The sequence below is a fragment of the Pseudidiomarina salinarum genome, assembly GCF_000753715.1.
Taxonomy (GTDB): Bacteria; Pseudomonadota; Gammaproteobacteria; order Enterobacterales; family Alteromonadaceae; genus Pseudidiomarina; species Pseudidiomarina salinarum.
The window spans coordinates 634,094-690,124 of record NZ_JPER01000001.1 but is presented as its reverse complement, the minus strand read 5'-3'; the positions used below and the strand labels follow the sequence as shown (position 1 = coordinate 690,124).

Here is a 56,031-nt window from a genome sequence, read left to right as displayed (position 1 = left end):
CTGGCAATGCTCTTATAGGTCTGCGGATGCAGGTAGCGGAAGGAGAGATCTTCAAGCTCCCATTTCATTTGTCCGATTCCCAGCCGGTTGGCCAGCGGCGCGTAAATTTCCTGGCATTCTTTGGCTGCCAGTACCCGCACTTCCTCGTCCAGATCTTTCACCTGACGTAAATAACAGATACGTTCAGCAAGTTTGATCAGTACCGCCCGCACATCAGCAACCATAGCCAGCAGCATGCGTCGGACATTGTCGATCTGCACCACATCAGGCTTACCATGCTGAAAATGCTGTAAATCGCTGATTGTTTGCATCTGTCGTACCGCCTGCAGCACTTTAAGCAGGTTGGTGCCGCTGGCGGCGATAATCTGGTCGTCGGAAATTAAGCCGGCTTCATAGGCGGGACTGTACAAGGCGGCCAGCAAGGATTCCTGATCCAGGTTCAGGCCGATCAGGATTTCGGCCATTTCCTGGCCTTTTACGTAGTGCTGGGCTTGTTTATGACAATAGCTTTGTAGTTTACTGGCATGCTGTTCAAGCTCCTGCCGACGTTCTTGCGGGTGCAACTGCGCCAGCCAGTCACCAGTATTCTGACCGGGCTTATCGACGTGGGTAGCGCGGACAAAGACCACTCCCAGTTACCTCCTCTCAAACCAGCTTAAGGTTTCAATGTGATGGGTCTGGGGAAACATGTCAACTATCTGCGCCTGCCTCAATTCATAACCTTTTGTTATAAGTAATGCCGCGTCACGCGCCAGGGTATCCGGCGCACAGGAAACATAAATAATTCGCTGCGGTGCCCGCGCCGTGATCTCGGCAATTGCATTCGCAGCGCCCTGTCGGGCCGGATCCAGCAAGACCTTATCGACGGTCTGACTGGCCAGCACCGGATGCTTCCACGGCTGCTCCAGATCAGCGCAGACCGCCTCCAGCTGCACCCCGGCACGGCTGGCATTCTCCGATAGCTGTGAAACCATCGAGGCGATACCTTCAACTGCCGTAACCTGTGCCCCTTTGCGGGCCAACGGAATGCTGAAATTGCCGCTCCCGGCAAAAAGGTCGAGCACCTGCTCACCCGGCTGCGGATCCAGCCACGCAATAGCCTGGGCCACCAGTTGCTGATTTAATTCAGCATGGGCCTGCAGGAAATTGCCGGGGGTAAAATTCAAACGGACACCTGAACTCATATATTGGGGTGCCGCTGGTTCACTGGCATCCTGGCGCGCCAGTCGTACCGCCGCATCAGCACCAACCTGCAGCCATACCTGCACCTGCTGTTGCTCAGCAAAGTTCTGCAGCAAGGCCTGATCCGCTGATTCCGGCGGTTGCTGCAAACGCAATAGCACCAGTCGTTCGCTGACCCCGGCAATAAGTTCGACATGCCCCAACTCACGCACTGATTTTAATCCTGGCAACAGCTGCTTTAACGGCGCTAATAGCGGGTTTAATTGATCGGACAGCACCAGACAATGGTCGATTTCAACAATGCTTTTACTGCCCCTGGCGCGAAAGCCCAGTCGCAGCGACTGGCGTTTCGGATCCCAGTGCACTGCCAGTCGTGTCCGCTGCCGGTAATTCCAGGCTGCTGCCTGCAGAGGCTCCAGCCAGTTCACTGCCGTGATGCCGGCAAATTTCTGCAGCAACTCGCTAACCACTTGTTGTTTATGGTCGCGTTGCGCTGCTAATTGCAGATGCTGCAAATCGCAGCCGCCGCATGAGGCGTAAAAGCGGCATGGCGGATTAACCCGCAGCGGACTGTGCTGGTGGATGGCTGTGAGCGTGCCTTCATATTTGCCGAGTGGCTGAAAACTGATTATCTCATCAGGTAAGGCGCCAGCGATAAAACGCGCGCCTTGGTCCGTACGCACAACGCCCCGGCCCTGATGATCAAGGCCGGTTACCGGCTGATTACGGCTGAGTGGCTGCGGCGCTTTAGTGCGTTGCGGAGGTCGGTAGATACGCGCCATAGGATGATTACAGCTGCGCTTGCACGCGCGCCTGAACCATCAGCTGCTTCATATCACGTACCGCCCGATCCAGGCCCACCAATACCGCACGGGAGATAATGGCATGGCCGATATTGAGTTCAGTAATCTGTGGTAACGCGGCAACCGCGGCCGTGTTGGTGTAATGTAACCCGTGCCCGGCGTTAACCTGCAACCCCTCGGCCTGAGCGTACTTCGCTGCATCGTGCAGCAGCATTAAAGAGTGTTTGGTGGTCGCCCGGGTTGGTTGCTGCGCATAGGCACCGGTATGCAGCTCAATAATAGGGGCGCCCACTTCAAAGGCCGCATCAATCTGCGCTTTATCGGGATCAATAAACAACGAGGGGATAATGCCGTCATCTCTGAGACGGGCTATCGCATCTTTGATTTTTTCTTTCTGACCAATAACGTCCAGCCCGCCTTCGGTGGTCAGCTCTTCACGCCGCTCAGGCACCAGGCAGCAGTAACTTGGCCGGATCCGGCTGGCGATCGTCAGCATTTCATCGGTCACCGCCATTTCCAGATTCATGCAGGTTTGCAGCGTTTTTGAAAGAATTTCTACATCGCGATCACTGATATGCCGGCGGTCTTCACGCAAATGAATGGTAATACTGTCGGCACCCGCCTGCTCTGCGATCGTAGCCGCGCTGACCGGATCAGGGTAAGTACCGCCACGTGCATTACGCAGGGTAGCAATATGGTCGATGTTCACGCCAAGCAGAATCGGCTCGCTGGAAGGTGCGTAATCCATATCAATAATCCTTAAACTGAGCGAATAACTGGCGACTGCGCAACGGCTTGTCGCCAAGAAAGGGATGCAACGCTTGTCGCATCAACCGCTTAAACGAGTTTAGCAGCTGTTGATCCTGTAACTCAAACGCCGCCATGCGGATAATATCCGCGCCACGGTAACTGGTCGTTGTCGGTGCCGGTAGCGGCATAAATCCGGCTTCGGGCAGAAACTGATAGCTGCCATCAGCGCGAATCGGGTCAGACTGGGTATCCTGATGCCAGTCAAAACCATGGCCCAGATGACAAAGTAACTGCCATTCGAAGCGTCGTAATAGCGGCTCGACCTGATCCGTCACCGCCAGCAGCGCCAGGCTTTGCTGGTAGTCATTAAACAACCCGTCTACCGACTGATAAGGCGATGTCAGCCGCTGGATGAGTTCATTCAGGTAAAAGCCCGAATACACCCGTTCGCCGGCTAAGGGAATATGGGAGCCAGCGAGTTCGGCCTGCGTTAAGGTTTGCAGTTCATGGCGGCCCCGGCTTTCAATCAGCAATGGGGTGAACGGCTGCAGAATGCTCCGCCAACGGCTTTTCGGTCGTCGCGCGCCTTTTGCTACAGCCCGGAATTTGCCTTGTTCTGCACTGTAAAACTCACACAAGAGTCCGGTATCCTGATAGGGCCAGCGATGCAGTACAAACGCCGGTTCCATCGCAGTTAGTCCTCCTGGTAGCCTAAACTGCGCAGGGCCCGCTCATCGTCTGCCCAGCCTGACTTCACTTTCACCCAAAGTTTCAGCAACACTTTACCGTCAATCAGGGCTTCAACATCACGCCGTGCTTCAGTGCCTATAGTCTTTAACTTCGCCCCACCAGCGCCGATAATCATGCGTTTTTGCCCTTCCCGCTCAACCAGAATAAGGGCATGAATATGGGTGGTACCGTTTGGTGCGGTTTTAAATTGCTCAATTTCAACTGTGGTGCTGTACGGCACTTCTTCGCCGGTAAAGCGCATCAGCTTCTCGCGAATAATCTCAGCGGTCATAAAGCGTACCGAACGATCGGTTACATAATCGTCCGGATAGTGATGCGCGCCAGGCTTAGCGTAATTGTGTACCAGCTTGCGCAAGGCCTCGACCTGATCGCCGGTTTCAGCTGACAAGGGCACAATTTCGACAAAGTCATGACGCTGGGCCAGTTGCTGTAACTGCGGCAGCAGGCTGGCTTTATCTTTCACCTGATCAATCTTATTCACGACCAGGATCACCGGGCGCTGAATCTTCTTCAGCTTATTGAGCACCATTTCATCATCGCTGCTCCAGCGATTGACCTCCACCACAAATAACACCACTTCGACGCCGCTCATTGAGCTGGCCGCGGTGCGATTCATTAAGCGGTTAATTGCCTTTTTCTCATCCTGGTGCAAGCCGGGGGTATCAACATAGACAATCTGCCGATCCCCTTCGGTTTCGATACCCAGGATTCGGTGGCGGGTGGTCTGCGGTTTGCTGGAAGTAATACTGATTTTCTGTCCGAGAATACGGTTAAGCAGCGTTGACTTACCCACGTTCGGGCGGCCCACGATGGCTACAAATGCAGATTCAGACTGAAATTCGGTTTCATTCATTGTTGGATATCCTGTTGCTGCAACTGGCTTAAGGCCTGTGTTGCTGCATGTTGTTCTGCTTTGCGGCGGCTGGTGCCGGTACCGGTAACGGGCTTCGGCAAGCCGGTCACTTTGCAGCTTACGGTGAATTGCTGGTTATGCGCTTGTCCCTGGGTGGCCACGACCTCGTAATCAGGTAATGGCTCCTGCCGGCCTTGCAGATACTCTTGTAACCGCGTTTTCGGGTCTTTATGTCCGGCTCCGGGCTTAATTGTCGCTAAATCCTTCTCGAACCACTGCAACACCACCTGCCGGCAGGTCGCCAGATCGCTTTCCAGGTACATAGCTCCAAGTATAGCCTCTACCCCGTCGGCCAGAATCGATTCGCGCCGGAAACCACCGCTTTTCAGTTCGCCCGGCCCAAGGACCAGGTGGGCCCCCAGCTTAAAGCGCTGCGCCAGTTTGGCCAGCGAGCGACCGCAGACTAAAGTAGCCCGCATCCGGCTGAGATCGCCTTCGTCAATGTTCGGAAAGCGCTCATACAGCGCTTCACTGATAATGATACCGAGTACGGAATCGCCCAGAAACTCCAGCCGCTCATTGTGCTGAGCGGCGGCACTACGATGGGTCAGCGCCTGCTGCAGCAGCGCTGGGTCAGAAAATTGGTAACCAATCGCCTGTTCTAATTCAGCGATTGGCGGTTTAGGTAAACTCACTTATTGTACCTGCCCCAAACGAGCCCAGCGAACCCCTGTCGGAATCCAGTCAGGCAGCAAGCTGTCGCGATCACGATCCATTTCAAAGCTCATCCAGATAAAGACAGCCCGGCCAACTAGGTTATCTTCCGGAACAAAGCCCCAATAGCGGCTGTCTTCTGAGTTATCACGATTGTCGCCCATGAAAAAGTACTCGCCTTGCGGCACAATCCATTCATCAATAGCGGTGCCATCCTGCTGGAAGTAAAACCGCGTACGCGGCGCAACACTCGGGTCAACCAGAATCTCATGATGAATATCGCCGATTTGCTCACGATACCGCTCTAGCGGCTGAGACCCGCTAAAGTATACGATGTCCTGTTCTTTGACGTTCTCCCGTATCACCCTGGCCTGCGGACAGGTTGTGCTCTCATTCACACAGGGCGGCTCCAGATAAAGCGTCTTGTTCCGATAAATAATCCGGTCGCCCGGCAGGCCGATAATTCGTTTAATATAGTCAACTTCAGGTGCCAGTGGGTATTTGAACACCGCAATATCACCACGTTCGGGTTTGTTCATCTCCAGCAACTCGGTACGCCATACCGGATCGCGCAAACTATAGCTAAATTTTTCAACCAGAATAAAATCACCGGCCAGCATGGTTGGCATCATCGAGGCTGAAGGAATTCTGAATGGCTCGTATAAAAAAGTACGCACCAACAGAATAATCAGCAGAATCGGAAATACCGACTGCGCAAACTCAGCAATTTTGCCCTGCGGGGCAATCCGCTCACGGGCCTGTGCGTCCAGCTCTTGCTGCAGCCGTTGCTCTTCATCAGCCACCCGTTGTTTACGGGCAGGCTTTTTATAGCGGGCGTCATACCACCAGATAATACCGGCCGCCAGTGTAATCACTGTCAGCAGAACTGAGTAAAAATTTGCCATTGGTTGTTCCTGTTATTATTTCCCAACTTTCAGTACGGCTAAGAAGGCTTCTTGCGGTACTTCTACGTTACCCAGCTGCTTCATCCGCTTCTTACCCTCTTTTTGCTTCTGCAGCAGTTTCTTCTTCCGGCTCACATCGCCACCGTAACACTTGGCAATGACGTTTTTACGAAGCTGTTTCACTGTCGCACGGGCAATAACGTGGTTACCGATAGTCGCCTGAATGGCGATATCGAACATTTGCCGGGGAATTAACTCCTGCATTTTTTCAACCAACTGACGACCCCGCCCCTGCGAGTGGTCACGGTGCGTGATCATCGCCAGAGCATCAACCCGTTCACCATTAATAAGTACGTCGACGCGCACCATGTCGGCTTCCTGGAAGCGTATAAACTGGTAATCCAGTGACGCGTAGCCTCGGCTGGTTGATTTCAGACGGTCGAAGAAGTCCATGACCACTTCAGCCATGGGCAACTCATAAGTCACCGCAACCTGTTTACCGTGATAGGTCATTTTCGTTTGCATACCGCGTTTATCCACGCACAGGGTAATAACGTTACCCAGGTACTCCTGCGGCACCAGAATGTTTGCTTCAACGACAGGCTCGTAAATGGTTTCAATGTCGTTAACCGGTGGCAGCTTCGTGGGGTTGTCCACTTTAACTTCCACACCGTCTTTACGCACGACCTTATAAACTACAGTCGGGGCGGTGGTGATAAGATCAATATCGTATTCACGCTCAAGCCGCTCCTGAATAATCTCCATGTGCAGCATACCAAGAAAGCCACAGCGGAAACCAAAGCCCAGCGCGCTGGAGTTTTCCGGCTCATAAAACAGTGAGGCGTCATTAAGTGACAGTTTACCCAGCGCATCCCGGAAGCTCTCATAGTCATCCGAGGATATAGGGAACATGCCGGCGTAGACCTGCGGTTTTACTTTCTTAAAACCCGGTAAGGGTGCGCTGGCAGGATTTTTTGCAAGCGTGAGGGTATCACCCACCGGCGCGCCAAGAATATCCTTGATACCGGCGATGATAAAGCCTACTTCGCCGCAGCGCAGGATGCCGGTTTCGGTTGGTTTCGGTGAGAAAAAACCAACTTTGTCGATCTGATGGGACTGTCCGGTCGACATGACTTTCATTTTATCGCCGGCGCGCAGTACACCGTTTTTCACCCGTACCAACGACACAACGCCCTGATAATTATCGAACCATGAATCGATAATCAGTGCCTGCAGCGGTTTTTCGGCATCGCCCTGAGGCGGCGGTATTTGCGTGACAATACGTTCCAGTACGTCATCAATACCTATGCCGGTTTTGGCCGAGCATTGCACTGCATCAATGGCTTCAATTCCTACGATATCTTCAATTTCTTCCGCTACCCGCATGGGATCAGCCTGGGGCAGATCGATCTTATTGAGAACGGGCACCACTTCCAGATCCATCTCTAACGCCGTGTAGCAGTTCGCCAGCGTCTGGGCTTCTACACCCTGAGCCGCATCGACTACCAGTAACGCCCCTTCACAACCGGCCAGGCTGCGCGACACTTCATAGGAAAAGTCGACATGGCCGGGGGTATCAATGAAGTTAAGCTGGTAGGTTTCGCCATTTTTAGCGGTGTAATGTAAGGTTACGCTCTGCGCCTTAATGGTAATGCCACGTTCCCGTTCAAGGTCCATGGAATCTAATACCTGTGCTGCCATTTCACGATCGGCCAAGCCACCACAATGCTGGATTAAACGATCGGACAAGGTAGATTTTCCATGATCAATATGCGCAATAATTGAGAAATTACGAATATTTGCTTGATTAAACGCCCGTTCTGGCATCAACGCCCCCGCAGAAAGCTATAAGAATACGACAATAACCGGAGATCATACTGATTATGCGGCACGGAACAAAGGAATTTCGGGGATTTCAGGTGATTTGCTGCACACTGAGTAACTGAGTGACCTGCACATCACGTAAATGCAGCCACCGACGCAGCAACCAGAAGCTTGCCGCAAAAGCCATCAGTGAGCCAATAATTGCTTGCCCTTCCGGCCAACCCAGCCCCTGCGTAAGCAGTATCGCACTAAGCAACAGGATCAGAATCGGCAGGATGTAAATAAGTAACGAAAATCGTGTCAATACCGCTTCTGGCAGCAGCAACTCGACCTGCTGCCCCACCGCAAAGGAACCGGCCGGACGTTGTACCAGAAACTCAGCGCGACGATCAGAAAAAGCTTTGGAGATAATACCCGCGCCACAGGTAGATTGCTGCTCGCAACCAGAGCAGCCTGTTTTCAACTGCGTACTCACCTGTAGCGAGTCAGGGTGAATTGCTGTGATCTCCGCAACTTCTCGAATCATAATTAATTTACCGGGGTGGTTCGGGTACTGATATTTTCGGCAATGCGCCGTAAGGTCTCGAGCGGTAACTTGCCAACTACAGTAACAGAATGGCCATTAACTACCGTATTAATAAAGGATTCAGGTCCTTCGAACGCCAGCGGCGGTAACCCTTGTTCACTCTGCTCTGATAAATACACGGATACATCCGTTAAACCGTCGCTATAAAGAAAGTAGTCGGCGGCAACCTGCGTCTCATACAGATACCTGTGGTTACTTCGCTGCAATTCAAATCCGTCTGGCATCCAGCCGGGAATTAACCCCATCTGCGCCGACGAAACCTGGCGACTATCATGCAAACGAGGCGGCCGCTGCACGCCCCGCAAGTCACTTAATGACACCGGCAAGTCGGCGCGCTGCTGGAAGGAGGTCAGCTGAATCTGTTCAAGGACATCGCCCTGCGGCGTCATCATCTGCATTTTCATCAGCATGCCACTCTCGCGGTCGACCCAGAGACTGTAATGGTAACGGCTGTTGTCACGGCTAACCAGGCGCAGGTATTGGGTGTCCCGGCCGGTAACGCGCATGCCACGACCGGCCAGCACCTGGTAATAAGGCTGCAACTGCTCGAATTTTTCGTAAAAGGCCACGGGCAACAGGCCATAAGTCACATCGCTTTGCAGTGAATAGGAGTTGTCGGTGGGCTGAAAATAGTAAGAAGTATGATCACCGAGCCGGAGAATACGTATATCCGCCCCGTTTAAATGAATCAAAAGTTCAACTTCCAGATCATCTGTATGGCGACCATGCATCCATAACATTGGCTGAATGCGGTCACCCTGAGTCTGGACTAAAGTGGCTTCAAAATTAAGGCTGCGAAGTGCTTCCGACATGCGGTCAAACCAAATCATGCCGGCGTTTTCCGCACGTTCTACACTGTCACTGGTTGCTTGCTCCGCCGGCTCTTGCGCAAGGACATTACTACCAGCGAACAACCATACCAAGGTAAGAATAAACCATTTAATTGTTGTCATTGCTGTCGGCTTGCTGTTCTACCGGCGCAGTCGGAGATGATTCCACCCGGGCCTCAGATTGACGTTCCTGTAGTGACAGTTGTAATTGTTGCTGGTGGTCACGCATATAGGCTTGCAACAGTTTACGTTGCTGCGCCAGCTCTGCCTGCGACGGATTGTTGTCTTCAATTACCGTATTGTAACTGACCGGATTACGGCCTCCGAAAGGTGTGGTTACCAGTGCCGGTTCAACAGCTTCATTACCCTGATCAACAAATGGTTGTTGCACTGACAGTACCGCCACCACCGCCACGCTTGCTGCAATGGCGATACTACCGGCTGGTTTCAGCCAGCGGCTGGCCGCGTTAACCAGCGTACCACCAGCATTTGCCGCCGGTCTGGCGCTGCGTTGGCCAAATTTGGGTTTAACGACATTACCGGTAGTCGCCGGCTCTGCGGCCAGACGATTGCGGATTTGGGCGCTGATATCCAACGGTTGATTCAGTTCCGCTTCACCGCGCATCACTTGTCCAATCAATGCATAGCGTTGCCAGCTCTGGCACGCCTCTTCATCAGCCAGCAATGCCTCCAGCTCACTGGCCAACTGCTGCTGATCAGCAATCTGGTTATCCAGCAAAGCGGAAGTCTTTTCTAAGCGGCGATCTGACATATCATTTCCTCGAATCAAGTTAGCGTTCCAATAACGGACGTAACTGTTGGTCTATTGCCTCACGAGCCCGAAATATACGGGAACGGACGGTGCCTATGGGGCAATCCATTTCTATTGCTATCTCTTCATAACCCAACCCTTCGATTTCCCGTAACGTGATAGCACGGCGCAAATCTTCGGGTAATTCATCGATGGTTCGCATAACGACATCACGAATTTCATCGGTTAATAATAAGTTTTCTGGCGTGGCGCTGTCTTTTAACGCGCCGGCACCTTCAAAATACTCAGCATCGCTGGCATCGACATCACTAGCCGGCGGTTTGCGCCCCTGCGATACCAGATAGTTCTTCGCCGTATTAACGGCAATCCGGTACAGCCAGGTATAAAAAGCACTGTCACCGCGAAAATTATCCAAAGCCCGGTACGCTTTTATAAAGGCTTCCTGCGCGACATCCGGAACGTCTGCCTGCTGCTTAACATAGCGGGCGATAAGGCTCATGACTTTGTGCTGATATTTTTTAACGAGCAAATCAAAGGCTCGTTGATCACCCTGCTGCACTCGCTGCACTAAGGCGTTATCAGTTTCTGGTTCACTCATTCGAGCCTGTACTCCTCAACTCAACTCATTTCCAGGTTCCAGGCCCGCTTTTACAATGAACTGCAATTGCAAATTCTGACCGGATTGTAAGTAAAAAGTTCGCAAAAATAATCAAAAAGAGTAAAATCGCGGCTATTCCACTGTCATCTAAACGATTTTTCGCTCTGTCGTTCGCTCCAAGGCACGTTCTTACTTTATGAAACAAACCAGTGATTATCAATGCGATGCACTTATTATCGGCAGCGGCGCGGCGGGTCTTACCCTGGCCCTGCAGCTGGCGGATCACACGCAGGTTATCGTATTGTCCAAGGGACCGCTGACTGAAGGCGCAACCTACTATGCTCAGGGCGGTATCGCAGCCGTATTCGATGAGAATGATAGCATTGAGAGTCATATTGAAGATACTTTAATTGCCGGCGCCGGGCTGTGCGACCCCAGGGCGGTTGAATTTACTACTCGTCAGGCAAAAGAGTGCCTGCAGTGGCTAATTCAGCTGGGAGTGAACTTTGATCAGGAAGCCAACAGCAACGGTGAAACCCGCTATCACCTGAACCAGGAAGGCGGCCATAGCCACCGCCGTATATTACATGCAGCTGATGCTACCGGCCGGGTGGTGGAAACCACCCTGGTTGATCAGGTTCGGCGGCACCCGAATATCCGCTTGTTTGAGCGCTACAATGCGGTCGACCTCATTACCCACAGGCATATCAATGCCGAACCTGGCTGTTATGGTGCCTATATCTGGAACCGGCGGGCTGAACGGGTTGAAACGGTCAGCGCGCGCTTCGTCGCCCTGGCCACTGGCGGCGCCAGCAAAGTCTACCAATACACCAGTAACCCTGATGTCGCCAGCGGCGATGGTATCGCTATGGCGTGGCGCGCTGGTTGCCAGGTGGAAAACATGGAATTTAATCAGTTCCATCCAACTTGTTTATTCCATCCCAAGGCACACACCTTTCTGCTGACCGAAGCGCTGCGCGGCGAAGGCGCTGTGCTGAAACGGCCGGATGGCAGCCGCTTTATGCCAGAATTCCATCCGGATGCGGAACTGGCGCCACGGGACATAGTGGCGCGCGCTATCGACTATGAGATGAAACGCCTGGGCGCCAATTGTATGTACCTGGATATCTCTCATCAGTCTGAAGACTTTATCCGCAAACATTTCCCGACTATCTATGACAAATGCCTGAGCCTTGGCATCGATATCAGTCGCGAGCCGATGCCCGTGGTTCCAGCTGCTCATTATACCTGTGGCGGCGTAAAAACTGACCTGCGGGCCCGTACCACTCTGCCGGGACTTTATGCTATCGGTGAAGTTGCCTGTACCGGGCTGCACGGTGCCAACCGGATGGCCAGCAACTCACTGCTGGAGTGTGTGGTTTTTGCCCGCGCTGCCGCCACCGACATCAGCGAACAACTTGCCGGGGTGTCCCTGCGGCAGGATTTGCCGGCCTGGGATGAAAGTAAAGTAATTAACTCGGATGAGGAAGTTGTCATTCAGCATAACTGGCACGAACTGCGACTCTTTATGTGGGATTACGTCGGCATTGTGCGCACCAGCAAACGGCTGCAACGGGCCCTCAACCGGATTGAGTTGCTGCAGCAGGAAATCCACGAATACTACAGCAACTTCCGGGTCAGTAATGACCTGCTGGAGTTGCGGAATCTGGTGCAGGTAGCTGAACTTATTGTACGCAGTGCCATGCAGCGTAAAGAAAGCCGAGGTCTGCATTACAATCTTGATTATCCGCAGACGGTGAAGCCGGCGCAATCAACGGTGCTCACGCCAAAGGCAAAGTAACCGGGACAGCCGCCGGTAATCGCTCTCGCTCATCCAGGCTCGCCAGAACCACAGCCAGCGCCGCTGAGCGCCGCCGTTACTAACCCTGAATACCGCACACCAAGGCGTCATCAGGATTGGCGCTTCGGTTCGCCAGCCGCACTGATCCAAATCATCCAACTGCACCCACACCGCGGTATCACTGTCGACACCCCAAACTGTTGCGGGCAACTGCGTCCAGCGCCAGGGCCTGAGCGACAACTGATACCCGCGGCCGTTCATTGAATCAGACTTTAACCCGCTTCAGGATCGTGGCCACCATGGCGGCAAGCTCAGGGTCCGGACACGATTGGTGCCCCATAAACCAGGCAAACAAATCCGGGTCATCACAGGTCAGCAAGCGCCGGAATGCCTCCTGTTGTTCCGCGTTAAGCTCATCGTAAGCTTCTTCCACAAAGGGCATAAAAAGTACGTCCAGCTCCAGCATCCCGCGCCGGCAAGCCCAGCGTAACCGGTTTTTGTTTTTCAATAATTCTGCAGATTGTTGCAGCTTTTCCATTTGGAATCCTTTTTACCCTTGTATACTCTGAATGTGTCCCCACTTAGTACATGTAAACGAGAGACAATGAGGTTAAATGTGCCAACAACAGAGTTTACCAAAGCTCCACCGGAATACGTAACAGTTTCCCTGCAGGATTACGGTGTAATCCGTCTTTCAGGTCCTCAGACTGAGACCTTTTTACAAGGTCAGCTGACCTGTGATCTGCGGGAGTTATCCCAGGATAACTGGTTGTTCTCCGCCCACTGCGATAATAAAGGCAAAGCAATGAGTACATTGTTTGTCTGTCGTTACGCAGATAGCGTACTGCTGATTACAGCCTTACCTGCATTGCGCGAAACCCTCGCCCAGCTGCAAAAGTTTGGTGTATTCAGTAAGGTAGAGATAAGCGATGCCAGTGATCAACTGCATTGCTATGGTGTTTTTGGTACTGCTGCACCGGCACATTTAGCTGACTTTGTGCAACAGCCACTCAACAGTGAGGGTGACCGGCCGGTTACGCAAACTGATGACGGCGTTGTTCTTAAGTTAGGTACACAGCCCGATCAATATCTGTATGTAACCAGTAACGATGATTTTCCGACCAATGCGGAAGCATCTTCCTGGCATGCACTGGAAATCGAGCGTGGTCGTGCTACCCTGCTTTCGGGTACAATACTGGAATACGTACCCCAGATGCTGAACGTGCAGGCGCTGCACGGTATCAGCTTCAATAAGGGATGTTATATCGGCCAGGAGACCATCGCCCGGATGAAATATCTGGGCAAGCAGAAGCGTGCACTTTATCGCCTGCGTGGCCAGGGTAATGCAGTGACACCGGGAACAACGGTTGAACAGCAACTTGGTGACAACTGGCGCCGTGCCGGCACGGTAATTAATGCAGTGAACCGTGCAGAGCAACAACTTGATGTGTTAGCTGTGTTACCTCACGATATCAGTGAGGATACCCAGCTACGTATTAAAGGCGATGACGCGAGTCTTTTGGAAATTTACCCACTGCCCTATAACTTGGATGAATCATGAGTCAAACAATTAGCCAGGACAACGTCGTTGGTATTCACTACACCGTGAAAACTGGAGAAGGTCAGGTACTGGATCAATCTAAAGAAGGCCAGCCGCTACAATTCATTTTTGGTCGCGGTATGCTAATCAAAGGCCTGGAAGACGCCCTTGCCGGCAAATCCGAAGGCGATAAGTTCGTTGCTGAAATCGACCCGGCTGATGCCTATGGTGAACGTCAGGAAGGTCTGATTCAGACCGTACCTCGCAGCCTGTTTGGCGATAGCGAAGTAGCACCTGGTATGCAGTTCCGTGCCAGCACCGACCAAGGCGAGCAATCCGTCATGATCGTTGACGTTAACGATGACGAAGTAACTGTTGACGGCAACCATCCGTTGGCCGGCGTTCCACTTAAGTTTGATGTAGAAGTTGTGGAAGTTCGTGAAGCAACTGCCAGCGAGCTGGATCATGGTCACGTTCACAACGAAGGTGACGACCACGCTTAACTGCCTGCTGATCAAACTGCTTGATCAGGAACTGAAAAACCGTAGCCCCGGCTGCGGTTTTTTTATGGCCGCCAGTCAAGCTGCCACTGGCGGGTAAAGTACCCGCTGTGCTATCTTGAATGTCTCCTAACTGGCTGATTAACGGACATTCGATGGCGCATAAAAAATACGGATATTCCCCTAAAACCGCCCTTGCTCAGGCCCTGGGGAAAATTGATCAGGAAACCCAGGGGGTGGTGCTGCCAATCCATGTGGCAACCACTTATATTCGGGGTAAAGATAATAGTTACCCAAGCGGTAACATCTATTCCCGCGCTGACAATCCAACTTATAAGCCAGTTGAAGCGCTGCTGTGTGAACTCGAACAGGGTCATGAGGCGCTGTTGTTTGGCTCGGGTATGGCCGCTGCCACCGCTGTATTCCTGGCCCTCTCTCCCGGCGATCATGTGCTGGCGCCGAAAGTGATGTACTGGTCATTACGCAACTGGCTGCTCAACTTTGCCACCAGTTGGGGTCTAAAGATCGAGCTGATCGACATGACAGATATTGACGCCGTTAAGCGCCACCTGCAGCCGGGCCGCACTAAGCTGGTATGGCTCGAAACCCCGGGCAATCCGCTATGGACTATTAGCGATATCGCTGCCATCAGCACCCTGGCCCACGAGGCTGGCGCTCAGGTAGCCGTCGATTCAACCTGTGCAACGCCGCTATTAACCCAGCCACTGGCGCTGGGCGCCGACGTGGTTATGCATTCCTGTACCAAATACTTAAATGGCCATTCTGATGTCATTGCCGGCGCCTTGATTGGCGCGCGCGATGATGCCTACTGGCAACGAATCCGCACGGTTCGGGCGCAAGGCGGAGCCGTGCCCGGTCCACATGACGCGGCGCAGTTACTGCGCGGCATGCGTACGCTACACCTGCGGGTACGCGAAAGCTGCAATACAGCGATGTTCCTGGCCAGACAACTGGAACAGCATCCGGCCATTGCCGAAGTTTTGTACCCGGGCCTGAAATCTTTTTCCGGCCATGAAATCGCCTGCCAGCAGATGCAAGGCGGGTTCGGCGGCATGTTGTCGGTGCGTGTAGCAGGAGGTGAAGCAGCAGCAATTCATGTCGCTGCCCATACCCGGCTCTGGAAGCGTGCCACTTCGCTTGGTGGCGTAGAGAGTTTAATCGAGCATCGGGCCAGCGTCGAAGGACCGGGCAGCCCTTGCCCGGCTGATCTGCTGCGTCTTTCAGTGGGCATCGAAGATCAGGACGAGTTACTGGCTGATTTACTGCAGGCGATGCCTGAGCAGTAAACCAGCCAGTGGTTTGGTTAAAGACCTGCTTTTTTAGGCCGCATATGAGGGAACAGCAACACATCACGGATAGTCGGAGAATCCGTCAGTAACATCACCAGCCGGTCAATTCCTATACCTTCACCGGCGGTCGGTGGCAGGCCATGTTCCAGCGCCGTGATGTAGTCTTCGTCATAAAACATCGCCTCATCATCACCGGCTTCTTTCTGCTCGACCTGATCCTTGAAGCGCTGAGCCTGATCTTCGGCGTCATTCAGCTCGGAGAAGCCATTAGCCAGTTCGCGGCCGCCGACAAAGAACTCAAAGCGGTCAGTTACGAAAGGATCGTCATCATTACGGCGAGCCAGCGGCGATACTTCTGCCGGATAGGCGGTAATAAAGGTTGGCTGAATCAGTTTATCTTCCGCTACCGCTTCAAAGATCTCGATCTGAACCTTACCTAAGCCCCAGATGCTCTTAATATGAATACCCAATTTACCAGCCAGTGCCGTCGCGGATTCCAGATCAGATAACTGCTCAGCGGTCGCTTCGGGCAGATGGGTGAAAATGGCTTCAAGTACTGTCATCCGGGTAAATGGCTTACCGAAATCATACTGAACGCCTTCACTTTCAAATTGGGCTGAACCCAGTATTTCAGTGGTCATGCCGCGCAGCATATCTTCAGTCAGATTCATCAGATCCTGATAGTCAGCATAAGCCCAGTAAAACTCCAGCATAGTGAATTCAGGATTATGCCGTGTTGAAAGGCCTTCATTACGGAAGTTCCGGTTTACTTCAAAGACTTTCTCAAAGCCACCGACAACCAGCCGCTTCAGATAAAGCTCGGGAGCTATACGCAGGTACAATTGCATATCCAGGGCATTATGATGGGTCACAAAAGGACGCGCTGCAGCACCGCCCGGAATGGTCTGCATCATCGGCGTTTCAACTTCCAGAAACTCTCTTGCTGCCAGGTAACGACGAATATAGTCGACCACTTTAGAGCGGATAATAAAGGTTTTACGCGACTCTTCATTGGTAATTAAGTCGAGATAGCGCTGCCGGTAACGGATTTCCTGATCAGCCAGGCCGTGAAATTTATCCGGTAATGGCCGTAACGCTTTGGTCAGTAACCGAAGATCATCAACCTGGATGCTCAATTCACCGGTGCCGGTAATAAATAATGTTCCTTCAGCGCCGATGATGTCGCCAAGATCCCATTTTTTAAATTCCTGGTTATAAAAACCTTCCGGCAGATTGTCGCGCGCCGCATAGATTTGAATCTGGCCTGACATATCCTGTAAGGTCGCAAAACTCGCTTTACCCATGATCCGGCGGGTCATCATGCGCCCTGCTACCTTAACCCGGATGCCCTGACCCGCTAGCGCTTCTTTTTCGACCCCATCATATTGCTGATGCAGGTTAGCCGCCAGGCTGTCACGGCGAAAGTCATTGGGGAAGGCAACGCCCTGTTCACGGAGCGCAGCAAGCTTGGCTTTACGCTGAGCGATTTGTTCGTTTACATCCAGCTCAGAGCCATGCGTTTTATCGTTCATTTCTGCTTCCTATAGGTTTTACAGGCCTGATTTCAGGCTCGCTTCAATAAAGGGATCCAGAGCACCATCTAATACCGCCTGGGTATTACGGTTTTCAATGCCGGTGCGAAGGTCTTTGATTCGGGCATCGTCCAGTACATAAGAGCGGATCTGGCTGCCCCAGCCGATGTCCGACTTTGAGTCTTCCAGCGCCTGTTTCTCCGCCAGTTGCTTCTGCAATTCCATTTCGTAAAGCTTAGCGCGTAACTGTTTCATGGCCGCATCGCGGTTCTTATGCTGGGAACGGTCACTCTGACACTGCACGACAATGCCTGAAGGCTCATGGGTAATACGTATTGCTGAATCAGTCCGGTTAACGTGCTGACCGCCCGCTCCCGACGCCCTGTACGTGTCGACCCGCAAATCCGCCGGATTGATTTCAATGTCAATTGAGTCGTCAATTTCCGGATAAACAAACACCGAAGCAAACGACGTGTGCCGGCGGTTGCCTGAATCAAATGGCGATTTACGAACCAGTCGGTGTACCCCGGTCTCTGTACGTAACCAGCCATAAGCATAGTCACCCTGGATTCGCACCGTTACCGATTTAATGCCGGCCACTTCACCTTCAGATAATTCGGTAATCTCTGTCTTAAAATCATGAGCTTCTGCCCAACGTAAATACATACGCAGCAGTATATTAGCCCAGTCCTGGGCTTCAGTGCCGCCCGAGCCGGACTGAACATCAAGGTAGCAATCGGACTTATCCATATCACCGGAAAACATGCGGCGAAACTCAAGGTTTGCCAGCTGTCCTTCCAGTTGCTCAAGCTCGGCGACCGCCTCCTGATAGGTTTCCTCGTCTTCCGCTTCTACTGCGAGATCAACCAGACCCTCAACATCTTCCAGCCCTTGCTGTAGATTACTAAGAGTTTCAACAACTTGTTCGAGCGCCGCCCGCTCTTTACCCAGCGACTGAGCGCGCTCCTGATTTTCCCAGATTTTTGGATCCTCGAGTTCGCGGGTTACTTCTTCTAAGCGCTCAACCTTGTTAGCGTAGTCAAAGATACCCCCGAAGCGCTTCGCTGCGGGCGCGCATTTCTTTAATTGCTACGTAAGTCGCATTGGTTTCAAACATATAGTTTTTGCTCACAACTCGCTGAATTCGGAAAAAGGCGTGTATTCTATCGCAAAGCAGTAAAATGCTCTAGCTGCAGCTGCACTGATGTGCGGCCGCGGAAGTGATTTAACTGTGGTTTATACAAAGCGTGGATCTGCCGTACCCTGGGATCCGGCCATACCGTCGTATCTATATTGAAAGCAATGGCGTCGACAGTGACCCGCTGCGGCCCCTGCAATACCAGTTTCAGGTGACGTTCACCAACTAAGCGCTGACTCACCACAGTAAATTCACCATCAAATAATGGCTCGCTGAAGCCCTGGCCCCAGGGGCCGTAACTTTCTATTTGCCTTACAAATGGCTCGGTAAAGCCCCCGGCATCGAGCTCACCATCTGACCACAAAGTGCGGGTTAATTGCTCAGGTTCCAGCCAGCTTTCGGCGATGGCGGTTACCGCGGTCCGAAACTCGGTTAGCAGCTCGCTGCGCAAAGTCAGGCCGGCCGCCATCGCATGCCCGCCAAAACGCTCAACCAGCTGCGGGTGCAAGGTATGCACACGTTCCAGTAAATCACGGATATGCAGACCAGGTATTGATCGCGCAGAACCCTTCAACCAGCCGGGTTCGGCTTCGGCGAAGGCAATTACCGGCCGATGGCATTGTTCCTTTACTCTGCCGGCAACAATACCCACCACGCCCTGATGCCAGCCGGACTGATGCAGTACCAGAATGGGCGGCAACTGCTCGGCATCATCGGTCAGGCCACTGACATAGACCTCGGCTTCTTCCCGCATTTCAGTTTCAATATGGCGACGGTCTTTATTCAGCTGATCCAGTTGCTGTGCCATCATGCGAGCTTGCTCTAAATCAGTTGTCAGCAAGCATTCGATACCGGCACCCATATCATCAAGCCGCCCGGCCGCATTAATCCGCGGTGCCACGGCAAACCCCAGATCAGCGGCCTGCAGGCTCGCGGGATCGCGCCCGGCCACTTCCAGCAAAGCCTGTATACCGGGGCGACAATGACCCGCCCTAATCCGCTGTAACCCCTGCTGCACCAGAATCCGGTTCACTCCATCCAGCTTAACCACGTCAGCCACTGTTCCCAGCGCCACCAGATCCAGCCAGTCGGCCAGGTTGGGCGTTGCCTGTCCGGCGTCACGCAAATGCTGCCGTAGCGCCAGTAACACATAAAAGGCTACGCCAACCCCGGCAATGGATTTACCGGGGAACTGACAGTCAGGTTGGTTGGGGTTGACGATCGCAAAGGCGGCGGGCAGTTCAGCACCAGCCAGGTGATGATCGGTAATAACCACGTCAATACCGGCGGCTGTTGCGGCTTGCACCCCGGCATGGCATGAAATGCCACTATCGACGGTAATGATAAGTTCGGCACCTTGCTGGCGGGCTTGTTCCACCACCGAAGGCGACAAGCCATAACCATCCGCGAACCGGTTCGGAACTATATAGCCGATGTGTTGTGCGCCCATCGCCTGCAATACAGAAACCATTAGCGCGGTCGAGGTCGCGCCATCGGCATCGAAATCTCCGCAAATACAGATCCGCTGCTGCTCGTTAAGTGCCGTAGCAATGCGCTCAGCAGCCCGCTGCACGTGTTTCAGCGTGTTGAAGTGCGGCAGGCCGCGGGTTGACAGATCTAACTGTGACGGCGCTTTGATGCCCCTGCGGGCGAGTATTTGTCTGAGTACTACCGGAATGTCATCCGGTAACGCCGAAATATCCGCCGCGGGATAGCGCTGAATAGTTACAGATGCCATCGCTGCTTACTTCTCGATTTCCTCAAGTAACTTTTGCGGAGGCAGTAAACCCGGCAATAAACGACCCGACTCCAGCACTATTGCCGGGGTTCCTCGCACACCAAACTTTTTACCTAAGGCAAAGTGTTCGGCCACAGGATCATCGCATGCACCTGAACGCACGGGCTGGTCTTGCTTCACTGCCGTCATAGCGGTTGCTGGATCTGCCGCACACCAGACCTGCTGTAACTGGTTAAACGCAGTACCCTGTAAACCCGTACGCGGCCAGCCAAGATAGCGAATGGTAATGCCTTCAGCGAGATAATTCGCGCGATTTTCGTGCAACTGCCGGCAGTAGCCACAGGTTGGATCGGTAAATACCCAGATCACATGTTCTTCATCCGGTGCCGTGAATTCAATCACGCTGTCCTTCACCTGTTCCAGATCATTAAGCCGCATCGCCTGTAGCCGCTGTTCACTTAAATTCTCTGGCTGGGCGCCGGTGATGTCGTAGATACGACCACTAACAAGCTTTTTACCGCCGTCAGCGACGTAAATCAGCCCTTCGTTGGTAATCACTTCATATAAACCATCAACCGAAGACGGGCTTATCTGTTCGATGCTGAAGCCCATACGCTCCAGGTGCGTAGTATCAATATCTGTTGCCGGTGTTTTGGCGTCCTGCGCATCGCCCTGCGGGCTGCAGGCCATTAAACCTACGACAAGTAAACTTAGTAAGGAATTTTTCATGGTTAATTTCACAACTCATACAGGTTGATGGTTAATTCGCAGCGCATAACGTTACTCTGATGGCCCGCGAATTGCAATTTAAGCCCGTGGATGGTGAGTCGCATGCAACTGCTGCAGGCGCTCTCTGGCCACGTGAGTGTATATTTGTGTTGTCGATAAATCGCTGTGCCCCAGCAACATCTGCAGCACCCGTAAATCAGCGCCATGGTTTAACAGATGGGTCGCAAACGCATGCCGCAGGGTATGAGGCGACAAGTGCGAACGGATATCCGCCTGGCCGGCGTAGAACTTGATGCGGTGCCAGAATGCCTGACGGGTTAACGGCCCACCCCGCCGGGTTACGAATACCCAGTCGCCGGGCTGTTGGTGGATCGCGCGCCGGGCTTCGCGCAGATAGCGCTGCAGCCAGTCCATGGCTTCTTCGCCAAGCGGCACCAGCCGTTCTTTGTTGCCCTTGCCCACTACCCTGACCAGTTCTTGCTGCAGTGAAACCTGACTCATGGTCAGGTGTACCAGCTCGGTAACGCGCAGCCCGGTCGCATAAAGAACCTCAAGCATAGCGCGATCCCGCAGATGGATAGGATCTTCTGTATCGGGCGCTTCCAGTAACGCATTCACTTCGGACTCCGATAATGAATGGGGGATGGCCTGCGGTTGTTTTGGCCTTAGTAACCGGGCCGTCGGATCGCTTGCACAAAGATTTTCAGTGCGCGCGTATTGATAGAACTTCTTCAGTGCGCTGAGCGCCCGTGCCGTGCTGCGGGGCGACAGACCTTGCTGGCGGCGCCATAACAGGTAATCTTCCAGGTCGCCGGCAGTAACAGCTAGCAGATCACTGCTTTTCTGCCGGGTCAGGTAATCCTGGAAGCTACGCAAGTCATTCTGGTAGGCGGCGCTGGTATTTTTGCTAACGCCCTGCTTCAGCCACAGGCGATCAAGAAAACCGCTTATAATTTCATCAATTTCAGCACTAACAACTGTCGCCATGGCATTCTCTGCTGGGTAAGCGTACGGATATCATCATATCGGGGTTTACAGATCGACTCAATCTGCTATTATGCGCCCTCTTCAGTCGGAGGGGTTCCCGAGCGGTCAAAGGGATCAGACTGTAAATCTGACGGCTCAGCCTTCGCAGGTTCGAATCCTGCCCCCTCCACCATTTTTTCAGGCTTCTGCTGCCTGAATCTCCAGAATAATCTTTCCCTGCGTAGCGTTTTTTCGCATTAGCTCAAACCCGCTTTCAATTTCGTCGATACTCATCACTTTATCTATAGTCGCGGTGAGCCGCCCGCTGGCGAAATGTGGCCACAGATGTTGTCTTAGCTGAGCCATAATCTCTGATTTCGCCGCTACCGACTGGCTGCGCAGGGTACTGCCCTGAATGCGCTGCCGCTTCATCAGCATCCGGCCAAGGTCAAGCTGCGCTTCGCGCCCGCCCATCAGCCCGATGAGTATAAGCCGGCCGTCGTCCCGCAAAACTTGCTGGTCCCAGCCAATATACTCGCCGCCAACCGGATCAAGAATAACGTCAGCACCGCCCCAGTCGCGCACAGCATCCACAAAACTACCCTGATGCCGGTTCCATCCCGCTGCAGCGCCCAGTTGCTTACAGAGTTCCAGTTTGCTGTCCGAGCCAGCAGTAACAAAGACCGGATTGCCGGTTATTGCTGCCAGCTGCAGCGCCGCCTGGCCGACACTGCTGGCGCCGGCGTGCAGTAACAGGCGTTCCGCGGTCGCCAGCTTGGCCAGCATATAGAGATTAAACCAGGCTGTGGCAAACACCTCACAGATACCCGCGGCATCGCTTAATGTCATGCCGTCTGGAAGCGGATTCACCTGGCCTTCAGGCACCAGCACATGGCTGGCATAGCCGCCACCACTAAGCAAAGCGCAAACTTCATCATCAACCTTAATACGGCTGACGGCACTGCCGGTGGCTGTCACCCGGCCGCTGACTTCCAGCCCCAGTACCTCTGAAGCGCCCGGCGGTGGCGGATAATGGCCGCCCAGCTGCACCAGGTCGGCACGGTTCATTCCGGCAAAGGCAACCTCAATGATCACATCATGAGCGCCCGGGCTGTCGAGCTCAATGGTTTGGCGCTGGGGCTTGCCATTAACTGCAAAAATTCCATACATAAAGTGACTCCGGAGCAAAGCTGAATGAGGCGGTTTTTAACCAGTCAGGCGACCCTGCTGGTAGTCGCGGATTGCCTGCTCTATTTCCGCCTGGGTGTTCATTACAAAAGGACCATACTGAGCGATAGGTTCACCGATTGGTTCACCGGCAAGTAAAATCATTCCCGCAGGTACTGCTGCCGCGCTAATTGTCAGGTTGCTGTCGGCGTCGAGCCGGACCAGTTCACCGCGCTCAACCGACTCGCCGTTAATCCGTACGCTGCCCTGATAAACATAGGCCAGACGGCTGGCCTGTCCGGCGCTAAATACCGGGATGGCGGTGTTATCGCTGAAGCGCAGGTCAGCCATCAGAAAACGCTGCCCCTGCTGCTGGACCGGGCCACGGTTACCTTCAAGTTCGCCGGCAATCAGACGGATTTCAGAATCACCATAGACGATTTTTGGCACACTGTGCTCCGGGTGATCAGCCCATTCAGCCGGCGACATTTTTTCTGCCGCTGGTAAATTAATCCACAGCTGGAAGCCCCACATCAGGCCGTCTTCCTGCTTCGGCATTTCGCCATGAATAATACCGCGGGCGGCTTTCATCCATTGCGCTCCACCGGCGCCGACCACCCCACTGTTACCTTCTGAATCTTCATGGGCCATTTGTCCGGCCAGCATATAAGTCAGGGTTACAAACCCACGATGGGGGTGCGGTGGAAATCCGGCAATATAGTCGTTGGGATTATCCGAGCGAAATTCATCGAGCATAAGAAAGGGATCCTGATGACGCAGCGACGGTTGATTAATAATTCGCGTCAGCTTAACGCCAGCGCCATCCTGCGCCGGAATACCCCGGTGGCGGCTACGCACTATACCATTCATAACACCTCTCCACGCTGATGCGGTTCATCGAAGTTGATAGCCGGCCCCACTGGCACAATGCCCGTTGGGTTGATCATGGTATGGCTGCCATAATAATGAGTCTTGATATGGTCCATCACCACAGTTTCAGCTACGCCCTTAACCTGATAGAGCGCCTTTAAATAGTCCCACAGATTCGGATAATCGCTAATACGTCGCTGGTTGGTTTTAAAATGGCTGTAATAGACCGCATCAAAACGCACCAGCGTAGTAAATAAGCGCCAGTCTGCTTCAGTTACCTCATCGCCAACCAGAAAACGTTTTTTAGCCAGGATCCCTTCAATATCATCCAGCGAGTTGAACAGCGCTTTATAGGCCTCTTCATAGGCATCCTGAGTAGTCGCAAAACCACACTTATACACACCGTTATTAATGGTGTGATACACCTGTTCATTGATTGAATCAATTTCGCGCTGTTTGGCCTGGGGGTAAAAATCCAGGGTATTGCCGGTCAGGTGATCGAATTCACTGTTGAACATCCTGATGATATCGGCTGATTCATTACTGACTATGGTCTGCTGTTCTTTATCCCATAACACCGGCACAGTGACCCTGCCGCTGTAATTATCATCAGCACGTAAATACAGCTGATACAGAAAATCCGAGTGATACAGTGGATCATGCAGCGGTGCGGCACCAAATTCCCAGCCATTTTCAAGCATCAGTGGCTGCACCACAGATACCGGGATCAGGCTTTCAAGCCCCTTCAGCTTACGAAAAATAAGGGTGCGGTGCGCCCAGGGGCACGCGTAAGAAACATAGAGGTGATAGCGGCCATCGACGGCGGGAAACTTACTGCCCGGATCCTTTCGGATCCAGTTGCGAAACTGTGACTCGCTGCGTTTGAAGCGGCCGTCGTTGCTATCCGTATCGTACCACTTGTCATGCCATTTTCCGTCTACCAGTAAACCCATAACCTGACTCCCCGTTTGCTGTGTCCATGGTAACCAGTTGATTTAGAAATTAAGTATAGACGGTGTCGGTTCGAATTATTATCGCGTTTAAACGGTATAATCGTTCTATTTAATCGAAGTATGGGAATAGCTGGTTAAGTTGCCGACTTCGGCAACCACACGCGCACTGACCTGGTCGGCATCTTGCTGCAACTGATGATGAAGGGCGGTGAAAGCCTCAATCAGAGGGCCGGCTGGTTGACTGAGTTGCTCTTTTACGGCCGCCGCCAGTCGCTCTGGCGTAACCTGCTGCTGCACCAGTTCAGGAACCAGTTCGCGTCCCGCCAGCAAATTAGGCAGACTGAAAAAAGCCGCCTTAAACAACCGCTGAATGAGCTTGTGGGTCAGCCAGTTAAACTTATAAGCAACCACCATCGGCCGTTTAATCAGCATGGCTTCAAGGGTAACAGTACCGGACGTCAGCAACAGCGCATCGGCTGCAGCCATGGCGGTGCGTGACTGGCCTTCCAGCAGCTGAATTGAGAGCTCGGGAGCATATTGCTCCTGCAGTTCGCGAAATTGTGCGGCCCGCTGGGTCGAGATCATTGGCGCTATAAATTGCAGTTGCGGTTTGCCTTCAGCGAGCAACGCTGCCGCCTGCAGAAAAATCGGACCGAGCCGGGCCAGTTCGCCGGCGCGACTACCGGGAAGTATCGCAACCACCGTACTATTGGCGTCTAAGCTAAGTTCAGCGCGTGCTTCAGATTTTGACCAGTTGGCGGGAATCGCATCAGCAAGAGGGTGACCGACAAAGGTTGCCGGCAAGTTGTGGGCATCATAAAAGGCTTTCTCAAACGGCAGCAAACACAGCACATGATCAACCGCCGCCTTTATTCCCTTAATCCGCCCCTGCCGCCATGCCCATACCGACGGACTGACATAATGCACGGTGGGGATCCCCACCGCTTTAAGCATGCGGGCAATGGGTAAGTTAAAGTCCGGCGCATCAATACCGACAAATACCGCAGGCCGCACGGCTTTGAACTCTTTAACCAGTTTTCGCCGGTGGCTGAGTAAGGTAAACAGGCGCCCGAGCACCTCGGCAATACCCATAACCGCCAGATCATCCATCGGCACTATAGAGGTGAGCCCTTCCGCCTGCATCAGCGGTCCTCCCACGCCGATAAACTCAGCGTCCGGATGGCGACTACGCAATTCCCGGAGCATCCCGGCACCCAGCAAATCGCCGGAGTGCTCCCCTGCTATAACGGCTATAACAGGGGCTGCTGACGAAGGCTCAGTCATAGTTAGTGGGTCTCGCTGAATTTAACGAATGATACCGCGTGAACTGCTTTGCACGAATTCAATCATTGACTGAACTTCTTCCGCATCAAGCTGTTGCATCTGCTCGACCGCCTCGGCGACCGTCAGACCCTGTCGGTAGAGCATTTTAAATGCTCGCTTAATATTGGTGATCTGTTGGTTGGTAAAGCCCCGACGCTTCAGGCCTTCGCTGTTAATGGTACGCGGCACTGCATTGTGGCCCTGCGCCATAATATAAGGCGGAATATCCTGCACCACGACTGAATTTACCGCGGTAAACGCATGGGCGCCAATATGGCAAAACTGGTGAACGCCGGTAAAGCCACCCAGAATGGCCCAGTTACCGACGTGAACATGGCCTGCTAAGGTGGTGTTATTGGCCAGAATGACATTATCACCAACCACACAGTCATGAGCGACATGCACATAGGCCATCAGCAGGTTATTATCACCTATGCGGGTAACCCCCTGATCCTGCACTGTGCCACGGTGAACCGTAACAAACTCACGAAAAATGTTGTTATCACCAACCACTAAGCGGGTTGGTTCGCCGGCATATTTTTTATCCTGACAATCTTCGCCCACCGACGCGAACTGGAATATCCGGTTACCGCGGCCTAAAGTAGTTGGCCCACGCAGTACCACATGGGGCCCGATATCACAGTCGTCACCCACCTCAACGTCCGCGCCAATAATAGAATAAGCGCCAACGCGTACATTGCTGCCGAGTTTTGCGCCCTCATCAATGATCGCTGTAGGATGAATCACTTAGATTTCTCTTCTTGCGCAAATAATGTCGGCGCTGCAGGCCAGTTCACCGTCAACCTCGGCGCGTCCTTTGAATACCCATATACCACGGCGTTCTTTTTCAAAAGTCACATGTAAATCCATGGTATCTCCTGGCAGCACTTGTCGTTTGAAACGGGCGTTGTCGACCCCCGCAAACAAGTATAGATCACGTGCGCCGGGCGTGCTGCTGGTGATTTTAAATCCCAACAAACCAGCGGCCTGGGCCATGGCTTCAAGGATCAATACACCGGGGAAAATCGGGTTGCCAGGGAAATGGCCGGTAAAAATCGGCTCGTTAACAGTGACATTTTTTATCGCATGAATAGCGCTTTTGTTATCGCAGGCGACAACTTTATCCACCAGCAGGAAGGGATAGCGATGAGGCAATAAACTCATCACTTCTTTAATATCGAATGCACCATCAGTTACTGACAAAATAGGAATCTCCGGTGTTAATTATTATGGTCGGGCTTTTTTCTCAAGGGCTTTTACCCGCTGGAACAAATCATCCAGCTGGCGGAACCTGGCCCCGTTACGACGCCATTCCCGATGTGGCGCTGCCGGAATGCCCGAGGCATAAATACCTGGCTCACTGATTTCTTTGATGACCATTGAGAAGCCGCTAATCTGCACATCGTCGCAGATCTCTATATGGCCATTGATTGCTGTGGCGCCACCGATCAGACAACGTTTACCAATCCGGCAACTACCCGCCAGTACGGTACAACCCGCGATAGCCGTATCTTCATCAATAAATACGTTATGAGCAATCTGACACTGGTTATCAATGATACAGCCGTTACTGATAATGGTGTCGTCCAGTGCGCCCCGATCTATCGTGGTGCTGGCACCGATATCAACCCGGTCACCAATAACCACCCGGCCTAACTGTGGAATTTTAATCCATTTGCCGCGCTCGTTGGCCCAGCCAAATCCGTCGGCACCGATAACGGTACCGCTGTGGATAAGGCACTCACTGCCTATTACACAGTTATGATAAATCACCACATGCTGCCACAAACGACTACCGGCGCCGATAATAACCCCGGGGCCAATGTAACAGCCGGCACCAATAACCACGTTATCAGCCAGCTGAACATTCTCAGCAATAATGGTATTCGGCCCAATGTGGACATTTTGTCCGAGCTTCGCGCTATCGGCAATCTGTGCTGTCGCATCGATACCCTGCGCCGGGCTCGGCGTGGTATCCAGCAACTGAGCTACGCGGGCAAAACCGGCATAGGGATTTGCCGTAACTAAAGCCGCCAGATGATCAGGAACACTGACGTCAGGCGCGACGATCACCGCACTCGCACTCGTCTTTTCCAACTGCACGCGATACTTCTCGTTCGCCAGAAAAGCTATTTGCCCCGGCTGTGCCGAGGCAAGAGTGCCGACGCCGGCAATGGTCATAGCGCCATTACCACGAACTTCGGCACCAATGGCATCAGCCAGCTGCTGCAAGGTCTTAGCTTGCATCGGCTTAGTTACCACCAGTCATTTTAGCCAGCACTTCGTCGGTCAGATCGGCTGATTCTACCGCGTGAGCCACAGCGGAGCTTTGAATGACCAGATCAAAATCGTTGTCACCGGCGACAGTTTGAGTAGCGCGGGCAATATCCATCATCAGCTTATCGCGTTCTTCGCTGGTGCGACGGTTGGTATCTTCACGCAAAGCACGAATTTTCAGCTGACGCGTTGACTCCAGCATTTCATATTCGCGTTCCAGTTCAACCCGCTCGCTTGGCGACATAATTGACGCATCGCGTTGCTGCTTTTCACGCAGTTCGCTCATACGCTTTTCAATGCCCTGAATCTCTTCAATACGATCTTTAAATTCAGATTGTAATTTGGTTTCGATGTCACGAGCTTGTGGCAGATTCTGAAATACTGCCTGGAAGTTCACGATACCAACTTTTTGCTGGGCTTCAGCAGACTGTGCAAAAACAGCAGTAGATAGCAGCGCTGCAATAACAGTTGTTTTTATTAATTTATTCACAAAAAACTCCTTTGAAATGATTGTATCTGTTTAGAAAGTGGTACCAAAATTAAAGGTAAATACCTGCGTCTTATCACCTTCAACCGACTTAATCGGGCGACCGAAGGCAAACGTCAACGGCCCCATCGGTGATAACCACTGTACTGCAACACCTGCTGAAGCACGGTAGTTTTCCGGTGAGCTGTAATCGCGCAGCGCTTCTGAACCGGCTACTAACGTTAAATCTTTATAAGCCTCATAGTCAAATTCAGTATCCCAGACGCTTCCGACATCAACGTATACGCTGGTACGCACCACATTCTTACTTTCTTCTTTAATAAACGGCGTTGGGAAAATCAGTTCAAAACCGCCAACAAACATGGCGTTACCGCCAATCGAGAAGCGGCTGACAGCCAGAGTATCGGCGCCCGGACCAGCCGGAAACTCGCCTGGTATGCCACTAAAGCCCGGCGGGCCGTTGACCGTGTCGGGGTAGCGGAACACCGCACGTGGACCAATGGTATTGGCTTCAAAACCACGCAGGTTGTCGTTGCCACCGATCTTAAAGTTTTCATAAAACGGGAACAGATATTCGTTACCGCGATCATCTTCGCCATAACCGTTACCGTAACCCGCGCGGAAGCGCGTCAGGAAGGTATAGCTATGATCGTCGGTGATCGGCAGAAAGTGCTGGAAGCTATAGCTGGTTCTGAAGTAATTCACATCACTGTTAGGTAATGCTACATCAAAACTAACCCGGTTCAGTGTTCCTGCCGTCGGAAAGGTTCCGCGGTTCAGAGTGACACGCTGCCAGCCCGTGGACACTTCAAATATATCGAAGGCGACACCTGAGTTGGGGTCCTGTTCGTCCAGATACGGTTGATAGAACTTGCGAATCTGTTCATAACCTTCAACGTTCGTTACTTCTTCATTCCGGTAAGTAAGACCTAAATTCAGGCTACTGACTTCGTTGATCGGGAAGCTAACGGTTCCGCCAATACCATACTGTTTCTTATTGTAACGAATCAGGTTTTCCTGGCGACCGGCGTCAAACTCACTCAGATAGAGCTGGCCCGAGAGACTCACGCCATCTTTGGTGAAATAGCGGTCCATATACGACAGGCTGAGGTTTTTATTAAATCTGTTGGTATTGATATTGATCGCGGCCTGATTACCAGTACCCAGGAAATTCTCCTGCTGTACTCCGGCGCCAATTTGTAGCCCGGAATAATCGCCATAACCAAACATAAAGTTGAATGAACCGGACGGCTGTTCTTTAACCACGAATTCAACGTCAACAAGGTCGTCCCGGCCTGAAACGCGCTCGGTTGACGACTCAACGGTTTCAAAAAAGCCAAGGCGCTCAAGGCGTATCTTACCCTGTTCAATGGCTTCATCGTTCAGCGGCGCACCTTCGAGCTGACGCATTTCACGGCGCAGCACTTCGTCCTGGGTGGTGTTGTTACCCCGGAAGCTAATCCGGTTAACATAAACACGGTTACCCGGGTTCACCGAAAACATCAGATCAACCTCGTTGGTTTCTGCGTTGATCTCAGGAATCGCGCGGACTTCCGGATAGGCGTACCCGTAGCGGCCATATAATTTGGCTACCAGTTCTTCCAGATAAGTAACCTGAGCGGCACTATACTGCGTACCCGGCTCAATTTTCACCAGTCGCTTCACCGTTTCATCACGGCCACGAAGATCGCCCATGACCTTGGTTTCACGAACGGTGAATATTTCGCCTTCTTCGACATTAATAGTGACATACACACCGGTACGATCAGGCGTCATAGTGACCTGCACTGACTCAATTGAGAACGTCAGGTAGCCGCGATCCTTGTAAAAGCTTTCAAGGGTCTCCAGATCGCCGCTTAACTGCTGCTTCTGGTAACGCCGTTCACCTATCAGATTCCACCACGGCAGTTTATCTTTAAGTTCAAGGTTGTTAAGAATTTCTTCGTCGCTGAAGGCTTTATTACCGACAATATTAATCTGCTGGATTTCCGCCGACTCGCCTTCGTCAAACTCAATACTTAAACGCACCCGGTTACGGGGCTGATTGATAATCGTCACTTCAACGCTGGCGTTATATTTACCGATACTATGGTAGAAGTCTTCCAGGCCGGTTTCGATAGACGAAATGGTTGTCAGATCGAGCGGCTCGCCTTCAATAATACCTTGTTCAGTCAGGGATTCGGTGAGTTGCTCGTCTTTGATTTCTTTATTACCGTCAAACTCTATCGCACTGATAGTAGGACGTTCGGTAACTTCGAAAACTAAGGTACTGCCGTCGCGTTTGACGACCACATTATTGAAATGCGTAGACGAGTAAAGCGATCTGATGCTCTGCCGGACGGTAGCTTCGTCTACGGTATCACCGACCCGCACAGGAATGTACGTCAGCGCCGCGCCAAGAGCGACCCGTTGTAATCCTTTGATCCGGATATCCTCGACCACGAAATTTTCGACACTATGCGCGGGAAGCGCAGCCCCTGCGATCAGGGCACTTAAGAACAGCTTTTTCAACGTCATTCTGTGCAACTTAATTGTTTATTGTATATGTTGATCTCACTGAGCTAACCGCAATACATCATTGCTGATTGCAATTGCCATTAACGCAAATATCAGTAGTCCGCCAATCCGGTAGCTAAGTTCTTGTACGCGTTCAGAAACTGCTTTCTTACGCGCACCTTCAATAGCCAGAAACACCAAATGGCCGCCATCCAGAATTGGCAATGGTACCAGATTTATGATTCCCAGATTAACACTGATTAGCGCGAGAAACCCTAAAAAGTAAACTAACCCATAACTGGCTGAAGCGCCTGCGCCTTCAGCTATTGCGACCGGTCCGCTCAGGTTACTTAACGAGACTGTACCCGTAACCAGCTTACCGATCATTTGCACACTTAAAACCATTAAATCCCAAGTGCGTTCGGCGCCTTTTATTAAGCCGCCTACTATACCGTACTGCTGCACAAACCGATACTCATCAGGATAGGCAGTCTGTTGTGGCTCAACACCAAGAAAACCTATAGTTCCCTGTGCTGTTGAGCGCTCACCGATAGCAGCGGTTAACTCAATCTGAGTTTGCCCGCGTTCAACCGTGAAGCTCAGGCGCTCACCCGGGGCCGCCATGATTTGCTCTCTGATTTGAGACCATTCTTCTACGGGAGTTCCATCCACAGCAATTATTTTATCGCCAGGAGCGAAATCAGCCGCGGCCGCCGGTGAATTTTCTGCAATATAATTTATCGTCGTGGTCGCTTCCGGGCGCCATGGCAGCATCCCCAACTCAACGAAGGTCGGCTGCTGCTGATCGCCAATCCGCCAGCCATCGATATCCAACACATAGCTTTGTTCCCGGTCACGCGCATCGAGAACCCTGATTGTGGCCTCTTCGTTCCCCAGAGCGGCGGCAAAAGCTAAGTTAACCTGTTGCCAGTCTTCCGTTTCGTTACCGTTAACTGAAAGGATTTCCGCCGGAGTCTGAATATCAGCCTGGGCGGCAACCGAATCCGGTTGGATGGAGCCGATAACCGGCTTAACCGAAGGCACACCAATGACGAACATAACCCATAGCAGTACCACCGCGATAACAAAATTCGCCGCGGGCCCGGCAGCAATGATCGCCGCCCGGCGGCGCACTGATTGCGAATTAAAGCTTAAGTGGCGCTCGCTCTCAGGAACCTCGTCAACGCGTTCATCCAGCATCCGCACGTAACCGCCCAACGGAATAATGCCAACCTGGTAAACAGTGCCATCGGCCGCTGTGCGCTGCCAGATGGCTTTACCAAAGCCAACAGAAAAAACCAGTACTTTTACACCACACCGACGCGCCACCCAGAAGTGACCGAATTCGTGAAATGTAACAAGGATACCCAGCGTGACCGCGAAGGCCCCTATCGCCCAAAGAATCTCTAACATAGTGAGTAATGCTCTACCTGTTCCTGGCTATATGCCCTGACTTGCTCATCTAAAGACAAGACCTCGGCGACGGAGTTCAGTTGCTGCGGTGATATCTTTGCCAGCAGATCCGCTACGATACGACTGATATCCGTAAATCGGATACGCCCATCAAGAAAGGCCGCTACCGCCACTTCGTTCGCGGCATTCAGCGTAGTGGTGGCCCACTGCCCTTCCCAACAGGCATCAATAGCTAACTGTAAACAAGGATACCGGGCTGGATCTGCCTCAGCGAACGTCAGTTCGCCGAGTGACATAAAGTCGAGCGCATCAACGCCACTGCGAATACGTGCCGGATAACTCATGCCGTAAGCGATCGGCGTACGCATATCCGGTTGCCCGAGCTGCGCGATAACCGACCCGTCGGTATAGCTAACCATCGAGTGGATGACACTTTGCGGGTGCAGGACAACCTGTAGTTGCTCACGCTGGCAGTTAAACAACCAACGGGCTTCGATATACTCCAGCCCTTTATTAAGCATGGTCGCGGAATCCACCGAAATTTTCCGACCCATTGACCAGTTCGGGTGCGCACAGGCCGCAGCAGGCGTCTGTTCGGCCAGTTGGTCAAGCGGCAAATTGCGAAAGGGTCCGCCTGAGCCAGTCAGCATGATCTGACGAATTCCAGCCGCAGCCAGATCACTTCGTCCAAGCTGTTGCTGTACATCCGCCGGCAGGCACTGGAAGATCGCATTGTGCTCGCTGTCGATCGGCAGCAACTCAGCATTGTGCTTTACCACCGCGTCCATAAACAACTGCCCGGTCATCACCAGCGCTTCTTTGTTCGCCAACAGCACCCGTTTACCGGCCCTGACCGCGGCCATGGTCGGTAATAGCCCGGCGGCGCCAACAATTGCCGCCATCACGAAATCAACCTCAGGAGCACTGGCAACATCCGCCATGGCTTCGGTGCCAGCCAGAACTTCGGTGGGTAAGCCGGTTAAACGTGCGCGCAATTCAGTCGCCGCGCTGGCATCGGTCATCACCGCGAATTGCGGTTTAAAGGTTTGACAGATTTCCACCATATCCGCCACATTCTGCTGAGCGGTTACCGCATAAACCGAAAACAGCTCAGGGTTCTCTTTGACCACCGCCAGGGTGTTCTGACCGATCGAGCCCGTCGCGCCTAACACAGTAACTTGCTTGCTCATTAGGCCAGTAACCAGAGGTATGACAAAGTAAAGATGGGGAGCGCTGCGGTCAGGCTATCAATGCGATCAAGGATGCCGCCATGTCCCGGCAGTATTGAACCACTGTCTTTTACCCCGGCACAACGCTTAAACATGCTCTCGTTAAGATCACCAAATACCGACGCAATAACTGTTATCAGGCCGGCGAGGTAATAACCACCAAACTGCTCGACGGGGATCTTGGCCCAGTGGGCTACCACCATCATCACCACAAAAGCTAACGCGATACCACCACAGAGACCCTCAAGGGTTTTACCCGGGCTAACCGCAGGCATCAACTTATTGCGGCCGTATTTCACCCCCGCAAAATAAGCGCCAACATCCGCTGCCCATACCAACAGCAGCACGAACAACACAGCAAAACCGCCAAACAGCGGCTCGTCCGCGTAATCAATTGAGCGGATAGTCAGGAGTGCTACCCAGGCGGGCACAAAAATCAGATAGCCGAAAATACCTACTATTGATCGGGTCCGCGACCAGGCGCGACGACTGGCTGGATACTTGATTACCAGTACGGTCGCAACCAGCCACCAGATGCAGCCGATAATCGTAATATAATAAAATAACGGGTTCAGCGTACCCTGCTGCCAGACATCAGCGACCGGCACCAGCCACAGTAACAGGCTCAACAGGACGGCAACCGAAGCGGTATAGAGAATCCGGCTTACCTGGCGCTTCAGCCCCATCAGGGGGGACCATTCCCAGGCTGCAGCTGTCATCAGCGCCGTAATAGCAACCGCAAACCAATGTAACGGCAACCCAAATACACAATACAGTGCAAGGGGTACCAGGATTAATGCTGTTAATAATCGTTGTTTTAGCAAACTTATTCCCCGACTGTTACATCAGTATCCAGAATGGCGCGCTGCAACTGCTCGCTCGTTAATCCAAAGCGGCGCTCCCGGCAACTGAAATCTGCTATGGCCGCTGCAAATTCATTATCGTCAAAATCAGGCCATAGTACCTTACTAAAATATAATTCGGCATAAGCCAGCTGCCATAATAAAAAGTTACTGATGCGATGCTCGCCACCGGTGCGAATCAGTAAGTCAGGCTCAGGCTGATCAGCGAGTTGCAGCTCACTGGCGATCCGGGCCGGAGTTATCTGGTCTACGGTAATGCTTCCCTGTACCGCTTGTTCGGCAAGCTTGCGGACGGCCTGCGCCATATCCCAGCGACCACCATAATTGGCCGCGATATTTAGTTGCAAAGCTGTATTATCAGCGGTGAGTGCTTCCGCTTCTTCGATCCGGCGCTGAATGCGCGGCGAAAATGCCGAGAGATCGCCAATAATATTTAGTTTTACATTATGTTTGTGCAGCTTTTTAACTTCGCGTTTCAGTACCGTAAAAAATAACGACATCAGCACCGAAACTTCCTGTTCCGGACGGTTCCAGTTTTCGCTGCTGAAGGCAAACAGCGTCAGCGACTCAATACCCTTTTTGCGGGCGAAAGCAACCACCCGCCGCACCGCTTCCGCACCAGCTTTATGTCCAAAAGTCCGGTGCTGACCGCGCAACTGCGCCCACCGGCCATTGCCATCCATAATAATGGCAACGTGCCGGGGCATACGAATTTGATCAACATCCATTGTATTCATTTTCCGGGCCATACAAGAAAAAACGCCGTGCAAGTATAACTGACACGGCGCTGTCTACCAATGCAGGAAATAAGCAATCGCTTAAACTTCCATCAAGTCTTTTTCTTTTTCTTCCAGTAACTGATCAACCTTCGCGATATAGGCATCGGTCAGCTTCTGAATCTCTTCTGCCGCGCGGTGCTCATCATCTTCAGAGATTTCTTTCTCTTTCTGCAGTTCTTTTAAGTCGCTGTTGGCATCGCGGCGGATGTTGCGAATAGCCACACGTCCCTGCTCGGCTTCAGCACGGACAACCTTCACCAGGTCGCGACGACGTTCTTCCGTTAATACCGGTAGTGGAACCCGGATAACATTACCCGCCGAGTTTGGGTTCAGCCCCAGATCCGAAGTCATAATGGCTTTTTCAACAGCGCCCGATGCCGACTTATCAAATACGGTCAAAGCCAGCGTGCGGGAATCTTCCACCGTCACGTTAGCCAGTTGCTTCAATGGCGTGGCGGTTCCGTAATAAGGGACCACGATGCCGTCCAGCAGACTGGGGTGTGCACGTCCGGTGCGGATTTTTGATATCTGTGAACGCAGAGCTTCCAGGCTTTTCTCCATGCGTTCTTTCGCGTCTTGTTTAATCTCGTTTATCACGTTGCTTTCCCTTAATCTGTTATCGCTTTTTTACTAACTGGCTCAGTACCTATAAGTGTACCTATTTTTTCACCCATAATCACCGCTCGCAGCGCACCCGGAGTATTCATATTAAACACCCGGATAGGTAAGTTATGGTCCCGCGCTAAGGTAAAGGCTGCAAGATCCATGACTTTTAACTGCCGTTCCAGTACATCATTATAACTGATTTGTTTAAATAATTCGGCCTTGGGATCTTTGTTCGGATCGGCGGAGTACACGCCATCCACCTTGGTACCTTTCAGCACTAGTTCAGCGTCAATCTCAATGCCACGCAGACAGGCGGCGGAATCGGTCGTGAAGAACGGGTTGCCAGTACCGGCACAAAAAATAACCACCCGGCCCGATTTAAGCAGGCTAATTGCGTCGGCCCAATTGTAGCTGTCACAGACACCGTTGAGTTCAATGGCCGACATCAGCCGTGCGTTCACAAAAGCCCGATGCAGGGCATCCCGCATCGCCAGACCATTCATAACCGTCGCCAGCATGCCCATGTGATCGCCAACCACGCGATTCATGCCCGCTTTGGCAAGGCCTTCGCCGCGGAATAAATTGCCACCGCCGATCACCAGGCCAACCTGAACACCGAGCTCGACCAGTTCTTTAATTTCCTGCGCCATACGATCCAGTACTTTTGCATCAATGCCAAAGGGTTCGTCGCCCATCAGGGCTTCGCCGCTTAGCTTCAGCAAAATACGGCGGTAGGCTGGTTTAGGTGTTGCTGTCATCGATTTGCTCCATGTGCTGATTAGCTGATTAGTATACGCGAAAAAAAACCGCATCCTGCCAGGCAGGTTGCGGTTTTTGTTATTTGCTTCTGGTCGTCGGTTGCGACACTGGCATTACGCCTTTTTCGCAGCAGCCATTTGTGCCTGAACTTCAGCAGCGAAATCTTCTGATTTACGCTCGATACCTTCACCCACTTCGTAACGTACGAAAGTGACTACATCGGCACCTTTTTGCTTCAACAGTTCCCCAACAGTCATTGCTGGGTCTTTCACAAATGCCTGGCCAGTCAGGCTGATTTCACCGGTAAACTTACGCATCCGGCCTTCAACCATTTTCTCAGCGATATCCTGCGGCTTGCCGCTCTGGATTGCGATATCCAGTTGAATGCGACGCTCATTTTCTACAACTTCAGCGTCAACATCTTCCGGTTTCACGAATTGTGGTGCACTTGCCGCCACATGCATCGCGATATCTTTAGCCAGCTCAGCATCACCACCGGTAATAGCGACTAATACGCCGATCCGGCCGCCGTGAACGTAGCTCTCAACCAAATCACCAGCGGTAATAGTGGTCACGCGACGAACGTTCATGTTCTCACCGATTTTAGCAACCAGGGTTGAACGAGCTTCTTCTACGGTAGAGCCACCTTCGACTTCGGTTTCTTTCAGTTTTTCAACGTCAGTTTCTTTGTTTGCAAAAGCAACGTTGATAACTTTTTCACCAAAGTTCAGGAAGTTTTCATCCCGGGCAACAAAATCGGTTTCGCAGTTCAGTTCAACTAAAGTACCGACATTACCTTCGGTTTTAGTCAAAATGACGCCTTCGGCAGCAACGCGGCCAGCTTTCTTAGCTGCTTTCGCCTGACCGCTTTTACGCATCAGTTCGATTGCCGCTTCGATATCACCACCGGTTTCTTCCAGAGCTTTTTTACAATCCATCATGCCAGCGCCAGTGCGCTCGCGTAATTCTTTAACCATAGCTGCGGTAATAGCCATGTATCTTGTCCTCTAATCAGATGACTTTATTCAGTTTCTTCTGCTTCAACGAAATCGTCAGCAGCTTTCCCTTCAACAACTCCGCCACGCGCTTCGTTAATCGCGCTGGCTGCTGCATTCAGATACAGTTGCACTGCACGGATTGCATCGTCGTTGCCAGGAATTACATAATCAACGCCATCAGGGTTTGAATTGGTGTCAACCACGGAAATTACTGGGATACCCAGATTGTTCGCTTCTTTAATAGCGATATGTTCGTGGTCAGCATCGATAACAAAAAGTACGTCCGGCAGACCGGCCATATCTTTGATACCGCCAAGGCTCTTTTCCAGCTTTTCCATTTCGCGGGTGTTAACCAACGCTTCTTTTTTGGTCAGCTTTTCAAAAGTACCATCCTGGCTCATCGTTTCCAGTTCTTTCAGACGCTTGATTGACTGACGAACGGTTTTCCAGTTAGTCAGCATGCCGCCTAACCAGCGATGATTCACATAAAACTGTCGGCAATCGTTAGCTGATTGCTGAATCGCGTCGGCTGCTGCGCGCTTAGTACCAACAAACAGAATTTTGCCGCGATTTGAAGCAACGTGCTGCAGGAAATTCAACGAGTCGTTGAACATAGGCACAGTTTTTTCAAGGTTGATGATGTGAATTTTATTACGAGCACCGAAAATATAAGGCTTCATTTTCGGGTTCCAAAAACGGGTTTGGTGGCCGAAATGCACACCAGCTTTGAGCATGTCACGCATTGACACGTTTGCCATGATAATTTTCCTTTATAAGGGGTTATGCCTCCATACATCCCATAGTTCGACCCCGGCAGACCCGGAGCACCCCGACCTATGTGTCGATGTATGTGTGTGTTTAATTAACTTCTGCAATCGAAATTGCGGGCGCTTTATACCATGAAAAGCGGGTTTGTCGCAAGTTTTAATGCCAGGTTTTGTGCTTTGCCGGCGGCCTGCGAACTGCTAAACTAGCGCCTTACTCGCGCCCTTGTAGCGCCCTTACTCATTAGATTACGCGATTAACTATGGCTATTACGATAAAAACTCCGGAAGAAATCGAAAAAATGCGCGCCGCCGGACGGCTGGCCGCATCTGTACTGGAAATGATCGGACCCCACGTCAAAGCCGGTATCACCACTGCTGAACTGGATAAGATTTGTCACGATTATATCGTCGCCCACGATGCCTATCCGGCGCCGTTAAACTATCATGGCTTTCCAAAGTCGGTATGCACCTCGCTTAATCACGTGGTATGCCACGGCATCCCCAATGAGAAGCCGCTCAAAGACGGCGACATTATGAATCTGGACGTGACGGTCAAACTAGACGGCTATCACGGCGATACCTCAAAAATGTTTGTAGTCGGTCAGCCCAGCATCCTCGCTGAGCGTTTGATTCGCGTAACCCAGGAGTCGTTGTACCAGGCTATCCGTATGGTGCGCCCGGGTATTCGCACCGGCGACTTCGCGGCAGTCATTCAGAAATATGCTGAGGAACACGGCTATTCCATCGTCCGTGAATATTGCGGCCATGGGATTGGTGCGGTGTTTCATGAAGAACCGCAAATCCTGCACTACGGCACCGCTGGTACCGGTGATCTGCTGGAAGCCGGTATGTGCTTTACCATTGAACCTATGGTCAATGCCGGTAAGCGCCAGACCAAGCTGATGCGCGATGGCTGGACGGTATTAACTAAGGATCGCAGTCTGAGTGCCCAATGGGAACATACCTTGCTGGTCACCGAGGATGGTGTAGAGGTGCTTACCCTGCGCAGCGATGAAGATTTCCCGCGTACTATCAGCCATCGGGACGATTAAGCATGTCCGGCACCGCGGCGGGCATAAGCTGGCCTGAGCCTCTGACGCTTAGCGCCGGCCGTGAATGTGCTGAGCGCTACCAGGACTGGTCCGCTAATGCCTTTGTCACCGCTGATATCGAATCCCTGCTAACCGATCGCAGCACCTTCGTTGACCAATTATTACAACAGCTCTGGCAACAATTTGAACTTGCCAGCTCCGATCTGGCATTGCTGGCCATCGGCGGCTATGGTCGTGGCACCCTGCACCCCGGCTCTGATATTGATCTGCTGTTTTTACACCAGGCACCGCTTAACGCCGAAACCAGCGAGGCCATTACCCAATTTATTCAGTTGCTCTGGGATTTGCGCTTTGACGTTGGCCACAGTGTCCGCACCATTTCTGAGTGCATGGAAGAAGCCGAGGCTGAGGTCAGCGTCGCCACCAGTTTGCTGGAACACCGCTTGCTGTGTGGAAATGCAGATTTAGCCCAGCAACTACGGCAACAGGTGCATCACCAGCTACCCTGGAGCAGTCGCGCGTTTTATCAGGCCAAATTAGCCGAGCAACAAGAGCGCCACCAGCACTATCACGGCACCTCCTACAATCTTGAACCCAATGTAAAAAGTAGCCCCGGAGGCTTGCGCGACATTCAGACTATCGGCTGGATCGCCAAACGGCATTTCCGTACGCAAAATGATCGTAGCCTGGTGCAATACGGCTACATCACGGCATCTGAGCTGCTCGAGTTACGGGAATACCAGGAATTCTTATGGCGGATTCGTTTTGCGCTGCATCTGGAAGCCGGCAAAAAAGAAGACCGCCTGCTGTTTGATTATCAGCCCGGCGTAGCGGCGCGCATGGGTTATGGCGAACCCGGCAAGCGTGCCGTCGAAGCCATGATGAAAGACTATTTTAATGCCGTGGTGGGCGTCAGCGAACTGAACGCCATGCTGCTGCAGTTTTTTGAGCAGGCCATTCTCGGGCGTGAAGATCGCACCAGTTGTGAAAATCTGAACCAGAATTTTCAGCTGATCGGTCGTACCATAGCGGCGCGGTACGAAGGCGTGTTCGAACAACCCCATCAGATCCTTGAGTTCTTTTTAGTTATTGCCCAGCACCCGGACATTACGCATATTCAGGCGCACACCATTCGCCTGCTGCGAAACGCCCGACGCCAAATGGAACAGCCGCTAAGCGATCATCCCGTATGCCGCGAGCTCTTTATGCAAATTCTGCGGCATCCGAACGGCTGCGGTAGCGCTTTCACTTTTATGCATAAGCATAAGATCCTGGCGCATTACCTGCCCCAGTGGCAGCAGATTGTCGGGCAGATGCAGTTTGATTTGTTTCACGCCTACACCGTTGATGAACACACTTTCCGGCTGGTCCGTAACCTTTATCGCTATCAGGATCCTGAGTTTAATCAAGACTTCCCGCTATGCGCCGAACTGGTCAGCAAAATGGCAAAGCCTGAGCTGTTATACCTGGCGGGCATCTTTCATGACATCGCTAAAGGCCGGGGCGGCGATCACTCGGAACTCGGCGAGCAGGACGCCCGTAATTTCGGCTTTCTACACGGCCTGGATGAAGCCGATACCGATTTAATCGCGTGGCTGGTGCGTCAGCACCTGCTGATGTCCGTTACCGCCCAGAAACGAGATATTCATGACCCTGAAGTCGTGCGCGAATTCGCTGCGGTGGTGAATACCCAGCAGCGACTTGATTACCTGTACTGCCTGACGGTCGCTGATATCCGGGCAACCAACAGCAGCCTGTGGAATAACTGGAAAGCCACCCTGCTCGAAAATCTTTATCAGATCACCAGCCAGTTCCTGCAGCAGAGCAAGCCTTCCCCTGCCCGCGAAATGCGCCAGCGTATTCATGAGCACCAATCCCATGCCATGGGCCTGTTACTGAGTGCCGGCTATCAGGCGCGCGAAGTTCAGGAACTATGGGGCCGTTTTACTGCTGATTATTTTCTCCGCCACCAGCCGGAACAAATCGCCTGGCACTCCCAGCACATTCTCGGCGTGCGGGACGATGAACAGCTACCACTGATTCTGTTGGGCGATGAGAATAACCAGGGCACCACCGAGCTCTTTATCTATCATCTGGAGCACGAATACCTGTTTGCCGCAGTCGCGGCGGTACTGGACAGCCAGGGGCTCAGCATCCACGATGCGCAGATTCTGGCCACCCGCGACGGCTATGTTATGGATACCTTCGTGGTGCTGCTGGATAACGGTGAACCCCTGACCAATGCACGCCATATCGAATCACTGAAGCAACAGTTGCATGACGTGTTACGCCAGCGTGAGCGGGTTCCGGGCGGCCAGCGCCGCTTGCCCCGCCGGCTGCGTAACTTCAGCGTACCAACCCGGGTAGAATTTGTCGCCGAGCGCCATCATCGCCGCAGCGCCTTTGAACTGACCGCATTAGACCGCCCCGGCCTGGTCGCGCGGGTGGCTAAGGTGCTGCAGGAGTTGGATCTCAATATTTTAACCGCTAAGATCACCACGGTAGGTGAACAGGCAGAAGATTTGTTCATCGTTGCCACCCGGCGTAATGAAGCTCTTGATGAGCAGCAGCGCCAGCAGGTGAAAAGCCGGATTATCGAAGCACTGGACAGTACACAGGAAACCACATGAGCAATTTACAGCAACGCATCGAACAAGCATTTGAACAACGCGCGGACATCTCACCCAAAAATGTTTCCGCTCAGCTCCATGAGGATCTGGACGAAGTCATTCAGAAGATTGACCGCGGCGAATTTCGGGTCGCTGAGAAAATTGACGGCAACTGGATTGTTCATCAGTGGCTCAAAAAAGCTGTGCTGCTGTCATTCCGCACTCAGGACAACCACCTGATGAACGGCGGCGAAACCCGCTTCTTTGATAAAGTCGACAGCAAATTCATCGGCTACGATGACTCCCGTTTTCGTGCCGAGGGTATTCGGGTTGTGCCCCCCGCGATGGTCCGCAAAGGGTCTTTTATCGGCCGCAACGTAGTACTGATGCCTTCTTACGTAAATATTGGTGCCTACGTTGACGAAGGCACTATGGTTGATACCTGGGCCACGGTCGGCTCCTGTGCCCAGATCGGCAAGAACGTCCATTTGTCCGGTGGCGTTGGCATCGGCGGTGTACTCGAGCCGCTGCAGGCCAACCCGACCATTATCGAAGATAACTGCTTTATCGGCGCGCGCTCTGAAGTTGTCGAAGGCGTTATCGTTGGTGAAGGCGCAGTGCTTTCAATGGGCGTTTACATCAGTCAGAGCACCCGTATTTATGACCGCGAAACCGGCCAGATCCACTTTGGCCGCGTTCCCGCCGGCGCTGTGGTTGTACCCGGCACCCTGCCGTCAAAAGACGGCTCCCATGGGCTCTACGCTGCCATTATTGTAAAAAAGGTGGATGCGCAGACCCGCGCTAAGGTCAGTATCAACGAGCTCCTGCGTTCAGCAGAATAACGGCGGAGAATAAGGGCAGAGAATAACGGCTAATCAGCGGCGGTTTCGAACGGCCGCAGCAGTTCTTCAGGAATCGGCAGTTCAATCTGAACTGCCGTTTTTGTATGCGGATGCGTAAAAGCCAGGCCGGTTGCCGCCAACAATAAACGACGCAAATCAAAATGCTGCTGAAAGAAACGATTATGCCGGCCATCACCGTGGTTGGTATCACCGATAATGGGATGCCTCAGATGCGACATATGCCGGCGTAACTGATGTTTGCGCCCGGTATGAGGATGTAGCCGCATTAATGAGTAGCGTGAGGTTGCGTGTTTTTTGCTCACCGCAAATGGCAGTTCAATTTGCTGTAAACACACATAATCGGTCACTGCCGGCTGTGCCAGCTTATCCGGGTCGGCCTGCTTATCTGCGATCCGGTCTAGTTCTTCTTTAAGCGGATAGTCCAGCGTTCCTGAATCCAGATAGCCCCGTACCACGGCGTGGTAAGTTTTCCGGACTTCCCGCGCAGTAAACTGCCCGGTCATCAGACGTGCGGTGTCAGGGTCTTTTGCGAATAACAGGATGCCGGAGGTTGGCCGATCCAGGCGATGCACCGGATACACATGCTGACCAATCTGATCCCGCACCTGCTGCAAGGCGAATTCCGTTTCCTGCTTAGCAATCCAGCTACGATGCACCAACAAGCCTGAAGGCTTATCGATTGCGACCAGATAGTCATCCTGCAATAGTATTGGCAGCTCAGACATCGTCGGCTAAAGGATCCGTACCACTTAATAAAGCATCAAACTCGCGGAGAATACGAATCAGGCTTTCATGGTGTTCTAATTCGTCGTGAAACACATGGGTCGCCATCGGGCTGACGGCAATATTCTGTGGCAGCGGGTGTTCGCCATCAATGATTTCCCACATCCGTGGCAACATGATAAATTGCAGCCACTGATGAAAGTCCAGGGTATCCATGGCAAATGGTTCAGTACTGGCCAGTGCCTGTGCAGAAGGAAGCTGATTCTGCCACAATCCCAGACAGTTAAGTTCAGCCTCAATGCGCTCTAACAGCCTCGCGGCGCGCTGTCTTTGGTCCATTACTATCTCCAAGACGGGGAACTCGATATAATGGCCAACATCTTTCAGCAAAATGATGCGTGATGCAAGTTTAATGGCTATTTTAACCCTTTCAGATTTACTTAACGCAGGCCAGAGCGAATTTTATATCTATGACCTCGGCCGCCGGGTGCAAGCTATCGAAACCACCGAATTTACCGCCATCGAAGCGCAGCAGGCGCCCTATCCTTTTCCGCTGCAGGGTCATGCCTGGCTGGCAATCGTATTCTGGTCGCAATCAGCGGCCACCACTACCGAGCCATTTCTGTGGTTTCTTAAATTCCCACTTGATGAGCGTGGTCTGCTGGATTTACAGGCGCAGCAGGGATTTATTACCCAAGTGCTTACCTTACTGGGCAACAAAGTAACCGCAGCCCTGAACGACGAACAGCGCCAGCAACTACAGCAAAGCCCTTACCTGTTTACCCCGGCTGAAGAAAAACGCGCCGCACTGCATGCCCGGTTAACCGTCCGGCTGAGCCGGCCGCCTTCGGTGCATTACGAAACCGCGGAGAGTGTTCTGGCGCGGCCTGATGCACCACAGTGGCAGCAGATCGGTTTGCAGGGGCTACATGATGTCGCAGCCCGTCTGGTTGCCGGCCAACGGCTGGGCCAACAAATCGTTGATCATTTCGTCGGCTACCCGGAGCCGTTGCAGCGGGCGCTGGCCGTTGCGCTCGAGCACCAGTCGCCACCGCGGGTAGTAACTGACGCCCTGGCGCAACGTGTTCAGCGCGAAGTTCAGCCAGGGCACAGGCGCCTCAATCTGCTGCGCAGTTGTGCGGCTGCCGGTGAAACGGCTGCAGTGCGCAGCGCTATTGCCCATACCCTGAATAATAATCCGGATCCGGATGAACTGGTGCTCATCCCTGCACGCCTGTGGCCAGCATTGCAACCAGGCCCGGACGAAGTGAACTTGCTTGAGCTCTATATGTTGCGACTGGCTGAATCTTCGGCCAGCCAATCCGGCAGTGCGAACAATGAACTTTTTGCTGGGCTGACGGCTGATTTGCTGCGGCTGCCAGGTATTCGTCCGCATGTATTATCACTGCTACGCCGACACGATTTGCCGCTGATTCTGCAACAGGCCTGGCAGGCGTTTTCCGGAGCCGCCTTATGATGTTACTGGATGCGATTTTGCTGCTGGCGGTAGCGACTGGCTTCTGGCTGTTCTGGCAGGGCCGGCGCCAGGCTGAGCAGGCACGCCGTTACGCCTTACGTTACTGCCAGCAACATCAGCTACAGTTTCTGGATATTGCCTGGCGTAATGGCAAGCTGGCCAAAAAAGGCCGGCATTTTGGCTGGCTGAGCAATTATGACTTTGCCTTCAGCAGCGATCAACAGAGCCGCTATGAAGGCGAACTGCAACTGCTCAATTTGCGGTTAGTAAATATTACTACTCCGCCTTATCGGATCCCCGAGGCCTGATACCCAGTAGCTGCAGCCAGAAATCCCGATACATCACCCAGTCGCCCAACAGAGAATAAGCCGGATACTTAAATGTCGCCGGTTTATTATGTTCGAACAAAAAGTGACCTAACCAGGCAAAGCCGTAACCGACTAATGGCACCAGCCACAAATAAACCCATTGCTGCGTTATCAGCGCAAAAGCCAGCACCACCAGCACTAAGGTACTACCAATATAATGCGTTGCCCGGCATCGAAGATCCGAGTGTTCGGCCAGATAGTAGGGGTAGAACTCCTTAAACGAATTGAATTGCATCATCTGCTCCCGCTGTTTCAGTGTGGGGATAAAAAAGAAGTTCGCCCGCGACACCACCAACTTGCAGGTCGGTCACCTTGCGATAGTTATGCTGCCCGAATAGCGCCAGGTATTTAGCCTGAGTGATATAAACGGCAATACCCGCTGAATCACTGTCATCGTCCAGTACCTGCTCGGCAGCGCCGATCAACAGATGGCCCCAGCCATTTTGCTGATAACGCGGGTGCACAGCTATGAAGGCAAGCATATGATAATGCTGCTCACCGGCACCATTCGCCAGTTGTTGCGTCATTGCCTCCTGAATCAGGGCTTCCTTTTCGATAAGCTGACGGGTACTGACATAACCCGCTGTCAGTAACATCTTTAAGCGCCAGTGCCAGTATTTGCCCGGCCCGAAGCTTTTACCCGGGCGGGTCAGGCAGGCCACGCCAACCAGGCTGTCCTCATCAAAAATACCTATCATCGGCTGTTCCGCTTCCCAGAACGCGTTAAGCTCTTCCCGTATCGCGGCGCGCAGGCGCTTCTCATAATCAGCCTTGTCTGCCTGGAACAGATCCATCAACAGCGGATCATCGTGATAGGCCTGGTACAGCAGCGATGCCGCGAGCTTAAGTTCCTCTGCTACCAGATAGCGCAGCTGTCCGTCACGCAATCGCGCCTGTTTGCTTATTGTCATTATTGTTCTCGCTAGTCGCGTGTGTTTTGTTTCGTCTGGTTTATGTAACCTGGCCCACCAAATTATCCCATCCCGGCTTAATTATCCACCAGCCGCGGGCTTAAATTCTCAAGGAATTCGGCCAGGTTCGGGGCCAGCACTTCATGTTGTTCACGCCCGGCAAATTCCAGCCCTACGGCGCCCGTTTCGTTATCCATTGTCAGCAGTAAATCATCAGTTTCCTCAGCCAGACCAATAAACAAGGTAATCGGCTGTTTCAGTCGCCGCTTCATCAATACATGCCCGGCCTGATTACTCAATAAGCGATCACCGTCTTCCGGCCCGTGCACCTGCAACAGCCACAACGGATGTTGCTGCCAGGTAACCGCCAGATCCGCCGCGAACCAACGTGAATAGAAGGCCATTAAGTCAGGATGGAATGGCTGTTCAAGCGCATTGGTCAAATCGCCGAAATCCAGCGGTGTTGACTGCAGGATAGGTTGCCAGCGCACCCAGTCGTCACCGGCCGGTTCACCATAGATAGGCGCCTGCCATTCCGGGTTCGCTTCAACCAACAGCGGTCTGTCGTTATCGGCATAAAACTGCTGATAGGCTTCAAGCAGCTGGTCCATTTTTTCGAGTACAGTCATGTTAAGATCCTGAGTAGAAAACTGGTATCAAGCATAGGTCAGCGCTACAATGGCTGACTGCATGAGATTTATACGACAATTTGAGTTTAACAAGATAAGCGGTTTCGATGAAGCAACCCCTAGGACATTTATCCCTTGGTCGGCCTACCGACTACCCGACTGCCTTTGATGCTGGCCTGTTGCAGGCAGTGCCCCGCCAGCTGAATCGCAGTGCCATCGGGCTTAATGAAATGAGTGAACTGCCCTTTCAGGGGCAGGATTACTGGACCGGCTATGAACTCTCATGGCTAAACGCACGCGGTATGCCACAAGTCGCTGTCGGCGAATTCGTGATCCCGGCCACCAGCCCGAGTTTAGTTGAATCCAAATCATTTAAGCTTTATCTGAATAGCTTCAATAACTGTCAGTGGGCCGACTGGGATGCAGTCCGGGATCAGCTACAACAAGATCTCTCGGCCTGTGCCGGCGCAACCGTGCAGGTTAAGCTGCTGACGGTACAGCAGGCCCAGCAGCAGCCTTTCACTGAACTGCCCGGCGATTGCCTGGATAACCAGGACATTGCTATTACTGAATATGACTATAATGCCGGTTTGCTGGCCCATAGCGACGATAATGAAGTAACTGAAACCCTGCATAGCCATTTGCTGAAGTCGAACTGCCTGATTACTAATCAGCCCGACTGGGGTTCGGTGATGATCCGCTATCGCGGCAAAACCATTGACCGGGCGGCACTGCTACGGTATATCGTTTCTTTTCGTCACCACAATGAATTTCACGAACAGTGCGTAGAACGCCTGTTTGTCGATTTAAAAACGCAGCTGGATATTAAACAGCTTACGGTATACGCACGTTATACCAGGCGCGGCGGGCTGGACATTAATCCCTTCCGCTCCGACTTCGAAACGGCGCCAGCGCCGGGTCGGCTTAGCCGCCAATGACACTAATAATAAGGATATAGAATGAAAGTTACTATTTCCCCGCGTGGGAGCATGAGCTTACTGTCACAACTTGAAATAGAACGGCTGCAGCAAAGCAGCGACAAACAGCTCTACCGCCTGTTCCGCAACTGTTGCCTGGCGGTTCTCAATGCTGGCAGTAAAACCGACAGCAGTGAGGAAATCTTTAATAAATACGAAGATTTTGATGTGAATGTCGTCAAAAGTGAGCGCGGTATTCAGCTTGAACTGATCAATCCGCCAGCTGAAGCTTTTGTCGATGGCAAACTCATCATCGGTATGCAGGAACTGGTCGAAGCGGTACTGCGGGATATCCTGTTTACCGGCGAAACCTATAATTCGCAGACTCTGGATTCAGCAGATACCCATACCCTGACCCATGTGGTGTTCGATATTCTGCGCAACGCCCAGATTGTTCAGCCGAATTTGGATCCCAACGTGATCGTCTGTTGGGGCGGCCACTCAATCAACGAAGTTGAGTATAAGTACACCAAAGAAGTCGGTTACCAGATGGGTCTGCGTGATCTGAACATCTGTACCGGTTGTGGGCCAGGCGCCATGAAGGGGCCTATGAAAGGTGCCACCATAGGCCACGCCAAACAACGTAACCCAAACGGTCGCTACCTGGGCTTTACTGAGCCAGGCATTATTGCCGCCGAGCCACCAAATCCCATTGTGAATGAACTGGTTATTCTGCCGGATATTGAAAAACGCCTTGAGGCCTTCATCCGCTGTGGACACGGCATCGTGGTGTTCCCTGGCGGCGTAGGCACCGCTGAGGAGCTACTCTATTTGCTGGGCATTCTGATGCACCCTGAGAATGAACGCCAGGTGCTGCCAGTGGTTCTGACAGGCCCCGCCAGCAGTGCTGCTTATTTCGATGCCATCGATGATTTCATCGTCGCTACCCTCGGCGAAGCAGCGCGTGAACTTTATACCATCATTATTGATGATCCTATCGCGGTAGCTAAAGCCATGAAAAAAGGCGTGCAGGAAGTGAAGGAATACCGGCGTGAAACCGGTGATTCCTACTGCTTTAACTGGACTCTCCACATTGAAGAGCCGTTCCAGCGTCCCTTTATACCAACCCATGAGAATGTTCGCGGCCTGAGCTTACACCGTGATCAGGAACCTCAGTTACTGGCTTCTGCCCTGCGCCGGGCGTTCTCGTCAATTGTGGCCGGCAATGTTAAAGACGAAGGCATCCGGGCAATTCGCAAATACGGTCCATTTGAGATTCACGGTGAACGCGATATGATGCGTAAGCTCGACGTCTTATTGCGGGCATTCGTTGAACAAGGCCGCATGAAGTTACCCGGCACTGTATACCATCCATGCTACCGGGTTATTACTGACTGACGCCCGCTAAAAATAAAAACGTACAGGAGCACCGCAGCACCATGTCCAAAATGTTCAAAATCGTGATCATCGGGTTTGCCATTTATCTGGCAGCCGCTGCGGTCATTCTGCATTACTACCAAGCCGATCCTGAGAATATGAACTGGCAGGAACGCGAAACCTTCAATCTCAAACAGATTGGCCGGCTCGATCTCGGCATTCCCAAGGGCGATGTGATTCGCTTGCTAGGCTCGCCCGACATCAGTGAAGCGAAAGCCACCGGCGATGGCGAAGAGTTGCTGGTATTGTTTTACCGTACCCACCATGTGAAATCTGACGGCATCACCACCCGGGATGAATGTACCCCGCTGTTATTTAAAAACGATCAGTTAATCGCCTGGGGTGCTGACGCTTATAGTGACTATCAGTCGTTTTGATGGTCCCGGCCCGCCACCGCTAGTATTCCTTCTGCTATAATGGTTTGCACCTTATAAGAAGTAGGATACGCCTATGAGCACCACAATTACGGTCATCCCCGGCGACGGTATCGGGCCGGACATCATTGACGCAACCATTAAGATTCTCGATAAAGCTGGCTGCGACTTTACCTATGAGTTTGCCAAGGCAGGTCAGACTGCGTTAGACGCCACCGGCGAGTTATTACCGCAGGAAACCCTGGACGCTATCAGCCGTAATAAGGCCACTCTGAAAGGCCCGTTAACCACGCCCTCTGGCGAAGGTTTCACTTCCGTGAATGTCACCTTGCGCAAAAAATTCGACCTGTACGCGAACCTGCGGCCGGTTAAATCCTTCAAAGGCACCCAGTCACGCTATGAGAACATAGATATTATTACCATTCGTGAAAATACCGAGGGCATGTACTCAGGTATCGGCCAGACTACGTCGGAAGAAGGCGACCAGGCCCGGGCGATAAGTCAGATAACCCGCAAAGGTTGCGAACGTATCTTGCGCTTTGCCTTTGATCTGGCAGAACGCGAAGGCCGCAAAAAAATCACCGTGGTGCATAAAGCTAATATCCTGAAGACCACCTCCGGCCTGTTCCTGAAAATAGCCCGGGAAATCGCCGCGGACTACCCCAAAATCGAATGCAATGAAATGATCGTTGATGCGGTATGTATGCGGCTGGTTATGAACCCGGAAGATTTTGACATGATAGTCACCACCAATCTGTTCGGCGATATCATCTCTGATCTCTGTGCCGGACTGGTCGGCGGCCTGGGCATGGCGCCCGGCGCAAACATTGGTGATGATTCGGCGATTTTTGAAGCGGTGCATGGCTCAGCCCCAGACATTGCCGGCCAGAACCTGGCCAACCCCACTTCGGTTATTCTGGCCGCCATTCAGATGCTGGACTATCTCGATATGCCTAAACCTGCCCGTCGTATCCGCGCCGCTCTTGAAGATGCTATCGCCAGCGGCGATCGTACCACCCGGGATTTAGGTGGCACGCACGGCACCACTGACTTCACCCAGGCGGTTATCGACCGCTTATAGCCAGCGGATATGAACAGTGACTTCCTCGCGATCATGATAGAGCTGTTTGGCCTGCAGCTCATATTTACCGCGGCCCTCGTCAACCAGTCGCTGTTTCATGTTTTGCAGATACTCCGCAACGGCCGCGTAACGCTTTTTCATCGGCAACTTCAGGTTAAAAATCGTTTCCTGGCAATCGCCGTCAATTAACCAGTTGGTGATTAAATCAGCGACGCGGCTGGGCTTCTCAACCATATCGCACACCAGCCAGGTAATATTTTTCTTTTTCGGACGAAATTTAAAGCCATCAGTCTGAATATGCTTCACCTGGCCGGTGTCCAGCAACCGCTGATCCATAGGGCCGTTATCAACTGCCTGCACCATCATGCCGCGATGCACCAACTGATAGGTCCAGCCGCCGGGCGCAGCGCCCAGGTCGACCGCATTCATGCCAGAACTAATCCGTGCCTCACGTTCATGGGCCGGAACAAATACCTGAAAAGCCTCGTCCAGCTTCAGGGTTGAGCGACTTGGCGCGTCTGAGGGCGTGCGCAAACGGGGTATACCCATCAACCACGGCGACTGATTGTAGCTGTATGAATAGCCTAAGATAAGCTGCTGATTATTAATGAAAAAAGCATGCAGGGTTGGCCGCCGGTCACTTTCTTTATCGGTTAACCAGCCACACTGACGTAACCCCTGCCGCAGCGGCACAGTAAACTTGCGGCAGAACTTCGATAATTCTTTGCCGGTATTAGTATCCGGCGTTTCAACACGTAAATCGCCGGCAGGTTTTACCTGTGCGAATGCTTCCTGCACGCCCTCGTCCAGCAAAGCCAACTGCACCGAGCTCACCCGGTCTTGTTGCGACAATTCTTTTATTTCGGCAATAACCGATACAAACTGCCGGGTAAATATCAGTTCGCGCAGTTGCAGCTTACGGGCCAGATGGTCGGCTTCTTCAGGTAAGCAGCGATAGGTTACGTAACCATCGCCAGACTGCGTCTGACAGTAGCCGTAAACACCAAGCAAGCCACTTTTTTCCTGCAGTTCCGCAGCGCAGTCGCTCTCAAATCCAGGCCTGCAATAGGCCACTAATCCTGACATAGTTATTACCCGTTTATTTCTTCGGTTACGAAAGTACTGATTCGGTCAATGGCGTTCTGCCATAAACCCGTGCGTTGCAAACCACTGCGCTTGGTTGGCAGCAGGCTATGATCGCCGTTTTCCAGCCATTCCAGTTGCACGTTCTCAGGCAGTTGGTAGCCGGCAACTTCATCCGGCCGGCCCAGACTATCGCGGGTTCCCTGAATAACAAGGTTCTGCTGACAGCTGTTGTTCAGATCATCAAGCCGCAGCCGATCCGGCTTGCCCTGCGGATGAAACGGAAAACCCAGACCAATCGCGGCCCTGGCACCCACTTCATCGGCAATCCGGAAAGCAACGCGGGCACCCATAGATTTGCCCATCACAAATAGCGGTTTATCGTCGGCAAACTCGCGCACCACTGTTTTCATGCAGTGCTCAAGTTGCGGCATCGGGTTCGGTGGTCGCCGCACGCCCAGCTCCATAAACTGCTGCCAGTACGGAAAATTGAAACGCACCACCTCAATGCCCTGCAACGCAAGCCCCATCGATATGAACTGCATAAAGTCACTTTGCAGACCAGCGCCGGCACCATGGGCAAATACGATACGTATCGCGCCATCAGCCTGATCGCGCTGAATCGCTACCCGTTGCGCTTCACTCATAGCGGTCCTCTTCTTCTTCGACCACGCCAAGCAGCCAGTTGCGGAAGGTCGCGATTTTACCTACTTCTGCCTGGGAGTCACGACAAACCAGATAAAAAGATTTTGAGCGCGGCAGGGCTTCAGGAAAAATCTGAATTAAGTGCCCGGCATCAATTTCAGGCTTCACCAGTACATTGTTTGCCAGCGCGATACCCTGTCCATGCACCGCCGCTTTCAGGGCCAGATTCGAATGGCTGAAAATAGGTCCGTTATCGCCTTTATCTTTATCTATCCCAACCAGCTTAAACCAGTCTTTCCACGCATTGCGGGTTTCGTCGTGCAGCAGCGTGTGGTTGAGCAGGTCGCGCGGTTCGCGTAGCGGCTTGTTGCTGTTCAGCAGCAGCGGCGAGCATACCGGTAACAAAAATTCGTTATGTAGCTTATAAGCTTTCAGGCCGGGCCACTTGCCAGCGCCATAATAGATAGCGACGTCGACGTCATCAGTCAGCGAGCCGTCAACTTCATCGACGGCGCGGATGCGCACATCAATATCCGGGCAGGCTTCATGAAAACGGCTGAGCCGGGGTACAAACCAGAGGATGGCAAAGCTTGGCGGCAGTGAAATCGTCAGTGAACCGCGGGAACTGGCATTTTTAAGGCGCTCAGTGGCCTGTACGATGTCATCAAAAATATCTTTGAGTTCAAGAAAGTACGTCTGCCCTTCGGCGGTAAGCAACAGCGAGCGGTTGCGCCGCAGAAAGAGCTTTACCCCCAGAAATTCCTCGAGCGCCTTCACCTGATGACTGACCGCCGCCTGAGTGACAAACAACTCGGCGGCGGCGCGGGTGAAGCTTAAGTGCCGGGCCGCAGCCTCAAATGCCTTAAGCGCATTTAATGGGGGTAATTTTCGCATCAGTTAGTCGTTATAGCCGAACTCCACCGTCTATTTCTACCACACGACCGCTAAAAAAGTCATTCTCAATAATATAGCGGGCACTATGGGCGATCTCTTCCGGCTGGCCCCAACGGCGCAACGGTACCATACCCAGCGCACGATCGATGGCTTCAGGTTTCATCTGCGCAGTCATCGGCGTTTCAATAAATCCCGGTGCGATAGCACCACAACGGATCCCGAAACGACCCAGTTCGCGGGCCCAGGTAACCGTCATCGCGACCACGCCAGCTTTGGTTGCAGCATAATTGGTCTGCCCCATATTGCCAGCCCGCGCCACGCTGGAGATATTGATGATCACTCCACCGTTACCAGCTTTGGCCATATGTGCTGCCGCTTCACGACCACATAAAAAGCTGCCGGTAAGATTCACATCCAACACCGACTGGAACTGCTGCAGTGGCATTTTATGCGTAATTTCCCCGTCTTTGCATTTAATCAGCAGGCCATCGCGCAAAATACCGGCATTATTGATTAGCACATTAATACCGCCGAATTCCGTGTTGATCTGCTCAAACACTTCTTCGACCGCCGCTTCATCCGTTACATTCAGGGTGTAACCGCGCACCTGACTGGCGCCCTTTTCCTTGCAGCTACTCTCTGCCTCTTGCAGCGCTTCGGCATTCATGTCGATTAGCGCCAGGGCAGCGCCTTCGGCAGCGAAATGTTCCGCCATCGCCAGGCCCAGGCCTTGCGCGCCACCGGTAATTACAATCGTACTTTTGGCAATTTTCATGATGTTATCCGTTACTTCGATTTCGGTTGAACGTACTTAAAGATGCTGGAAAAGTCTTCCTGGCCATGGCCAAGCTGAGCCCAGCTACGATACAGGTTGTGCGTGAGTGAGCCCATCGGAGTCATAGCACCACTTGCCAGTGCAGCTTGTTGCGCCAGCCCCAGATCTTTGCTCATCAGGTCAACCAGAAATCCACCTTCGTAACCTTTACTTGAAGGCACATTAGCCATTACCCCGGGGCACGGATTATATACTTCTAAGGTCCAGTTACGTCCTGAGCTCTTCAGCATGATTTCCGACAGGGTTTTCGCATCAAGGCCGTGCGCTATACCTAGTTGCAGCGCCTCTGCGGTGCCGGCCATCAGTACCGACAACAGCATATTATTACAGATCTTGGCCACCTGGCCGGCGCCACTTTCGCCAGCGTGGAATACATTCTTACCCATGTCATTCAGTACCGCGCGGGCGTTTTCAACAGCGGCGGCTTCGCCACCACAGATAAAGGTAAGCGTACCAGCACGGGCCCCGGCAACGCCGCCCGATACTGGCGCGTCAATAAAGCGGATGCCTTCTTCAGCTAAGCCGGCAGCAACTTTTCGCGCTGTCTCCGCGCTTATGGTGCTGCAGTCAATGGCCAGGGTATCTTTACCCAGTACCTTATTCAGGCCGTCTTCACCCAGATAAACCGCCTGCACGTGTTTATCCGCGGGCAGCATGGTGATAACAAAATCAGCCTGCTCAGCCGCCTGGCGGGCTGATTCAGCTACCTGACAGCCGGCTTCCTGCGCCTGCTCAAGTGCCGCGTCGGATAAATCGAATACCTTAACGCTATGGCCGGCATTAACCAGATTGACAGCCATCGGGCCGCCCATATTACCTAAGCCGATGAAACCTATTTTAGCCATGTGTTGTCCTCACTGTTCTTAAATTGGCCTGGGTTATTTACCCAGGTCTTTTAGCGGGTGCTGATCAGCCGGCCACGGCGAAGTGAAAAACTCGTCCACGTCGGCGGCGTTAACCGCTGCCACTGAATCATGCTGCCAGTTGGGCTGTTTATCTTTATCAATTAACAGCGCCCGGATACCTTCAGCAAAATCGCCGCGAATGGCACATTTAACCGATAATGTCAGTTCCAGCCGGAAACAGTCCGCCAGGCTTAAATCAGCGCCATGCTGCAGCTGGTTCCAGACGATATGTGCCGTCATCGGGCAGCCCGCGGCAAGATTAGCACGCGCCCGGGCCAGCCATTTATCATCGGTATCATCGCTGACAATCGCCTCGACCACATCGACAATATCATTACCGGCAGTCAACTGCTCAATATGCGCCCGCTGCGCCTCAACCTGTCCCGCCGGCCGTAAACCACTGTCACGGCGGGCAATGTT

General features: G+C 52.6%; 60 protein-coding genes and 1 tRNA gene (2 of these 61 only partly in view). 14 read left to right on the top strand and 47 right to left on the bottom strand.

Annotated elements, in window-relative coordinates; genetic code table 11:
- The 12 genes from relA to rpoE all read right to left on the bottom strand — a co-directional run.
- A protein-coding gene (relA, locus tag IDSA_RS03325; protein ID WP_034774157.1) for a GTP diphosphokinase crosses the window boundary here: on the bottom strand, window positions 1–629 show its beginning. Its footprint begins 1,555 nt before the window's first position; the window shows 629 of its 2,184 coding nt (coding positions 1–629); the start codon lies at window positions 627–629; its stop codon lies beyond the left edge, outside the window.
- 6 nt (window positions 630–635) lie between these two features.
- Window positions 636–1,964, bottom strand: a complete 1,329-nt coding sequence (rlmD, locus tag IDSA_RS03320) for a 23S rRNA (uracil(1939)-C(5))-methyltransferase RlmD (protein ID WP_034774154.1) — start codon at window positions 1,962–1,964, stop codon at window positions 636–638.
- Between the two features lie 7 nt (window positions 1,965–1,971).
- A complete protein-coding gene (gene pdxJ, locus IDSA_RS03315) occupies window positions 1,972–2,733 on the bottom strand; it encodes a pyridoxine 5'-phosphate synthase (RefSeq protein WP_034774152.1) in 762 nt (253 codons plus the stop codon).
- Window position 2,734: 1 nt separating this feature from the next.
- Window positions 2,735–3,424 carry a DNA repair protein RecO gene (gene recO / locus IDSA_RS03310; protein WP_034774151.1) on the bottom strand — a complete coding sequence of 230 codons (690 nt, stop codon included), beginning with the start codon at window positions 3,422–3,424 and terminating at the stop codon, window positions 2,735–2,737.
- Between the two features lie 5 nt (window positions 3,425–3,429).
- A complete protein-coding gene (era, locus tag IDSA_RS03305; RefSeq protein WP_034774148.1) occupies window positions 3,430–4,338 on the bottom strand; it encodes a GTPase Era in 909 nt (302 codons plus the stop codon).
- Entirely contained in the window at window positions 4,335–5,033 is a 699-nt protein-coding gene (rnc, locus tag IDSA_RS03300; protein ID WP_034774147.1) for a ribonuclease III, read from the bottom strand. Before rnc ends, era begins: the two co-directional genes overlap by 4 nt.
- Window positions 5,034–5,957: a signal peptidase I gene (gene lepB, locus IDSA_RS03295; protein ID WP_034774145.1), complete on the bottom strand. Its 924-nt coding sequence runs from the start codon at window positions 5,955–5,957 to the stop codon at window positions 5,034–5,036.
- Between the two features lie 15 nt (window positions 5,958–5,972).
- Entirely contained in the window at window positions 5,973–7,784 is a 1,812-nt protein-coding gene (gene lepA / locus IDSA_RS03290; protein WP_034774144.1) for a translation elongation factor 4, read from the bottom strand.
- Window positions 7,785–7,872: 88 nt separating this feature from the next.
- A complete protein-coding gene (locus IDSA_RS03285; protein ID WP_051986033.1) occupies window positions 7,873–8,307 on the bottom strand; it encodes a SoxR reducing system RseC family protein in 435 nt (144 codons plus the stop codon).
- Window positions 8,308–8,309: 2 nt separating this feature from the next.
- Entirely contained in the window at window positions 8,310–9,320 is a 1,011-nt protein-coding gene (locus IDSA_RS03280; RefSeq protein ID WP_051986032.1) for a MucB/RseB C-terminal domain-containing protein, read from the bottom strand.
- Window positions 9,307–9,969, bottom strand: coding sequence for a sigma-E factor negative regulatory protein (locus IDSA_RS03275; protein WP_051986031.1), 663 nt, complete (start codon window positions 9,967–9,969; stop codon window positions 9,307–9,309). Before IDSA_RS03275 ends, IDSA_RS03280 begins: the two co-directional genes overlap by 14 nt.
- A gap of 19 nt (window positions 9,970–9,988) precedes the next feature.
- Entirely contained in the window at window positions 9,989–10,567 is a 579-nt protein-coding gene (gene rpoE / locus IDSA_RS03270; protein WP_034774143.1) for an RNA polymerase sigma factor RpoE, read from the bottom strand.
- 196 nt (window positions 10,568–10,763) lie between these two features.
- Here rpoE and nadB point away from each other — a divergent pair, with 196 nt between their 5' ends.
- Complete coding sequence (gene nadB / locus IDSA_RS03265) at window positions 10,764–12,368, top strand: L-aspartate oxidase (RefSeq protein WP_034774141.1); 1,605 nt, start codon at window positions 10,764–10,766, stop codon at window positions 12,366–12,368.
- On the opposite strand, the gene IDSA_RS12085 is transcribed toward nadB, so the two are convergent.
- On the bottom strand, window positions 12,339–12,578 hold the full coding sequence (locus IDSA_RS12085; protein ID WP_126760533.1) for a hypothetical protein: 240 nt from the start codon (window positions 12,576–12,578) through the stop codon (window positions 12,339–12,341). The two genes, nadB and IDSA_RS12085, sit on opposite strands and share 30 nt — an antisense overlap.
- Window positions 12,579–12,633: 55 nt before the next feature.
- Entirely contained in the window at window positions 12,634–12,906 is a 273-nt protein-coding gene (locus IDSA_RS03260) for an FAD assembly factor SdhE (protein ID WP_034774140.1), read from the bottom strand.
- 66 nt (window positions 12,907–12,972) lie between these two features.
- Here IDSA_RS03260 and ygfZ point away from each other — a divergent pair, with 66 nt between their 5' ends.
- The 3 genes from ygfZ to IDSA_RS03245 all read left to right on the top strand — a co-directional run bounded on the left by ygfZ (window position 12,973) and on the right by IDSA_RS03245 (window position 15,715).
- Window positions 12,973–13,929 carry a tRNA-modifying protein YgfZ gene (gene ygfZ, locus IDSA_RS03255; protein ID WP_034774139.1) on the top strand — a complete coding sequence of 319 codons (957 nt, stop codon included), beginning with the start codon at window positions 12,973–12,975 and terminating at the stop codon, window positions 13,927–13,929.
- Entirely contained in the window at window positions 13,926–14,411 is a 486-nt protein-coding gene (locus IDSA_RS03250) for an FKBP-type peptidyl-prolyl cis-trans isomerase (RefSeq protein WP_034774138.1), read from the top strand. The genes ygfZ and IDSA_RS03250 overlap by 4 nt, the downstream gene beginning before the upstream one ends.
- Window positions 14,412–14,563: 152 nt before the next feature.
- Window positions 14,564–15,715 carry a trans-sulfuration enzyme family protein gene (locus tag IDSA_RS03245; protein ID WP_034774135.1) on the top strand — a complete coding sequence of 384 codons (1,152 nt, stop codon included), beginning with the start codon at window positions 14,564–14,566 and terminating at the stop codon, window positions 15,713–15,715.
- Between the two features lie 17 nt (window positions 15,716–15,732).
- Here the strand turns inward: IDSA_RS03245 and lysS are convergent, their stop codons facing one another.
- From lysS to xerD, 5 genes are all read right to left on the bottom strand, one after another.
- Entirely contained in the window at window positions 15,733–17,250 is a 1,518-nt protein-coding gene (gene lysS / locus IDSA_RS03240) for a lysine--tRNA ligase (RefSeq protein ID WP_034774133.1), read from the bottom strand.
- A gap of 18 nt (window positions 17,251–17,268) precedes the next feature.
- Window positions 17,269–18,367 (bottom strand): peptide chain release factor 2 gene (gene prfB / locus IDSA_RS03235; RefSeq protein ID WP_126760534.1). Its coding sequence is split into 2 segments (ribosomal slippage): window positions 17,269–18,291 and window positions 18,293–18,367, totalling 1,098 coding nucleotides; the frame shifts between segments, so codons are not numbered across the junction.
- 46 nt (window positions 18,368–18,413) lie between these two features.
- Entirely contained in the window at window positions 18,414–20,126 is a 1,713-nt protein-coding gene (gene recJ / locus IDSA_RS03230; protein ID WP_034774129.1) for a single-stranded-DNA-specific exonuclease RecJ, read from the bottom strand.
- 6 nt (window positions 20,127–20,132) lie between these two features.
- The gene (dsbC, locus tag IDSA_RS03225) at window positions 20,133–20,855 is read right to left on the bottom strand and encodes a bifunctional protein-disulfide isomerase/oxidoreductase DsbC (protein WP_034774128.1); all 723 of its coding nucleotides are present in this window, start codon (window positions 20,853–20,855) and stop codon (window positions 20,133–20,135) included.
- A gap of 78 nt (window positions 20,856–20,933) precedes the next feature.
- Window positions 20,934–21,842, bottom strand: a complete 909-nt coding sequence (gene xerD, locus IDSA_RS03220) for a site-specific tyrosine recombinase XerD (RefSeq protein ID WP_034774127.1) — start codon at window positions 21,840–21,842, stop codon at window positions 20,934–20,936.
- 87 nt (window positions 21,843–21,929) lie between these two features.
- Here xerD and IDSA_RS03215 point away from each other — a divergent pair.
- Window positions 21,930–22,014: transfer RNA gene (locus tag IDSA_RS03215), tRNA-Tyr, on the top strand.
- 5 nt (window positions 22,015–22,019) lie between these two features.
- Here IDSA_RS03215 and IDSA_RS03210 read toward each other — a convergent pair.
- From IDSA_RS03210 to rpsB, 17 genes are all read right to left on the bottom strand, one after another.
- Entirely contained in the window at window positions 22,020–22,991 is a 972-nt protein-coding gene (locus tag IDSA_RS03210) for an NAD(P)H-quinone oxidoreductase (protein WP_034774126.1), read from the bottom strand.
- 36 nt (window positions 22,992–23,027) lie between these two features.
- Complete coding sequence (locus IDSA_RS03205; RefSeq protein WP_034774125.1) at window positions 23,028–23,858, bottom strand: pirin family protein; 831 nt, start codon at window positions 23,856–23,858, stop codon at window positions 23,028–23,030.
- Entirely contained in the window at window positions 23,855–24,811 is a 957-nt protein-coding gene (locus IDSA_RS03200; RefSeq protein ID WP_034774124.1) for a glutathione S-transferase family protein, read from the bottom strand. Before IDSA_RS03200 ends, IDSA_RS03205 begins: the two co-directional genes overlap by 4 nt.
- 105 nt (window positions 24,812–24,916) lie before the next feature.
- Complete coding sequence (gene lpxB, locus IDSA_RS03195) at window positions 24,917–26,095, bottom strand: lipid-A-disaccharide synthase (RefSeq protein ID WP_034774123.1); 1,179 nt, start codon at window positions 26,093–26,095, stop codon at window positions 24,917–24,919.
- 21 nt (window positions 26,096–26,116) lie between these two features.
- On the bottom strand, window positions 26,117–26,881 hold the full coding sequence (lpxA, locus tag IDSA_RS03190; RefSeq protein WP_034774122.1) for an acyl-ACP--UDP-N-acetylglucosamine O-acyltransferase: 765 nt from the start codon (window positions 26,879–26,881) through the stop codon (window positions 26,117–26,119).
- On the bottom strand, window positions 26,882–27,337 hold the full coding sequence (fabZ, locus tag IDSA_RS03185; RefSeq protein WP_034774121.1) for a 3-hydroxyacyl-ACP dehydratase FabZ: 456 nt from the start codon (window positions 27,335–27,337) through the stop codon (window positions 26,882–26,884).
- A 24-nt stretch (window positions 27,338–27,361) separates the two neighbouring features.
- Window positions 27,362–28,381 carry a UDP-3-O-(3-hydroxymyristoyl)glucosamine N-acyltransferase gene (lpxD, locus tag IDSA_RS03180; RefSeq protein ID WP_034774120.1) on the bottom strand — a complete coding sequence of 340 codons (1,020 nt, stop codon included), beginning with the start codon at window positions 28,379–28,381 and terminating at the stop codon, window positions 27,362–27,364.
- A gap of 4 nt (window positions 28,382–28,385) precedes the next feature.
- Window positions 28,386–28,901 carry an OmpH/Skp family outer membrane protein gene (locus tag IDSA_RS03175; protein WP_034774119.1) on the bottom strand — a complete coding sequence of 172 codons (516 nt, stop codon included), beginning with the start codon at window positions 28,899–28,901 and terminating at the stop codon, window positions 28,386–28,388.
- Window positions 28,902–28,931: 30 nt separating this feature from the next.
- Window positions 28,932–31,415: an outer membrane protein assembly factor BamA gene (gene bamA, locus IDSA_RS03170; protein ID WP_034774117.1), complete on the bottom strand. Its 2,484-nt coding sequence runs from the start codon at window positions 31,413–31,415 to the stop codon at window positions 28,932–28,934.
- 36 nt (window positions 31,416–31,451) lie between these two features.
- Window positions 31,452–32,807 (bottom strand): sigma E protease regulator RseP, encoded by a 1,356-nt coding sequence (gene rseP / locus IDSA_RS03165; protein ID WP_034774115.1) that lies wholly within the window; start codon window positions 32,805–32,807, stop codon window positions 31,452–31,454.
- Complete coding sequence (gene ispC / locus IDSA_RS03160; protein ID WP_034774114.1) at window positions 32,801–33,997, bottom strand: 1-deoxy-D-xylulose-5-phosphate reductoisomerase; 1,197 nt, start codon at window positions 33,995–33,997, stop codon at window positions 32,801–32,803. The genes rseP and ispC overlap by 7 nt, the downstream gene beginning before the upstream one ends.
- On the bottom strand, window positions 33,997–34,860 hold the full coding sequence (locus IDSA_RS03155; protein WP_034774112.1) for a phosphatidate cytidylyltransferase: 864 nt from the start codon (window positions 34,858–34,860) through the stop codon (window positions 33,997–33,999). Before IDSA_RS03155 ends, ispC begins: the two co-directional genes overlap by 1 nt.
- A 2-nt stretch (window positions 34,861–34,862) precedes the next feature.
- Complete coding sequence (uppS, locus tag IDSA_RS03150) at window positions 34,863–35,636, bottom strand: polyprenyl diphosphate synthase (RefSeq protein WP_034774984.1); 774 nt, start codon at window positions 35,634–35,636, stop codon at window positions 34,863–34,865.
- An 81-nt stretch (window positions 35,637–35,717) separates the two neighbouring features.
- Window positions 35,718–36,239, bottom strand: coding sequence for a ribosome recycling factor (gene frr / locus IDSA_RS03145; RefSeq protein ID WP_415752592.1), 522 nt, complete (start codon window positions 36,237–36,239; stop codon window positions 35,718–35,720).
- A gap of 47 nt (window positions 36,240–36,286) precedes the next feature.
- Window positions 36,287–37,042 (bottom strand): UMP kinase, encoded by a 756-nt coding sequence (gene pyrH / locus IDSA_RS03140; RefSeq protein ID WP_034774109.1) that lies wholly within the window; start codon window positions 37,040–37,042, stop codon window positions 36,287–36,289.
- A 114-nt stretch (window positions 37,043–37,156) separates the two neighbouring features.
- Window positions 37,157–38,038 carry a translation elongation factor Ts gene (gene tsf / locus IDSA_RS03135; RefSeq protein WP_034774108.1) on the bottom strand — a complete coding sequence of 294 codons (882 nt, stop codon included), beginning with the start codon at window positions 38,036–38,038 and terminating at the stop codon, window positions 37,157–37,159.
- Between the two features lie 26 nt (window positions 38,039–38,064).
- The gene (rpsB, locus tag IDSA_RS03130) at window positions 38,065–38,799 is read right to left on the bottom strand and encodes a 30S ribosomal protein S2 (protein WP_034774107.1); all 735 of its coding nucleotides are present in this window, start codon (window positions 38,797–38,799) and stop codon (window positions 38,065–38,067) included.
- A 269-nt stretch (window positions 38,800–39,068) separates the two neighbouring features.
- On the opposite strand from rpsB, the gene map reads away from it, so the two are divergent.
- The 3 genes from map to dapD are packed head-to-tail and all read left to right on the top strand — an operon-like array spanning window position 39,069 to window position 43,311.
- The gene (map, locus tag IDSA_RS03125) at window positions 39,069–39,860 is read left to right on the top strand and encodes a type I methionyl aminopeptidase (protein WP_034774106.1); all 792 of its coding nucleotides are present in this window, start codon (window positions 39,069–39,071) and stop codon (window positions 39,858–39,860) included.
- Between the two features lie 2 nt (window positions 39,861–39,862).
- Window positions 39,863–42,490, top strand: a complete 2,628-nt coding sequence (glnD, locus tag IDSA_RS03120; protein ID WP_034774105.1) for a [protein-PII] uridylyltransferase — start codon at window positions 39,863–39,865, stop codon at window positions 42,488–42,490.
- Window positions 42,487–43,311: a 2,3,4,5-tetrahydropyridine-2,6-dicarboxylate N-succinyltransferase gene (gene dapD, locus IDSA_RS03115; RefSeq protein ID WP_034774104.1), complete on the top strand. Its 825-nt coding sequence runs from the start codon at window positions 42,487–42,489 to the stop codon at window positions 43,309–43,311. The genes glnD and dapD overlap by 4 nt, the downstream gene beginning before the upstream one ends.
- Window positions 43,312–43,340: 29 nt before the next feature.
- On the opposite strand, the gene truC is transcribed toward dapD, so the two are convergent.
- On the bottom strand, window positions 43,341–44,057 hold the full coding sequence (gene truC, locus IDSA_RS03110) for a tRNA pseudouridine(65) synthase TruC (RefSeq protein ID WP_034774102.1): 717 nt from the start codon (window positions 44,055–44,057) through the stop codon (window positions 43,341–43,343).
- Window positions 44,050–44,394: a YqcC family protein gene (locus tag IDSA_RS03105; RefSeq protein ID WP_034774101.1), complete on the bottom strand. Its 345-nt coding sequence runs from the start codon at window positions 44,392–44,394 to the stop codon at window positions 44,050–44,052. Before IDSA_RS03105 ends, truC begins: the two co-directional genes overlap by 8 nt.
- A gap of 73 nt (window positions 44,395–44,467) precedes the next feature.
- Between IDSA_RS03105 and IDSA_RS03100 the strand changes: the two genes are divergently transcribed.
- Window positions 44,468–45,532 carry a DUF3549 family protein gene (locus IDSA_RS03100; protein ID WP_034774983.1) on the top strand — a complete coding sequence of 355 codons (1,065 nt, stop codon included), beginning with the start codon at window positions 44,468–44,470 and terminating at the stop codon, window positions 45,530–45,532.
- On the top strand, window positions 45,529–45,840 hold the full coding sequence (locus tag IDSA_RS03095; protein WP_034774100.1) for a DUF3301 domain-containing protein: 312 nt from the start codon (window positions 45,529–45,531) through the stop codon (window positions 45,838–45,840). The genes IDSA_RS03100 and IDSA_RS03095 overlap by 4 nt, the downstream gene beginning before the upstream one ends.
- Here IDSA_RS03095 and IDSA_RS03090 read toward each other — a convergent pair.
- The 3 genes from IDSA_RS03090 to IDSA_RS03080 all read right to left on the bottom strand — a co-directional run bounded on the left by IDSA_RS03090 (window position 45,809) and on the right by IDSA_RS03080 (window position 47,440).
- On the bottom strand, window positions 45,809–46,138 hold the full coding sequence (locus IDSA_RS03090; RefSeq protein ID WP_034774099.1) for an Mpo1-like protein: 330 nt from the start codon (window positions 46,136–46,138) through the stop codon (window positions 45,809–45,811). The two genes, IDSA_RS03095 and IDSA_RS03090, sit on opposite strands and share 32 nt — an antisense overlap.
- Window positions 46,116–46,811: a GNAT family N-acetyltransferase gene (locus IDSA_RS03085; RefSeq protein WP_051986027.1), complete on the bottom strand. Its 696-nt coding sequence runs from the start codon at window positions 46,809–46,811 to the stop codon at window positions 46,116–46,118. The genes IDSA_RS03090 and IDSA_RS03085 overlap by 23 nt, the downstream gene beginning before the upstream one ends.
- Before the next feature lie 77 nt (window positions 46,812–46,888).
- Entirely contained in the window at window positions 46,889–47,440 is a 552-nt protein-coding gene (locus tag IDSA_RS03080) for a SecY-interacting protein Syd (RefSeq protein WP_034774098.1), read from the bottom strand.
- Window positions 47,441–47,547: 107 nt separating this feature from the next.
- Between IDSA_RS03080 and queF the strand changes: the two genes are divergently transcribed.
- The 4 genes from queF to IDSA_RS03060 all read left to right on the top strand — a co-directional run bounded on the left by queF (window position 47,548) and on the right by IDSA_RS03060 (window position 51,249).
- Window positions 47,548–48,378 (top strand): NADPH-dependent 7-cyano-7-deazaguanine reductase QueF, encoded by an 831-nt coding sequence (queF, locus tag IDSA_RS03075; protein ID WP_034774096.1) that lies wholly within the window; start codon window positions 47,548–47,550, stop codon window positions 48,376–48,378.
- 21 nt (window positions 48,379–48,399) lie between these two features.
- Window positions 48,400–49,755 carry a nucleotide 5'-monophosphate nucleosidase PpnN gene (gene ppnN, locus IDSA_RS03070; protein WP_034774095.1) on the top strand — a complete coding sequence of 452 codons (1,356 nt, stop codon included), beginning with the start codon at window positions 48,400–48,402 and terminating at the stop codon, window positions 49,753–49,755.
- Window positions 49,756–49,796: 41 nt separating this feature from the next.
- On the top strand, window positions 49,797–50,171 hold the full coding sequence (locus IDSA_RS03065) for a DUF3192 domain-containing protein (RefSeq protein ID WP_034774094.1): 375 nt from the start codon (window positions 49,797–49,799) through the stop codon (window positions 50,169–50,171).
- Between the two features lie 73 nt (window positions 50,172–50,244).
- Complete coding sequence (locus tag IDSA_RS03060) at window positions 50,245–51,249, top strand: isocitrate dehydrogenase (RefSeq protein ID WP_034774093.1); 1,005 nt, start codon at window positions 50,245–50,247, stop codon at window positions 51,247–51,249.
- Here IDSA_RS03060 and rlmM read toward each other — a convergent pair.
- The 6 genes in view from rlmM to IDSA_RS03030 are tightly spaced (at most 33 nt apart) and all read right to left on the bottom strand, a layout consistent with a single transcriptional unit that may run on beyond the window.
- Window positions 51,244–52,335: a 23S rRNA (cytidine(2498)-2'-O)-methyltransferase RlmM gene (gene rlmM / locus IDSA_RS03055; RefSeq protein WP_034774091.1), complete on the bottom strand. Its 1,092-nt coding sequence runs from the start codon at window positions 52,333–52,335 to the stop codon at window positions 51,244–51,246. The two genes, IDSA_RS03060 and rlmM, sit on opposite strands and share 6 nt — an antisense overlap.
- A gap of 5 nt (window positions 52,336–52,340) precedes the next feature.
- Complete coding sequence (locus IDSA_RS03050) at window positions 52,341–52,979, bottom strand: alpha/beta family hydrolase (protein ID WP_034774090.1); 639 nt, start codon at window positions 52,977–52,979, stop codon at window positions 52,341–52,343.
- The gene (locus tag IDSA_RS03045; RefSeq protein ID WP_034774088.1) at window positions 52,972–53,874 is read right to left on the bottom strand and encodes a transcriptional regulator GcvA; all 903 of its coding nucleotides are present in this window, start codon (window positions 53,872–53,874) and stop codon (window positions 52,972–52,974) included. The genes IDSA_RS03050 and IDSA_RS03045 overlap by 8 nt, the downstream gene beginning before the upstream one ends.
- A gap of 7 nt (window positions 53,875–53,881) precedes the next feature.
- Entirely contained in the window at window positions 53,882–54,646 is a 765-nt protein-coding gene (locus IDSA_RS03040; protein ID WP_034774086.1) for an SDR family oxidoreductase, read from the bottom strand.
- Window positions 54,647–54,657: 11 nt separating this feature from the next.
- The gene (gene mmsB / locus IDSA_RS03035) at window positions 54,658–55,551 is read right to left on the bottom strand and encodes a 3-hydroxyisobutyrate dehydrogenase (protein ID WP_034774085.1); all 894 of its coding nucleotides are present in this window, start codon (window positions 55,549–55,551) and stop codon (window positions 54,658–54,660) included.
- Between the two features lie 33 nt (window positions 55,552–55,584).
- Window positions 55,585–56,031, bottom strand: the 3' end of a protein-coding gene (locus tag IDSA_RS03030) for an enoyl-CoA hydratase/isomerase family protein (protein ID WP_034774084.1). Its footprint extends 678 nt past the window's final position; only the last 447 of its 1,125 coding nucleotides appear in the window; the start codon falls outside the window, past its right edge; its stop codon occupies window positions 55,585–55,587.

What these genes read in the sequence shown, in the direction of transcription:
- rlmD (WP_034774154.1), bottom strand. Translation starts at nt 1,964, where the DNA reads ATGGCGCGTATCTACCGACCTCCGCAACGCACTAAAGCGCCGCAGCCA.
- pdxJ (WP_034774152.1), bottom strand. Translation starts at nt 2,733, where the DNA reads ATGGATTACGCACCTTCCAGCGAGCCGATTCTGCTTGGCGTGAACATC.
- recO (WP_034774151.1), bottom strand. Translation starts at nt 3,424, where the DNA reads ATGGAACCGGCGTTTGTACTGCATCGCTGGCCCTATCAGGATACCGGA.
- era (WP_034774148.1), bottom strand. Translation starts at nt 4,338, where the DNA reads ATGAATGAAACCGAATTTCAGTCTGAATCTGCATTTGTAGCCATCGTG.
- lepB (WP_034774145.1), bottom strand. Translation starts at nt 5,957, where the DNA reads ATGGCAAATTTTTACTCAGTTCTGCTGACAGTGATTACACTGGCGGCC.
- lepA (WP_034774144.1), bottom strand. Translation starts at nt 7,784, where the DNA reads ATGCCAGAACGGGCGTTTAATCAAGCAAATATTCGTAATTTCTCAATT.
- IDSA_RS03285 (WP_051986033.1), bottom strand. Translation starts at nt 8,307, where the DNA reads ATGATTCGAGAAGTTGCGGAGATCACAGCAATTCACCCTGACTCGCTA.
- IDSA_RS03280 (WP_051986032.1), bottom strand. Translation starts at nt 9,320, where the DNA reads ATGACAACAATTAAATGGTTTATTCTTACCTTGGTATGGTTGTTCGCT.
- IDSA_RS03275 (WP_051986031.1), bottom strand. Translation starts at nt 9,969, where the DNA reads ATGTCAGATCGCCGCTTAGAAAAGACTTCCGCTTTGCTGGATAACCAG.
- rpoE (WP_034774143.1), bottom strand. Translation starts at nt 10,567, where the DNA reads ATGAGTGAACCAGAAACTGATAACGCCTTAGTGCAGCGAGTGCAGCAG.
- nadB (WP_034774141.1), top strand. Translation starts at nt 10,764, where the DNA reads ATGAAACAAACCAGTGATTATCAATGCGATGCACTTATTATCGGCAGC.
- IDSA_RS03260 (WP_034774140.1), bottom strand. Translation starts at nt 12,906, where the DNA reads ATGGAAAAGCTGCAACAATCTGCAGAATTATTGAAAAACAAAAACCGG.
- ygfZ (WP_034774139.1), top strand. Translation starts at nt 12,973, where the DNA reads ATGAGGTTAAATGTGCCAACAACAGAGTTTACCAAAGCTCCACCGGAA.
- IDSA_RS03250 (WP_034774138.1), top strand. Translation starts at nt 13,926, where the DNA reads ATGAGTCAAACAATTAGCCAGGACAACGTCGTTGGTATTCACTACACC.
- IDSA_RS03245 (WP_034774135.1), top strand. Translation starts at nt 14,564, where the DNA reads ATGGCGCATAAAAAATACGGATATTCCCCTAAAACCGCCCTTGCTCAG.
- lysS (WP_034774133.1), bottom strand. Translation starts at nt 17,250, where the DNA reads ATGAACGATAAAACGCATGGCTCTGAGCTGGATGTAAACGAACAAATC.
- recJ (WP_034774129.1), bottom strand. Translation starts at nt 20,126, where the DNA reads ATGGCATCTGTAACTATTCAGCGCTATCCCGCGGCGGATATTTCGGCG.
- dsbC (WP_034774128.1), bottom strand. Translation starts at nt 20,855, where the DNA reads ATGAAAAATTCCTTACTAAGTTTACTTGTCGTAGGTTTAATGGCCTGC.
- xerD (WP_034774127.1), bottom strand. Translation starts at nt 21,842, where the DNA reads ATGGCGACAGTTGTTAGTGCTGAAATTGATGAAATTATAAGCGGTTTT.
- IDSA_RS03210 (WP_034774126.1), bottom strand. Translation starts at nt 22,991, where the DNA reads ATGTATGGAATTTTTGCAGTTAATGGCAAGCCCCAGCGCCAAACCATT.
- IDSA_RS03205 (WP_034774125.1), bottom strand. Translation starts at nt 23,858, where the DNA reads ATGAATGGTATAGTGCGTAGCCGCCACCGGGGTATTCCGGCGCAGGAT.
- IDSA_RS03200 (WP_034774124.1), bottom strand. Translation starts at nt 24,811, where the DNA reads ATGGGTTTACTGGTAGACGGAAAATGGCATGACAAGTGGTACGATACG.
- lpxB (WP_034774123.1), bottom strand. Translation starts at nt 26,095, where the DNA reads ATGACTGAGCCTTCGTCAGCAGCCCCTGTTATAGCCGTTATAGCAGGG.
- lpxD (WP_034774120.1), bottom strand. Translation starts at nt 28,381, where the DNA reads ATGCAAGCTAAGACCTTGCAGCAGCTGGCTGATGCCATTGGTGCCGAA.
- bamA (WP_034774117.1), bottom strand. Translation starts at nt 31,415, where the DNA reads ATGACGTTGAAAAAGCTGTTCTTAAGTGCCCTGATCGCAGGGGCTGCG.
- rseP (WP_034774115.1), bottom strand. Translation starts at nt 32,807, where the DNA reads ATGTTAGAGATTCTTTGGGCGATAGGGGCCTTCGCGGTCACGCTGGGT.
- ispC (WP_034774114.1), bottom strand. Translation starts at nt 33,997, where the DNA reads ATGAGCAAGCAAGTTACTGTGTTAGGCGCGACGGGCTCGATCGGTCAG.
- uppS (WP_034774984.1), bottom strand. Translation starts at nt 35,636, where the DNA reads ATGAATACAATGGATGTTGATCAAATTCGTATGCCCCGGCACGTTGCC.
- frr (WP_415752592.1), bottom strand. Translation starts at nt 36,239, where the DNA reads ATGGAGAAAAGCCTGGAAGCTCTGCGTTCACAGATATCAAAAATCCGC.
- pyrH (WP_034774109.1), bottom strand. Translation starts at nt 37,042, where the DNA reads ATGACAGCAACACCTAAACCAGCCTACCGCCGTATTTTGCTGAAGCTA.
- tsf (WP_034774108.1), bottom strand. Translation starts at nt 38,038, where the DNA reads ATGGCTATTACCGCAGCTATGGTTAAAGAATTACGCGAGCGCACTGGC.
- rpsB (WP_034774107.1), bottom strand. Translation starts at nt 38,799, where the DNA reads ATGGCAAACGTGTCAATGCGTGACATGCTCAAAGCTGGTGTGCATTTC.
- map (WP_034774106.1), top strand. Translation starts at nt 39,069, where the DNA reads ATGGCTATTACGATAAAAACTCCGGAAGAAATCGAAAAAATGCGCGCC.
- glnD (WP_034774105.1), top strand. Translation starts at nt 39,863, where the DNA reads ATGTCCGGCACCGCGGCGGGCATAAGCTGGCCTGAGCCTCTGACGCTT.
- dapD (WP_034774104.1), top strand. Translation starts at nt 42,487, where the DNA reads ATGAGCAATTTACAGCAACGCATCGAACAAGCATTTGAACAACGCGCG.
- truC (WP_034774102.1), bottom strand. Translation starts at nt 44,057, where the DNA reads ATGTCTGAGCTGCCAATACTATTGCAGGATGACTATCTGGTCGCAATC.
- IDSA_RS03105 (WP_034774101.1), bottom strand. Translation starts at nt 44,394, where the DNA reads ATGGACCAAAGACAGCGCGCCGCGAGGCTGTTAGAGCGCATTGAGGCT.
- IDSA_RS03100 (WP_034774983.1), top strand. Translation starts at nt 44,468, where the DNA reads ATGGCTATTTTAACCCTTTCAGATTTACTTAACGCAGGCCAGAGCGAA.
- IDSA_RS03095 (WP_034774100.1), top strand. Translation starts at nt 45,529, where the DNA reads ATGATGTTACTGGATGCGATTTTGCTGCTGGCGGTAGCGACTGGCTTC.
- IDSA_RS03090 (WP_034774099.1), bottom strand. Translation starts at nt 46,138, where the DNA reads ATGATGCAATTCAATTCGTTTAAGGAGTTCTACCCCTACTATCTGGCC.
- IDSA_RS03085 (WP_051986027.1), bottom strand. Translation starts at nt 46,811, where the DNA reads ATGACAATAAGCAAACAGGCGCGATTGCGTGACGGACAGCTGCGCTAT.
- IDSA_RS03080 (WP_034774098.1), bottom strand. Translation starts at nt 47,440, where the DNA reads ATGACTGTACTCGAAAAAATGGACCAGCTGCTTGAAGCCTATCAGCAG.
- queF (WP_034774096.1), top strand. Translation starts at nt 47,548, where the DNA reads ATGAAGCAACCCCTAGGACATTTATCCCTTGGTCGGCCTACCGACTAC.
- ppnN (WP_034774095.1), top strand. Translation starts at nt 48,400, where the DNA reads ATGAAAGTTACTATTTCCCCGCGTGGGAGCATGAGCTTACTGTCACAA.
- IDSA_RS03065 (WP_034774094.1), top strand. Translation starts at nt 49,797, where the DNA reads ATGTCCAAAATGTTCAAAATCGTGATCATCGGGTTTGCCATTTATCTG.
- IDSA_RS03060 (WP_034774093.1), top strand. Translation starts at nt 50,245, where the DNA reads ATGAGCACCACAATTACGGTCATCCCCGGCGACGGTATCGGGCCGGAC.
- rlmM (WP_034774091.1), bottom strand. Translation starts at nt 52,335, where the DNA reads ATGTCAGGATTAGTGGCCTATTGCAGGCCTGGATTTGAGAGCGACTGC.
- IDSA_RS03050 (WP_034774090.1), bottom strand. Translation starts at nt 52,979, where the DNA reads ATGAGTGAAGCGCAACGGGTAGCGATTCAGCGCGATCAGGCTGATGGC.
- IDSA_RS03040 (WP_034774086.1), bottom strand. Translation starts at nt 54,646, where the DNA reads ATGAAAATTGCCAAAAGTACGATTGTAATTACCGGTGGCGCGCAAGGC.
- mmsB (WP_034774085.1), bottom strand. Translation starts at nt 55,551, where the DNA reads ATGGCTAAAATAGGTTTCATCGGCTTAGGTAATATGGGCGGCCCGATG.